General features: G+C 47.1%; 50 protein-coding genes and 1 riboswitch (2 of these 51 running past the window's edge). Of the genes, 48 read left to right on the top strand and 2 right to left on the bottom strand.

Annotated elements, in window-relative coordinates; all coding sequences use genetic code 11:
• The 9 genes from ABLT31_RS20830 to icmF form a co-directional block, all read left to right on the top strand.
• Positions 1 to 1,255, top strand: partial view of a sigma-54 interaction domain-containing protein gene (locus ABLT31_RS20830; protein WP_367755354.1) — the 3' portion only. Its footprint begins 146 nt before the window's first position; 1,255 of the gene's 1,401 nt are visible here — the last part of the coding sequence; the start codon falls outside the window, past its left edge; its stop codon occupies positions 1,253 to 1,255.
• Positions 1,256 to 1,797: 542 nt separating this feature from the next.
• Entirely contained in the window at positions 1,798 to 3,177 is a 1,380-nt protein-coding gene (gene kamA / locus ABLT31_RS20825) for a lysine 2,3-aminomutase (RefSeq protein WP_367755254.1), read from the top strand.
• A 670-nt stretch (positions 3,178 to 3,847) separates the two neighbouring features.
• On the top strand, positions 3,848 to 5,926 hold the full coding sequence (locus ABLT31_RS20820) for a (Fe-S)-binding protein (RefSeq protein ID WP_367755252.1): 2,079 nt from the start codon (positions 3,848 to 3,850) through the stop codon (positions 5,924 to 5,926).
• Between the two features lie 187 nt (positions 5,927 to 6,113).
• Positions 6,114 to 7,298, top strand: a complete 1,185-nt coding sequence (locus tag ABLT31_RS20815) for an acetyl-CoA C-acetyltransferase (RefSeq protein WP_367755250.1) — start codon at positions 6,114 to 6,116, stop codon at positions 7,296 to 7,298.
• Between the two features lie 28 nt (positions 7,299 to 7,326).
• The gene (locus ABLT31_RS20810; RefSeq protein WP_367755248.1) at positions 7,327 to 8,178 is read left to right on the top strand and encodes a 3-hydroxybutyryl-CoA dehydrogenase; all 852 of its coding nucleotides are present in this window, start codon (positions 7,327 to 7,329) and stop codon (positions 8,176 to 8,178) included.
• 22 nt (positions 8,179 to 8,200) lie between these two features.
• Positions 8,201 to 9,343: an acyl-CoA dehydrogenase gene (locus ABLT31_RS20805; RefSeq protein WP_367755246.1), complete on the top strand. Its 1,143-nt coding sequence runs from the start codon at positions 8,201 to 8,203 to the stop codon at positions 9,341 to 9,343.
• Between the two features lie 23 nt (positions 9,344 to 9,366).
• Positions 9,367 to 10,509 (top strand): acyl-CoA dehydrogenase, encoded by a 1,143-nt coding sequence (locus tag ABLT31_RS20800; RefSeq protein WP_367755244.1) that lies wholly within the window; start codon positions 9,367 to 9,369, stop codon positions 10,507 to 10,509.
• Between the two features lie 152 nt (positions 10,510 to 10,661).
• Positions 10,662 to 11,297: a TetR/AcrR family transcriptional regulator gene (locus tag ABLT31_RS20795; protein WP_367755242.1), complete on the top strand. Its 636-nt coding sequence runs from the start codon at positions 10,662 to 10,664 to the stop codon at positions 11,295 to 11,297.
• A gap of 22 nt (positions 11,298 to 11,319) precedes the next feature.
• Positions 11,320 to 14,565 (top strand): fused isobutyryl-CoA mutase/GTPase IcmF, encoded by a 3,246-nt coding sequence (gene icmF / locus ABLT31_RS20790; protein WP_367755240.1) that lies wholly within the window; start codon positions 11,320 to 11,322, stop codon positions 14,563 to 14,565.
• Positions 14,566 to 14,787: 222 nt separating this feature from the next.
• Here the strand turns inward: icmF and ABLT31_RS20785 are convergent, their stop codons facing one another.
• The gene (locus ABLT31_RS20785; protein WP_367755238.1) at positions 14,788 to 15,645 is read right to left on the bottom strand and encodes a hypothetical protein; all 858 of its coding nucleotides are present in this window, start codon (positions 15,643 to 15,645) and stop codon (positions 14,788 to 14,790) included.
• Positions 15,646 to 15,799: 154 nt separating this feature from the next.
• Between ABLT31_RS20785 and rpoE the strand changes: the two genes are divergently transcribed.
• The 26 genes from rpoE (at position 15,800) to ABLT31_RS20655 (ending at position 40,974) form a co-directional block, all read left to right on the top strand.
• A complete protein-coding gene (rpoE, locus tag ABLT31_RS20780; protein ID WP_367755236.1) occupies positions 15,800 to 16,336 on the top strand; it encodes a DNA-directed RNA polymerase subunit delta in 537 nt (178 codons plus the stop codon).
• 196 nt (positions 16,337 to 16,532) lie between these two features.
• Positions 16,533 to 18,134, top strand: a complete 1,602-nt coding sequence (locus ABLT31_RS20775) for a CTP synthase (RefSeq protein ID WP_367755234.1) — start codon at positions 16,533 to 16,535, stop codon at positions 18,132 to 18,134.
• Positions 18,135 to 18,254: 120 nt separating this feature from the next.
• On the top strand, positions 18,255 to 18,620 hold the full coding sequence (locus ABLT31_RS20770) for a response regulator (protein WP_367755232.1): 366 nt from the start codon (positions 18,255 to 18,257) through the stop codon (positions 18,618 to 18,620).
• A 27-nt stretch (positions 18,621 to 18,647) separates the two neighbouring features.
• Positions 18,648 to 19,511, top strand: a complete 864-nt coding sequence (gene fba, locus ABLT31_RS20765; RefSeq protein WP_367755230.1) for a class II fructose-1,6-bisphosphate aldolase — start codon at positions 18,648 to 18,650, stop codon at positions 19,509 to 19,511.
• 20 nt (positions 19,512 to 19,531) lie between these two features.
• Positions 19,532 to 20,176, top strand: coding sequence for a fructose-6-phosphate aldolase (fsa, locus tag ABLT31_RS20760; protein WP_367755228.1), 645 nt, complete (start codon positions 19,532 to 19,534; stop codon positions 20,174 to 20,176).
• Between the two features lie 112 nt (positions 20,177 to 20,288).
• Positions 20,289 to 21,557 carry a UDP-N-acetylglucosamine 1-carboxyvinyltransferase gene (locus tag ABLT31_RS20755; RefSeq protein ID WP_367755226.1) on the top strand — a complete coding sequence of 423 codons (1,269 nt, stop codon included), beginning with the start codon at positions 20,289 to 20,291 and terminating at the stop codon, positions 21,555 to 21,557.
• A 130-nt stretch (positions 21,558 to 21,687) separates the two neighbouring features.
• Positions 21,688 to 22,659, top strand: coding sequence for a class II fructose-bisphosphatase (gene glpX, locus ABLT31_RS20750; protein WP_367755224.1), 972 nt, complete (start codon positions 21,688 to 21,690; stop codon positions 22,657 to 22,659).
• 150 nt (positions 22,660 to 22,809) lie between these two features.
• Complete coding sequence (rho, locus tag ABLT31_RS20745; RefSeq protein ID WP_367755222.1) at positions 22,810 to 24,090, top strand: transcription termination factor Rho; 1,281 nt, start codon at positions 22,810 to 22,812, stop codon at positions 24,088 to 24,090.
• A 22-nt stretch (positions 24,091 to 24,112) separates the two neighbouring features.
• Positions 24,113 to 25,372, top strand: coding sequence for a radical SAM protein (locus tag ABLT31_RS20740; protein ID WP_367755220.1), 1,260 nt, complete (start codon positions 24,113 to 24,115; stop codon positions 25,370 to 25,372).
• A 99-nt stretch (positions 25,373 to 25,471) separates the two neighbouring features.
• Positions 25,472 to 25,669, top strand: a complete 198-nt coding sequence (gene rpmE / locus ABLT31_RS20735) for a 50S ribosomal protein L31 (protein WP_367755218.1) — start codon at positions 25,472 to 25,474, stop codon at positions 25,667 to 25,669.
• A 66-nt stretch (positions 25,670 to 25,735) separates the two neighbouring features.
• On the top strand, positions 25,736 to 26,308 hold the full coding sequence (locus tag ABLT31_RS20730; RefSeq protein WP_367755216.1) for a thymidine kinase: 573 nt from the start codon (positions 25,736 to 25,738) through the stop codon (positions 26,306 to 26,308).
• A 523-nt stretch (positions 26,309 to 26,831) separates the two neighbouring features.
• Complete coding sequence (locus ABLT31_RS20725; protein WP_367755352.1) at positions 26,832 to 28,103, top strand: MFS transporter; 1,272 nt, start codon at positions 26,832 to 26,834, stop codon at positions 28,101 to 28,103.
• Between the two features lie 67 nt (positions 28,104 to 28,170).
• Positions 28,171 to 28,620, top strand: a complete 450-nt coding sequence (locus tag ABLT31_RS20720) for a hypothetical protein (RefSeq protein ID WP_367755214.1) — start codon at positions 28,171 to 28,173, stop codon at positions 28,618 to 28,620.
• Between the two features lie 160 nt (positions 28,621 to 28,780).
• Positions 28,781 to 29,854: a peptide chain release factor 1 gene (prfA, locus tag ABLT31_RS20715; RefSeq protein WP_367755212.1), complete on the top strand. Its 1,074-nt coding sequence runs from the start codon at positions 28,781 to 28,783 to the stop codon at positions 29,852 to 29,854.
• Positions 29,855 to 29,856: 2 nt separating this feature from the next.
• On the top strand, positions 29,857 to 30,711 hold the full coding sequence (gene prmC, locus ABLT31_RS20710) for a peptide chain release factor N(5)-glutamine methyltransferase (RefSeq protein WP_367755210.1): 855 nt from the start codon (positions 29,857 to 29,859) through the stop codon (positions 30,709 to 30,711).
• Positions 30,712 to 30,839: 128 nt separating this feature from the next.
• Positions 30,840 to 31,427, top strand: coding sequence for a stage II sporulation protein R (gene spoIIR, locus ABLT31_RS20705; RefSeq protein WP_367755208.1), 588 nt, complete (start codon positions 30,840 to 30,842; stop codon positions 31,425 to 31,427).
• Between the two features lie 87 nt (positions 31,428 to 31,514).
• Positions 31,515 to 31,637: riboswitch (SAM riboswitch) on the top strand.
• Between the two features lie 99 nt (positions 31,638 to 31,736).
• Positions 31,737 to 33,572, top strand: coding sequence for a bifunctional homocysteine S-methyltransferase/methylenetetrahydrofolate reductase (locus ABLT31_RS20700; RefSeq protein ID WP_367755206.1), 1,836 nt, complete (start codon positions 31,737 to 31,739; stop codon positions 33,570 to 33,572).
• Positions 33,573 to 33,643: 71 nt separating this feature from the next.
• The gene (locus ABLT31_RS20695; protein WP_367755204.1) at positions 33,644 to 34,102 is read left to right on the top strand and encodes a GNAT family N-acetyltransferase; all 459 of its coding nucleotides are present in this window, start codon (positions 33,644 to 33,646) and stop codon (positions 34,100 to 34,102) included.
• A gap of 110 nt (positions 34,103 to 34,212) precedes the next feature.
• Positions 34,213 to 35,280, top strand: a complete 1,068-nt coding sequence (locus tag ABLT31_RS20690) for an L-threonylcarbamoyladenylate synthase (RefSeq protein WP_367755202.1) — start codon at positions 34,213 to 34,215, stop codon at positions 35,278 to 35,280.
• Between the two features lie 58 nt (positions 35,281 to 35,338).
• Positions 35,339 to 35,920 carry a manganese efflux pump MntP gene (locus tag ABLT31_RS20685; protein WP_367755199.1) on the top strand — a complete coding sequence of 194 codons (582 nt, stop codon included), beginning with the start codon at positions 35,339 to 35,341 and terminating at the stop codon, positions 35,918 to 35,920.
• A gap of 12 nt (positions 35,921 to 35,932) precedes the next feature.
• Positions 35,933 to 36,661: a ZIP family metal transporter gene (locus ABLT31_RS20680; RefSeq protein ID WP_367755197.1), complete on the top strand. Its 729-nt coding sequence runs from the start codon at positions 35,933 to 35,935 to the stop codon at positions 36,659 to 36,661.
• A 5-nt stretch (positions 36,662 to 36,666) separates the two neighbouring features.
• Positions 36,667 to 37,116 carry a low molecular weight protein arginine phosphatase gene (locus ABLT31_RS20675; RefSeq protein ID WP_367755194.1) on the top strand — a complete coding sequence of 150 codons (450 nt, stop codon included), beginning with the start codon at positions 36,667 to 36,669 and terminating at the stop codon, positions 37,114 to 37,116.
• Positions 37,117 to 37,188: 72 nt separating this feature from the next.
• Positions 37,189 to 38,472, top strand: a complete 1,284-nt coding sequence (locus ABLT31_RS20670; RefSeq protein ID WP_367755192.1) for a methyl-accepting chemotaxis protein — start codon at positions 37,189 to 37,191, stop codon at positions 38,470 to 38,472.
• Between the two features lie 206 nt (positions 38,473 to 38,678).
• Positions 38,679 to 39,128, top strand: a complete 450-nt coding sequence (gene rpiB, locus ABLT31_RS20665; RefSeq protein WP_367755190.1) for a ribose 5-phosphate isomerase B — start codon at positions 38,679 to 38,681, stop codon at positions 39,126 to 39,128.
• Positions 39,121 to 39,693 carry a TIGR01440 family protein gene (locus ABLT31_RS20660; protein WP_367755188.1) on the top strand — a complete coding sequence of 191 codons (573 nt, stop codon included), beginning with the start codon at positions 39,121 to 39,123 and terminating at the stop codon, positions 39,691 to 39,693. Before rpiB ends, ABLT31_RS20660 begins: the two co-directional genes overlap by 8 nt.
• Positions 39,694 to 39,720: 27 nt before the next feature.
• Complete coding sequence (locus ABLT31_RS20655) at positions 39,721 to 40,974, top strand: serine hydroxymethyltransferase (RefSeq protein WP_367755186.1); 1,254 nt, start codon at positions 39,721 to 39,723, stop codon at positions 40,972 to 40,974.
• A gap of 239 nt (positions 40,975 to 41,213) precedes the next feature.
• Here the strand turns inward: ABLT31_RS20655 and ABLT31_RS20650 are convergent, their stop codons facing one another.
• Positions 41,214 to 42,836, bottom strand: a complete 1,623-nt coding sequence (locus ABLT31_RS20650) for a Na/Pi cotransporter family protein (protein WP_367755184.1) — start codon at positions 42,834 to 42,836, stop codon at positions 41,214 to 41,216.
• Between the two features lie 242 nt (positions 42,837 to 43,078).
• Here ABLT31_RS20650 and upp point away from each other — a divergent pair, with 242 nt between their 5' ends.
• The 13 genes from upp to ABLT31_RS20585 form a co-directional block, all read left to right on the top strand.
• Positions 43,079 to 43,708 (top strand): uracil phosphoribosyltransferase, encoded by a 630-nt coding sequence (upp, locus tag ABLT31_RS20645; protein ID WP_367755182.1) that lies wholly within the window; start codon positions 43,079 to 43,081, stop codon positions 43,706 to 43,708.
• Between the two features lie 21 nt (positions 43,709 to 43,729).
• A complete protein-coding gene (wecB, locus tag ABLT31_RS20640) occupies positions 43,730 to 44,860 on the top strand; it encodes a non-hydrolyzing UDP-N-acetylglucosamine 2-epimerase (RefSeq protein ID WP_367755180.1) in 1,131 nt (376 codons plus the stop codon).
• 131 nt (positions 44,861 to 44,991) lie between these two features.
• On the top strand, positions 44,992 to 48,075 hold the full coding sequence (locus tag ABLT31_RS20635) for an S-layer homology domain-containing protein (protein WP_367755177.1): 3,084 nt from the start codon (positions 44,992 to 44,994) through the stop codon (positions 48,073 to 48,075).
• 301 nt (positions 48,076 to 48,376) lie between these two features.
• Positions 48,377 to 48,961 (top strand): TetR family transcriptional regulator, encoded by a 585-nt coding sequence (locus ABLT31_RS20630; RefSeq protein WP_367755175.1) that lies wholly within the window; start codon positions 48,377 to 48,379, stop codon positions 48,959 to 48,961.
• A gap of 26 nt (positions 48,962 to 48,987) precedes the next feature.
• Positions 48,988 to 50,232 carry an efflux RND transporter periplasmic adaptor subunit gene (locus tag ABLT31_RS20625; RefSeq protein WP_367755173.1) on the top strand — a complete coding sequence of 415 codons (1,245 nt, stop codon included), beginning with the start codon at positions 48,988 to 48,990 and terminating at the stop codon, positions 50,230 to 50,232.
• Positions 50,229 to 53,333: an efflux RND transporter permease subunit gene (locus ABLT31_RS20620; RefSeq protein WP_367755171.1), complete on the top strand. Its 3,105-nt coding sequence runs from the start codon at positions 50,229 to 50,231 to the stop codon at positions 53,331 to 53,333. Before ABLT31_RS20625 ends, ABLT31_RS20620 begins: the two co-directional genes overlap by 4 nt.
• A gap of 107 nt (positions 53,334 to 53,440) precedes the next feature.
• The gene (locus ABLT31_RS20615; RefSeq protein ID WP_367755169.1) at positions 53,441 to 54,631 is read left to right on the top strand and encodes an acetyl-CoA C-acetyltransferase; all 1,191 of its coding nucleotides are present in this window, start codon (positions 53,441 to 53,443) and stop codon (positions 54,629 to 54,631) included.
• Between the two features lie 475 nt (positions 54,632 to 55,106).
• Complete coding sequence (locus ABLT31_RS20610) at positions 55,107 to 55,331, top strand: AtpZ/AtpI family protein (RefSeq protein ID WP_367755167.1); 225 nt, start codon at positions 55,107 to 55,109, stop codon at positions 55,329 to 55,331.
• Positions 55,328 to 55,738, top strand: coding sequence for an ATP synthase subunit I (locus ABLT31_RS20605; protein ID WP_367755165.1), 411 nt, complete (start codon positions 55,328 to 55,330; stop codon positions 55,736 to 55,738). Before ABLT31_RS20610 ends, ABLT31_RS20605 begins: the two co-directional genes overlap by 4 nt.
• A gap of 3 nt (positions 55,739 to 55,741) precedes the next feature.
• Positions 55,742 to 56,473, top strand: a complete 732-nt coding sequence (gene atpB, locus ABLT31_RS20600) for a F0F1 ATP synthase subunit A (RefSeq protein WP_367755163.1) — start codon at positions 55,742 to 55,744, stop codon at positions 56,471 to 56,473.
• 88 nt (positions 56,474 to 56,561) lie between these two features.
• Complete coding sequence (gene atpE, locus ABLT31_RS20595; protein WP_367755161.1) at positions 56,562 to 56,780, top strand: F0F1 ATP synthase subunit C; 219 nt, start codon at positions 56,562 to 56,564, stop codon at positions 56,778 to 56,780.
• A 116-nt stretch (positions 56,781 to 56,896) separates the two neighbouring features.
• Positions 56,897 to 57,385 carry a F0F1 ATP synthase subunit B gene (gene atpF / locus ABLT31_RS20590; RefSeq protein ID WP_367755159.1) on the top strand — a complete coding sequence of 163 codons (489 nt, stop codon included), beginning with the start codon at positions 56,897 to 56,899 and terminating at the stop codon, positions 57,383 to 57,385.
• A protein-coding gene (locus tag ABLT31_RS20585; protein ID WP_367755157.1) for a F0F1 ATP synthase subunit delta crosses the window boundary here: on the top strand, positions 57,382 to 57,671 show its 5' portion. The gene runs 259 nt beyond the window's last position; 290 of the gene's 549 nt are visible here — the first part of the coding sequence; the start codon lies at positions 57,382 to 57,384; its stop codon lies beyond the right edge, outside the window. The genes atpF and ABLT31_RS20585 overlap by 4 nt, the downstream gene beginning before the upstream one ends.

Below are 57,671 nucleotides of genomic sequence, written 5' to 3'. Positions count from 1 at the left end.
TCCATCGCTGGATGTCGAGACCAGCACGTTATTAAAAGTAATAGATAATGCCGACCCCATTTATCACCAGCATCAGCGATACACCAATATAAAAGGAAAACAAGTAATCACGGTGAACACAACACTCCCAATCTGGGTGGATGGTCATCTAGTGGGGGCAGTTGAAGTGGCAAAAGATATTTCGAAGGTCAAGGAGCTTTCGGAAAAGCTAGTGGATTTGCAAGCGCAAATTGTACAGAAAAATCAACCTTTAGGGAAGAAGAAGCAAGGCAAACCAGAGGAAAACGGAGCGAAATACAGGTTTACGGATTTAATTTCCCGGAGCCGGAGGATGGAACAGCTGAAGAAGCTGGGGGAAAAGGCAGCTCAGACCCCTTCGCCTATTCTGATTATGGGGGAAACCGGAACGGGGAAGGAGCTCTTGGTTCAGTCCATTCATAATGCTTCCCCAAGAGCTTATGCTCCTTTCATAGCCCAGAATTGTGCAGCCCTTCCCACTACGCTATTAGAAGGGATATTGTTTGGAACGGTGAAAGGGAGCTTTACGGGTGCAGAAGACCGCCCCGGACTGTTTGAGCTAGCGCATGGAGGAACTTTATTCTTAGACGAAATCAACAGTATGCCCTTAGAGCTGCAGGCCAAGCTCCTGCGGGTGATCCAAGAAAACCGGGTGAGAAGGGTAGGGGGAATGAAGGAGACGCCGATCGATGTTCGGATCATCGCTGCTCTGAACGAGGATCCGCTCACGGCTGTAAAGGAAGACCGTCTTCGATCGGATTTATTCTATCGGTTGAATGTCGTTGCCTTTCAAATTCCTCCTTTAAGAGAACGCAAAGAAGATATCCCGTTGCTCATTCAGCATTTTATCCAAAAGTTCAATTATCTTTTTGGCAAGCTGGTTTCGGGAGTTAGCCGCGAGGTGGAGAAAATGCTGCTCCAGCACGAGTGGCCGGGAAATGTGCGAGAGCTGGAGCATACTATAGAAGCTGCCATGAATTTGGTCGAGGGAGATACGATTGGCAAGGACGACCTGCCGTTTTATCTGCAGCAAGTCCGACCAACTGAAATGGTGGAAGATCCTTTCTCTCCTGCGATGGAGGAAGGCTTATCGCTTCCGGAAGCGGTTAGACGGGTGGAAGAGCAAATGATTCGTGCGGCTCTAGCCGAGACAGAGGGGAATATCAAGCAAGCGGCAAAACAGCTGGGGATTCCTCGGCAAACCTTGCAGTATAAATTATCCAAGCTGGATTCTTAAGCATCTGGGAGGATTCCTCATGATTTGTATGGATACAAGGGATCATCCTGCTATAGCAAGGATAATAATGGAAAAAGGCTGGAAATGGAGTGTAAGAGCTTTTGTTTCTTCTGCGTTCACCCTGTATACTAAAGCTTGTGAACAAAACAAAACGTGTAACATGAAGTAGATACAGTGAGTAAGCTGGCGGTTGCGAGCATGGGTATGTCTTTTATGGATAAATAAATAAAGGGCGGATCGATGTTAGTGACAAATTCAACGCAGAAGATGCATACGCTGAGAGCTGTATTGAAAAATGGGCAGGATACGAGACTGGGACTTCCGTTGGCTCAAATGGGCCAGGGGTAGACTATCGCGAGATGGTTTAAGGTGAGTCGTTTTTGGCGAAACCTGGGTACTCTAACCTCTATGTTTTAGAGGTAGAGCCCAGTTTTTTTGTTGGCATTATTTTTGCATAATTTTAAATACATAATAAATTCACGGCGACTCGCGACTCGTCAGGTCCGTCAAAAATAAACCAACTATTAGGAGGTTGATGCGAGATGTTGATCAAACGAAGACATTGGAGTGAAGTGAAGCTTTGGAAGGATGTTACCGAAGAGCAATGGAATGACTGGTTGTGGCAATTAACGAATACGATTCGAACCGTAAATCAGTTGAAGCAAGTGGTCAACCTGACTCCAGAAGAAGAGGAGGGCGTTCGCATCTCGACACAAACCATTCCTTTAAATATTACCCCATACTATGCCTCATTGATGGATCCGAATGATCCAGAATGCCCCATCCGCAAGCAATCCGTACCGATCTCCGCAGAAATCATGAAAACAAGATACGATTTGGAAGACCCGCTGCATGAGGATGAGGACTCTCCTACACCAGGTTTGACCCATCGCTATCCGGACCGTGTGCTTTTCCTGATCACCAATCAATGCTCGATGTACTGCCGATACTGTACACGGCGCCGATTTTCCGGCCAGGTTGGCATGGGAGTGCCGAAAAAACAGCTAGATGCTGCTATCGATTATATCCGGAGTAACCCGGAGATTCGAGATGTTCTCTTATCCGGAGGCGATGCCTTGCTCGTGAACGACCGGATACTGGAATATGTCATTCGAAACCTGCGCGCCATCCCGCATGTGGAAATTATCCGAATCGGCACGCGTGCCCCTGTGGTTTTCCCGCAGAGGATCACAGAAGACCTTTGCAATATGCTGAAAAAGTATCATCCAATCTGGCTCAATACTCATTTTAATACCTCTCTTGAAATTACGCCGGAAGCGAAGAAAGCCTGTGAAATGCTAGCTAATGTAGGGGTGCCGCTTGGAAATCAATCCGTTATACTCGCTGGGGTGAATGACAGTGTGCATATTATGAAAAAGCTGATGCATGATCTCGTTAAGATCCGTGTTCGCCCTTATTATATCTACCAGTGTGATCTTTCCGAAGGGATCGGGCATTTCCGCGTACCGGTATCCAAAGGGCTGGAAATCATAGAAAATCTTCGAGGGCATACCTCGGGTTATGCTGTTCCAGCATTCGTTGTGGATGCTCCAGGGGGGGGAGGAAAAATCACCCTTCAGCCGAACTACATGATCTCTCAAAGTCCAGACAAAGTGGTGCTGCGTAACTTTGAAGGGGTAATCACCAGCTACCCTGAACCGAAAAACTATGTGCCGGGCAAAGCTGATGCTTATTTTAACAAGATCTACGGAATTGAGGAGCCCAAACCATCGGTTGGTATTGCAGCGCTGATGAACGATGAGAAATTCAATCTCGTACCAGAAGGCTTGCGGCGCATGAATAAGCGGCAGAACTATCAGGCAGAGGGCCACAGTTCGCTCAAGGATCGCAGGGAAAAGCGAGATGAAATGAAAATAAAGATGCTAAAGTCGAAGGATAGTCAGGAAAAAGCATCTTCGTAAGGGGGAGTAGGGGAGACTCCGTTTTTCTAGAGGAATTAATAAGGGAAAAACCTTCCCTTATTTCAGAAAAGTAGAGGGAGAAACCTTAATTAAGGGAAAAATATTCCGCTATTCTAATAAAAGGGCATTGATACTCGCCCTTTTTATAAGATAGGGGAAGTTTTTTTCCTTATTTTTATAAAATTACTCCTAGCAAGATAAATAGCGGAAGAAAGTTCCGTAATCTCTTTCTCCCAGGAGATCTTAACCGGAGAAAGTCCGGTTATTTCAAATAATAGGAAGAAAAATGAATAAAATAGAGGGAGAAAATCCGACTATTCCTTTTAAATGCACGAAAAAAGCGTGTTTCACGGAAGTTAACCGGAGATTCTCCCTTTATTTCGCTTTTTTTAGAAACAAATTTTAAATAGGAGGAAAAACTCCTCTTATTTTTCCTAAACCATTGACATTAGGGGTCTGGCCTGGGGGCCTGCCGCCCTCTTCAGCTCGGATGCCATTTGAAAACCTCTCCCCTAAAAATACCAAACCTCATCGCAGAGTTTGTTATTTGTTAACAATTTTCAACATTTATTTTCCAGAATTGAGCAAATAAGACGTTGAACGACCGTTCACTTTTGTGGGCCAATTTGGTATAGTTATGGTAGTCAGAAAATTAAGGGAGTGAGTGCGCGTGTTGGCCTTTATTAATTTTATTGCCTTTCTTGCTGTAACCGGCTATGCTGTCTACCTTTTTGCCCACATCGTTTACAGTCGCGTAACCTTCATTAAGCTGGGCAAGAAGTCCAACTTGAAACAAGATACGCAGCAGCGCGTAAATGAAGTTCTCGTGAACGTGTTCGGACAGAAAAAGCTGTTGAAGGATTCCAAGAGCGGCGGAATGCATGTCATTATGTTTTACGGCTTTATTATTCTGCAATTTGGAGCGATCGAACTCATTTTAAAAGGTTTTTTTAAAGGGTTTGAATACCCGATTGGGGCAGCCCATTCATTTTTCAGCCTTAGTCAGGAAATCACGACATTGCTTGTCCTGCTCGCCGTGTTATACGCCTTCTATCGGCGTTATATTGAAAAGCTAAAGCGATTGAAGCGTGGGTTAAAATCCGGCTTGGTAATCATCTTTTTAACGACATTAATGCTGTCTATCTTCTTGTCACTCGCTTTTGAGCACATTTGGATCGGATATGAAGGCTTCGTTTCCTACGAGCCGATTTCCTCGGCGATTGCGGGAGCTTTCGCGTGGATGAGCCCAGGAGCTGCTGGCGTTGTATTTTATATCTTTTGGTGGGTGCATTTACTGACATTGCTGACCTTCTTGGTCTATGTGCCGCAGTCCAAGCACGCTCACTTGCTGTTCGCTCCGGTGAATGTGGCTTTGAGAGATACCAAGCCATTCGGGAAACTGACTTCCATTGATTTTGAAGATGAAACGCAAGAAACCTACGGGGTAGGGAAAATTGAAGATTTTCGACAAAATCAATTGATTGATTTGTATGCTTGTGTGGAGTGTGGACGGTGTACGAATATGTGTCCGGCTTCAGGGACCGGCAAGACGCTTTCTCCCATGGACCTGATCGTGAAAATGAGAGATCACCTTACGGAAAAAGGGGCGGTTGTGACTTCCCGTACGCCATGGATGCCAGGCTTTGCTTTCCAAGGAACGAAAGGGAACCAATTGGCCATGAAGGCTTCTGAAGTAGCGGCCACGAGTGAGGCACCATCTATAGAAGCGTTGGAATACAATGTAAACTTAATTGGAGATGTCATTACAGAAGAAGAGCTATGGGCCTGTACGACCTGCCGGAACTGTGAGGATCAATGTCCGGTGGCTAATGAGCACGTTGAAAAAATTGTGGATATGCGCCGTTACTTGGTTTTGACTGAAGGAAATATGCCTCATGAAGCAACACGCTATTTCCAAAACATTGAACGCCAAAGCAACCCATGGGGAATTAACCGCAAAGAACGGATCAAGTGGCGCGAAGAGAGAGAAGATATCGAAGTTCCGACAGTCAACGAAGTGGAGGAATTCGATTATCTATTCTGGGTAGGCTCGATGGGGGCGTTTGATAAGCGCAGCCAAAAAATTGCCCAGTCCTTTGCGAAAATTATGAATGTGGCCGGCGTAAAGTTTGCTATTCTAGGGAACGATGAACGAAATTCGGGAGATACGGCTCGGCGGATGGGGAATGAATTTTTGTTCCAGCAATTAGCCCAAGAAAATATCGCGAATTTTGAAAAATATGAAGCAAAAAAAATCGTGACGATTGATCCGCATGCCTATAACACATTCAAGCACGAATATCCGGAATTTGGCTTGGAAGCGGAGATTTATCATCATACCGAACTGCTTTATCAATTGATCCAAGAGGGGCGAATTAAACCAACGAAGGAAGTCAAGGAAGCTATTGCGTACCACGATTCTTGTTATATTGGACGTTATAATGATATTTTTGATATTCCGCGCGAGATTTTAAGATCCATTCCAGGTGTTCAAGTCTTAGAGATGGAACGCAACCGCGAAGATGCCATGTGCTGTGGCGCGGGCGGCGGAATGATGTGGATGGAAGAGACGCAAGGAAAGCGCGTCAATGTGGATCGTACGGAACAAGCTCTTCTATTAAATCCAACAACCATAGGCAGCAATTGTCCTTATTGTTTAACCATGCTGAGTGATGGAACCAAGGCCAAGGAAGTCGAAGAGCAAGTAAAAACATTGGATATTGCCGAAATTGTGGAAAAATCTCTATAGAAATCTGGTACCATTTGGATATATAATATAAGGGAAAGACTGTGCCCGGTGATCTTCATCGGGCCTTCCAAAGAACGGTTCGCTTATTGGGGAGTACTGGACACAAGCCAATATTTCTTTTTTCATTCTGATTGAATGAGCGGTCAGTCAGTATAAAGGAGATATGTGGGGAATGGGAGGAGAACTTATGGGAAAAAGCGTGATTGTCAGTGCGGCTAGAACGCCTTTCGGAAAGTTTGGCGGGGCTTTGAAGGATTTGCAGGCCGTTGACTTGGGCGCGGCGGTTATTAAGGAAGCCTTGCAGCGTGCAGGGTTGGATGGAGATCAAGTCGATGAAGTGATCATGGGCATGGTCGTGCAAGCGGGAGCAGGGCAGATTCCTTCTCGACAAGCCGCACGAAAAGCAGGATTGCCGTGGGAAGTCCAAACCGAAACCATTAACAAGGTTTGTGCTTCCGGCCTTCGAGCTGTGACTCTTGCTGATCAGATTATTCGTGCAGGGGATGCTGAAGTGATTGTTGCTGGCGGGATGGAAAGCATGAGCAATATTCCCTACGCGATGCCGAATGGACGATGGGGAGCCCGAATGGGCGATGCTGTTATGAAGGATTTGATGGTATCGGATGGCTTAACTTGTGCTTTCGAGGACGTGCATATGGCGGTTCACGGCAGCACCGTGGCGAAAGAATTTGAGATTTCCCGTGAGGACCAGGATGCCTGGGCTCTTCGCAGCCATCAGAGAGCGATTCAGGCGATCGAACAAGGAAAATTCAGCGAGGAGATCGTTGCCGTCAGCATTCCTCAGCGTAAGGGGGATCCGCTTGTTATTGATACGGATGAAGGTCCTAGAAAGGATACGAGCTTAGCATCGCTCGCCAAGCTTCCGCCGATTTTTGTGAAGGACGGCACGGTAACGGCAGGGAATGCTCCGGGAGTAAATGATGGAGCTGGCGCCCTGGTGATCATGTCTGAAGAAAAAGCGGCTGCTCTAGGGAAGAGTCCTTTAGCTGCGATTCTAGGGCATGCAGCGGTTGGGCAAGATGCCCCTTATATTGCCACAACCCCTGGTTTAGCGATTCAAAAGCTGTTGGCTAAGACGGGCTACTCGATCGAGGATATTGATTTGTTTGAAGTAAACGAAGCATTCGCGGCCGTTACGTTAACGAGCGGAAAGATCGTCGGGTGGGACCAGGAGTTGGTCAATGTGAATGGAGGAGCGATTGCTTTGGGACACCCGATTGGGGCGAGCGGAGCACGGATTTTAATGACATTAATCTTTGAATTGCGCCGACGTGGCGGAGGTCTTGGCATTGCCGCGATTTGCAGCGGGGCTGCACAAGGGGACGCGATTCTAGTCAAAGTAGAAGCCTAAAAAGAATTGTCGTAAGGGAGAGGGATTCATGAGTATTCAGAAGTTTATGGTTATTGGTGCCGGACAAATGGGAAGCGGCATCGCTCAAGTAGCAGCCCAAGCAGGTCTTCAAGTCATCCTGAACGATCTGAAATCCGAGTTCGTGGAAAAAGGCTTAGCTGGAATTAAGAAAAACCTATCCCGGGATGTAGAAAAAGGGCGTAAAACCCAAGAAGAAATGAACGCGATTCTAAGTCGTTTAACCACTTCAACGGATGTAGCCGATGCCCAAGAGGTTGACTTTGTGGTTGAAGCGATTGTTGAGAATATGGGAGTTAAAGCGGAATTATTTAAAAAGCTGGATGAGATTTGCCCGGCACATACGATATTAGCCAGTAATACCTCGTCTCTTCCCATCACGGAAATTGCTGCGGTGACAAAACGCCCGGAAAAAGTCATTGGGATGCATTTCATGAATCCGGTGCCTGTCATGAAACTGATCGAAGTGATCCGCGGGTTAGCGACTTCGGATGAAACTTATAATGTGGTTGAAGATCTATCGAAGAGAATGGGGAAGGTCCCGGTAGAAGTAAATGATTTCCCTGGCTTTGTATCCAATCGGATTTTGCTGCCGATGATCAATGAAGCGATTTATTGCGTGTATGAAGGGGTAGCGGCCCCCGAAGCGGTTGATGAAGTGATGAAGCTGGGCATGAACCATCCAATGGGCCCGTTAACGCTGGCGGATTTTATCGGATTGGACACGTGTCTTTACATTATGGAAGTGCTTCATGAAGGTCTAGGAGATTCAAAGTATCGCCCATGCCCGCTGCTTCGCAAATATGTAAAAGCTGGCTGGTTAGGCAAGAAATCTGGGCGCGGCTTCTACGTATACGAATAATTGTCGAAGAGGGGAATAAAGCATGGAGCTCCGTTTTACGGAAGAGCAAGACATGATGAGAAAGATGGTCCGCGATTTCGCCCAGAACGAGATCGCCCCCATCGTGGAGCATATGGAGGAAACGGATGAGTATCCATTGGAAGTCATTCGCAAGATGGGAGAGTACGGCTTGATGGGAATTCCCATCCCAGAAAAGTACGGCGGTGCAGGTATGGATTTTACCTCCTATATCCTTGCGATTCACGAGATTTCCAAGGTAAGCGCTACGGTGGGAGTGATTCTCTCCGTCCACACTTCCGTGGGGACCAACCCGATTCTTTATTTTGGAACGGAAGAGCAAAAGAAAAAATGGATTCCTAAATTAGCAGCAGGGGAATATATTGGGGCCTTTGCGCTGACGGAGCCCAGCTCAGGATCGGATGCAGCCAGCATGCGAACGACAGCTGTTAAGCAAGGGGATAAATATATTTTGAACGGCTCCAAAATCTTTATTACCAACGCTGGAGCCGCTGATGTGTATATTACGTTTGCGGTGACCGACCCAGGAAAAGGGGCAAAAGGGGTATCCGCTTTTATCGTAGAGAAGGATACAAAAGGCTTCACCGTGGGGAAAAAGGAACAAAAGATGGGCTTGCACGGATCGAATACCTGCGAGTTAATCTTTGAAAACGCTGAAGTGCCCGCTGAGAACCTATTAGGGGCCGAAGGTGAAGGGTTCAAGATTGCCATGGCAAACTTGGATAACGGAAGAATCGGAATTGCGGCTCAAGCTTTGGGGATCGCAGAAGCCGCCCTGGAAGCTTCGGTACGCTATGCAAAGGAACGGGTGCAGTTTGGCAAGCCAATATCCGCGCAACAAGCTATTGCCTTTAAGATTGCTAATATGGCCACACAAGTAGAGGCTGCGAAGCTGTTGGTTTATCGTGCAGCTGACCTGCGTAACCGGGGAATCAAATGCGGGAAGGAAGCATCAATGGCAAAGCGTTTTTCTGCCGATACCGCAATGAAATCCGCAATAGAAGCTATTCAGGTATACGGAGGCTACGGCTATACACGGGAATATCCGGTCGAGCGGCTGTTCCGCGATGCGAAAGTTACGCAGATCTATGAAGGAACAAATGAGATTCAGCGAATCGTTATAGCTAAATATTCACTGGAAGATTAAACCAGGCAGAGGAGGGAGAAACGATGAACTTTTTATTATCGGAAGAGCATCAAATGATGCAAAAGATGGTTCGTGATTTTGCGGAAAACGAATGCGGCCCTACAGCAGCAATAAGGGATGAAGAAGAACGCTGGGATATGGGGATTTGGAACAAGATGGCTGAGCTCGGCATATGCGGAATTCCGTGGCCTGAAGAATACGGCGGGGTAGGGGCCGACTATTTGAGTTATGTGATCGCGGTGGAAGAGCTTTCTCGTGTAGATGCCTCGGTAGGGGTGACCCTATCGGCTCATACGTCCTTGGCGGGATGGCCAGTGTATAAGTTCGGTACAGAAGAGCAAAAGCAAAAATATTTGCGGGCGATGGCGGAAGGCCGCAGCATGGGGGCTTACTGCTTGACGGAGCCGGGTTCAGGCTCTGATGCAGCGGGAATGAAGACGACGGCTGTATTGGATGGTGATGATTACGTATTAAATGGCTCGAAAATTTTCATCACAAATGGAAGCTATGCTGATATCTTTATCGTATTTGCGCAAACCAACCCGGAATTAAAGCATAAAGGAATAGCCGCGTTTATCGTGGAGAAGAGCTTTCCTGGGTTTTCGGTGGGCAAAAAGGAAAAGAAGCTCGGGATTCGATCTTCCTCCACTACGGAAGTGATTATGGAGAACTGCCGCGTTCCGAAAGAAAATCTATTAGGGCAAGTCGGTGAAGGCTTCAAGATTGCCATGATGACCCTAGATGGCGGGCGCAACGGAATTGCAGCGCAAGCTTTAGGGATTGCCCAAGGCGCACTAGATGCTTCTGTGGACTATGCGAAGGAACGGAACCAGTTTGGCAAGCCGATTGCCAAGCAGCAAGCGATTCAATTCAAGCTCGCTGACATGGCTACGAAGATCGAAGCCGCCCGCTTGCTCACCTATCAAGCGGCATGGCGCGAAGATCAAGGCATCTCCTATGGATTGCAATCGGCCATGTCCAAACTATTCGCCGGGGATATCGCCATGGAAGTGACGGTAGAGGCGGTTCAAGTGTTTGGAGGATATGGCTATACCCGCGAGTATCCGGTGGAGCGCTTCATGAGAGATGCAAAGATTACACAGATTTATGAAGGAACAAATGAAATCCAGCGTTTAGTCATCTCCGGTTACCTTTTGAAAGACTAATCTTTTACCGAGGAGATCGCGAAGCTTTGGCATGAGCGGTTTCCTCTATCTTAATGTGAATAACCCCCTGGCTTCCCGAGCGGGTTCAAGGTATAGTAATTGTATGACTTAACGCTCAGTCGAAAGGGAATTCATGAAAGAGGGGATATAAGTTGGCAAGCGGAAGGAAAAGCATTCCATCCTTAGTTAAGGATCAAAAACTGGTAGAAAAGCGCAGAGAGCAAATTGTAGAAGCGGCCGTTGATCTTTTTATCTCAAAGGGGTTTCATAAAACGACGACAAGAGAGATCGCGCGGGCTTCCGGTTTTAGCATCGGAACGCTTTATGAATATATTGAGTCCAAAGAAGATGTATTGTATTTGGTTTGTGATTCCATCCACTCGGAAGTGGAAAAGAAAATGGAAGAGGCGATGGTCGAATCGCGTACGGGGGCAGAAACCCTGCGTCATGCGATCAAGGGCATATTCCATGTGATGGACGAAGTGGATGACAAGGTGCTGCTGATTTACCAAGAGATTAAATCTCTCCCGAGTGAACCGATGCATTACGTGCTTCGCCGAGAAGAACAAATAACTGAATTTTTTGAACGGATTCTCCAAAAGGGAATCACGGATGGCTCGCTGAAAATCAATCCGGAAGCGGTAAAGCTGATGGCCCATAATATCGTTGTGTTTGCCGAGATGTGGACGTTCCGCAGATGGGCTTTGCGCAAGCATTATACGCTGGACCAATACGTAGAGATACAGACGAGCTTATTGCTTAATGAGGTGAAACCGGTAAAACTGTAGGAAAGAGTGAGGAGGCAAACGGATGGAAACGGAAATCTATCGCCCTAGACATAATGTACGCTTTGTAACAGCTGCCGCCCTATTTGACGGGCACGATGCGTCCATTAATATCATGCGGCGAATTTTGCAAGCTTCAGGAGTGGAAGTGATTCATCTAGGCCATAACCGTGCGGTGGACGAAATCGTGACGGCTGCGATCCAAGAGGATGCACAAGGAATCGCGATTAGCTCTTACCAAGGCGGACACGTAGAGTACCTCAAGTATATGCATGACTTACTTCAAGAGAAGGGTGCAGGGCATATTAAGATTTTTGCTGGCGGGGGCGGGGTCATTGTTCCATCCGAAATCAAGGAGCTCCACACCTACGGGATTGCGAAGGTCTTTTCTCCTGATGACGGACGCGAACTGGGCCTTCAAGGCATGATCAATCACATGGTTCGGGAGACGGACTGGCCGACACCTAAGCAAGTGGAAAAGGAAATAGAGGCATTAAAGGAACAGAATTGGGGGGCCATTGCCAAGCTAATTACGTTGGCGGAGGAAAATGTGGAAGCCAAAGAACGGGATCAAACCGTAGCGGCTACGTTAGAAAAGCTGCAAACGTTAGCCTCTCCTGTACCCGTCCTCGGTATTACCGGAACCGGAGGAGCAGGAAAAAGCTCCTTAACTGATGAATTGGTCCGCCGCTACCTTGAGCATTTTCCGGACCGCTCAATTGCCATAATTTCTGTCGATCCCTCCAAGCAAAAGACGGGCGGAGCACTGCTTGGCGACCGGATCCGCATGAATGCCATCAACGGCCCGCGGGTTTTCATGCGCAGCTTGGCGACGCGAGGTTCGAAGACCGAGCTGAGTGGAGCTACGAAAGAGGCCATCAATATCGTTAAGGCCGCTGGCTACGACTTTGTGATCGTGGAAACGAGCGGGATCGGGCAAGGAGATTCCGGGATCGTTGACTTGGTAGACATCTCCATGTATGTCATGACGAGCGAGTTTGGAGCCGCTACCCAGTTAGAGAAAATCGATATGATTGACTATGCGGACCTCATCGTCATCAACAAGTTTGAGCGCAGGGGCTCTGAGGATGCGCTTCGCGATGTGCGCAAGCAGTATAAGCGCAGCCGGAATCTATTCGAGCTGGATGATGAAAATGTCCCGGTGTTTGGAACAATTGCCAGCCAGTTTAATGATCCGGGAACCAACATCTTGTTTGCCAATTTGATGAGAACGGTGGAGAAGAAGACGGGTGGCAGCTGGCCCACGAAGCTCGACGCTAAAATCAGCAAGGTAACCAAGAAAAACATGATTATCCCGCCTGAGAGAGTGAGCTATCTGGGTGAGATTGTGTATACCATCCGGAACTATCGGAAGTTCACGGAAGAGCAAGTGGGCTTTGCCCGTAAAATTTTCCAACTGCGCGGGACTCGCGGGCTATTCTCAGGGGATGCAGAGTTTACGGCCAAGTTGGATGAAAAGATTATGTTTTACGAAAACAAGCTCCATCCGGAGTGCAGGCAGTTTCTGGAGAGCTGGCCCAAGCTGCGTGAAGCCTATACAAAGGATCAATTCATTACGAAGATCCGTGATAAAGAATTGATTACGGAGCTTTATACCGAAACGCTTTCCGGAAATAAAATTCCTAAGATCAGCCTGCCAAAATATGAGGATTTGGGCGAATTGCTGAAATGGGCGATGAAGGAGAATTTGCCTGGCTACTTTCCTTATACGGCAGGGGTTTTTCCTTTCAAACGGACGAATGAGGATCCCAAGCGGATGTTTGCGGGGGAAGGGACGCCAGATCGCACGAACCGCCGCTTCCACTTCCTGTGTGAGGGAGAAGAAGCCAAGCGTTTGTCTACCGCATTTGACAGTGTTACCTTGTATGGCCAAGATCCTGATTATCGGCCTGACATTTACGGGAAAATCGGGAACAGCGGTGTAAGCGTTTGTACATTAGATGACATGAAAAAGCTGTATGCGGGCTTTGACCTTTGCCATCCGTCCACCAGCGTATCGATGACGATCAATGGTCCAGCACCGATTATATTGGCGATGTTCATGAATACGGCGATTGCCCAGCAGATCGAAAAATTCGTCGAGAAAAATGGCCGTCAACCGAATGAGAAAGAGGCAGCGCAGATTAAGGATTACACCTTAAGCGTGGTGCGCGGAACGGTTCAGGCCGATATCTTAAAAGAAGATCAGGGACAAAATACGTGCATTTTCTCTACTGAGTTCGCGCTGAAGATGATGGGGGATATCCAGGAATACTTCATCGAAAAGAAAGTGCGAAACTACTATTCGGTGTCGATTAGCGGCTATCATATTGCGGAAGCGGGAGCCAATCCGATTTCCCAGCTGGCATTTACCCTTGCGAACGGCTTTACCTTTGTCGAGTATTATTTGAGCCGGGGGATGCACATTGACGACTTTGCACCGAATCTTTCGTTCTTCTTCAGCAACGGCTTGGATCCGGAATACACCGTTTTGGGGCGAGTGGCTCGCCGCATCTGGTCGACGGTCATGAAGCACAAGTACAGCGGAAATGATCGCAGCCAAAAGCTAAAATACCATATCCAAACATCTGGCCGTTCTTTGCACGCCCAGGAGATGGATTTCAACGATATTCGTACGACGCTGCAGGCTTTGATTGCGATTTATGACAACTGTAATTCCCTGCATACTAACGCCTATGATGAAGCGATTACCACCCCGACCGAGAATTCCGTGCGCCGGGCGATGGCGATCCAAATGATTATCAACAAAGAGCTTGGCTTAGCCAAGAACGAAAACCCGATGCAAGGTGCTTTTATCATTGATGAATTAACCGACTTGGTTGAGGAAGCGGTGTTGGCTGAATTTGAGCGGATTAACCACCGTGGAGGCGTGTTAGGGGCCATGGAAACCCAATATCAACGGGGGAAGATCCAAGAAGAGTCCCTTTACTATGAGCATAAGAAGCATACAGGAGAGCTGCCGATCATCGGGGTGAACACCTTCATCAATCCAAACGTAGACGAAAATGCTTATGAAATTGAATTGGCACGTTCTACGAAAGAGGAAAAGGAAACTCAAATTCGTAATCTCCAGGCTTTCTGGGAACAGCACAAAGTAGAAGCCCCTGCAGCGCTTGAGCGCTTGAAGGAAGTGGCACGTTCGAATGGAAACTTGTTCGAGGAGCTGATGGAGACCGTGAAAGTGGCCTCCTTAGGTCAAATTACGAAGGCGCTTTATGAGGTAGGCGGGCAGTATCGGAGAAATATGTAAGTCATAAAGAGCGGGGTCAGGCATACGATGGAATGTCTGACCCTGTTTTCCTTTGGTAACGTATAAACCTTTACTTAGAAGGAGAAAAAAGAAGAGGTGTGGCGGTTAACAGGAATAACTCCTCTTATTTTACCTTTTTTCTCTCCAACTAATGAAATAACCGGAAAAACTCCTGTTATCTCGAAAAAAGAAGAAGACCCCCCGCTGATCACACAGGGAAGTCTACAGTTTCTTCTTTATTACTCCTTTGGTAAAGGTCTCGATGAGCTCTTCATGGCTGGAGCCGGGTACAACGAGGTAGGTGCCTGGACTTAGATGCTCGATTGCGCCTAATCGGACCAAGGCTTCGTTAAACTCTTGCCCATTGGCTACAATGCCGGCGGCCTCTACTGCCTGAGACAGCTGAAGGGCATCCATTCCTGGGGACAAGGTGAAAGGGACCGCTTCTTTCAATTGCTTTTTGAGTTGTTCATTTTCCTTTTGGAGGGTTGTGATCTTCGATTCGAGCTCAGCTTTTTCCTTTTCCCAGTCGATGGCAAGCTTGTCCTCTTCCTGAGCAGGAGCTTTTTCTGAAGGCTCCCCAGAGGTCGCGGCTTCTTTTGTAGCAAACGCCTCATATACGGTCGGGTTGGATTCAGCCATATGCTCTTTATTAAATTTAAATTCGTAGATATAGCCTGCGACGGATACAAGGACCAAAACAAAAAAGGATAAAGTCAGCATGGGCTTTTTCTTCCGGATATTACCGCTGCCGGAAGGACGTGAAGAGGAAGAGCTAGTTTTACCGGTTTGACGAACGTCTTTTAAGATCCAGCAGTCCTTGGCTTCACCGATGGTAACGGTATAGGGCAGTCCCTTAAACTCTAGGCTGAGGGTGAAAATGGTCTCAAAAACGTCTTCCTCAATTTCATCGATAATACCCTCTTCCAGTGGTTTCAGGGTGGTGGAACCGGCCCGGAAGCCTTGGAGGAAAGGGATGGGCCGCTGGGTAACGGCCTTCGCCAAAATGATGGGCTTGGGCTTCGCTCTGAGCAGTTTTCCGAATGTCGAGCCTATTGAAGAATAAACGCTGTACGTCATAGGCTGATCCCTTTCTATCGCGTAGTATATATTTTGTATTTTACCATAGATAAAACAGAAAAAGTTGCAAGGAAATGTTTGACACTAGTACTATTTTATATAAAAATAGGAATACTAGATGAATAGAATTTTTTCTAGAAGGGAAGTGCGGAACTTGGCAAATATCACACCAGAGCAAGAGAAGTGGCAGGAAGTTGCCCTTGTAGATATTTCATACGAAGTGTTGGATAAGTCAAACAAGACCATGAACTATAAGGAAATCTTTCGGGAAGCAGCAAACTTGAAAGGCCTTACTGATGAAGAGCTCATGGAGCTTGTTCCTCAGGTTTATACGGAGATGAATTTGGATGGCCGCTTCATTTGTATCAGCCCAGGGAACTGGGGCTTGAAGAAATGGTACACGACGGAAGCGATCGAGGAGTCCATTGAAGCCTTGGCAAGAGCGAAGGGAATCGACGATGACGATGACGATTACGGCTTCGATGATGAAGAAGAAGTAACGGACGAGGACTTCACGGATGTAGAGGATTATGACAACCTTGACGATGAAGATGCGGACGAAGATGAGGTTGATGAAGACGAAGAAGATCTGGAATTTGAAGAAGATGAAGAATTTGAAGAGGAAGTCGACGAAGAGTTTGCAGATGAAGATGAGAGCGAAGATGTCGATGACGAGGATGACGAGAAGTAAGCCAATTTTTTCTTGACAACAAGTTGCATCCTTTTGTAATATTTTCGATGGGCTAATTATTGGTATGTAAAGAAATAACAAACAAAAGTGCCCCCAACCGATCAAGGAATGGGTGTGACTTTTGTTTTTTTTTTGTTTCACTTGCAAAAGATAGAAACTAATGACATGTTGGATCATGCAGAAAAGAGGGGTAGCTATGGCAAAGTACATTTTCGTCACGGGAGGAGTTGTTTCTTCTCTCGGTAAAGGTATAACAGCAGCGTCGCTAGGGCGATTGCTCAAGAATAGAGGACTGCGGGTCACCATGCAGAAGCTGGACCCATATATCAACATCGATCCTGGAACGATGAGTCCTTATCAGCATGGAGAAGTTTTTGTTACCGATGACGGGGCAGAGACGGATTTGGACTTGGGCCACTATGAGCGTTTCATTGACGTGAATTTAAATTCCAATAGCAACGTGACAACAGGAAAGATCTATTCTTCCGTCATTAATAAAGAACGACGCGGAGACTATTTGGGCGGGACGGTTCAGGTCATTCCTCATATTACCAATGAAATTAAAGAAAGAGTATTCCGCGCTGGCCGTACAGGGGAAGTCGATGTCGTCCTAACGGAAATCGGGGGAACGGTTGGTGATATCGAAAGCTTGCCGTTTCTTGAAGCGATCCGCCAAATCAAGAGCGACATCGGCCGTGAAAATGTCATGTACATTCATTGCAGCTTGATTCCTTATCTTTCAGCTGCAGGGGAACTGAAAACCAAGCCAACCCAGCACAGCGTAAAAGAGCTTCGCAGCCTTGGAATTCAACCGAACGTGGTGGTTTGCCGGACAGAAAAACCGTTATCTCAGGATATGAAGGATAAGCTGGCGCTGTTTTGCGATATCGATCCGAAAGCGGTCATTGAAGCTAGCGATGCAGAGACCCTTTATGAGGTACCGCTTATGCTGAAAGAGCAAGGGCTGGATGATTATGTCATTAATCACCTGGGCTTAAAAGCAGGTCCTTCGGATATGACGGAATGGGAGCAATTGGTCCAGAAGATCAAGAATCTGTCAGATACCACAAGAATCGCTATTGTCGGAAAGTATGTCGCCCTGCATGACGCCTATTTGAGCGTGGCAGAAGCCCTTTATCATGCCGGATACGATAATGGAACGGATATTGATATCAAGTGGGTGGATGCGGAAGAAGTAACAGATGCCAACGTTCGGGACATGCTAGGAGATGTAGATGGAATTCTCGTTCCTGGCGGATTCGGTGACCGCGGGGTAGAAGGAAAGATCACAGCCGCGCGTTATGCCCGTGAGAATCGCGTTCCTTTCCTGGGCATTTGCTTGGGGATGCAGATCGCCTGCATTGAATATGCCCGTCACGTGCTAGGTTATGAAGGTGCTAACAGCTCGGAAATTAATCCATCTACAAAATATCCTGTAATAGATCTGCTGCCGGAACAGAAGGATATCGAGAACATGGGTGGAACGATGCGCCTGGGCCTTTCCCCGTGCAAGGTAGAGGAAGACAGCTTAGTGTTCCAAGCTTATGACAGTACCTTGATTTACGAGCGCCATCGCCATCGTTATGAATTTAACAATGAGTATCGGGAAGAGATGAAAAAAGCGGGCTTCCGCTTTAGCGGAACATCCCCTGATGGCCGTTTAGTCGAATGTATTGAGGTTATTGATCACCCTTGGTACGTGGCGACCCAATTCCATCCGGAGTTTACATCCCGTCCGAATCGCCCGCAGCCTTTGTTCCGCAAGTTTGTTCAGGCTTCTCGCCAATTAAAGCAATAAATCGATTTCGTGAAGCAGGAATTTTCTCCCTCTGCGACGAATGTATTGGATGGTAAATGCGATATAAGACGGAAAATAAGTTTAAATTTCCCATCACGTCATAGAGGAGGATCAACAGGTATGTCTCAAAACAAAGTGCTTATTGTAGACGATCAGTATGGAATTCGCGTGCTTCTATATGAAGTGTTTGGAAAGGAAGGATATGAGACCTTTCAAGCCGCCAATGGAAAAGAGGCACTGGATATTGTAACGAAGCAGTCGCCAGACCTGGTTATCCTGGACATGAAGATTCCAGGGATGGACGGTCTCGAGATATTAAAAGAAATCAAGAAGATTGATAAAGGAATCAAGGTTATCATGATGACAGCCTATGGTGAGCTGGACATGATCAAGGAAGCGACCGAACTTGGCGCGATCACGCATTTCACCAAGCCTTTTGATATTGATGAATTGCGATTGGCGGTAAAGAGCCAATTGGCCGTATAAAGAAAAGCATAAATAGGAGGATCGATCATGCCGTTGGTATCGATGAGAGAAATGCTGAACAAAGCTGTAGAAGGGAAGTATGCGGTTGGGCAGTTCAACCTCAATAACTTGGAGTTTACTCAAGCCATTTTACAGGCAGCTCAAGAGGAAAACTCCCCTGTCATCCTTGGCGTAAGCGAAGGGGCAGGCCGTTACATGGGAGGTTTCAAGACCGTTGTAGCCATGGTAAAAGCACTGATGGAAGAGTACAAGGTGACTGTTCCTGTTGCCATTCACTTGGATCACGGTTCATCTTTTGAAAAGTGCGTGGAAGCCATCTATGCCGGATTCACTTCGGTCATGATCGATGGATCCCATCATCCGCTGGAAGAAAACATTGCGATCACCAAGAAAGTGGTAGACGTGGCTCATGCGTTGGGCATTTCCGTTGAAGCCGAGCTTGGGCGCATTGGCGGACAGGAAGATGACCTGATCGTATCCGATGCCGAAGCAGCCTACGCGGTTCCTGCTGAATGCGATCAATTGGTTCGCGAAACCGGTGTGGATTGCTTTGCGCCAGCGCTGGGTTCTGTTCACGGACCTTACAAAGGGGAGCCAAACCTTGGATTTGACCGCATGGAAGAAATTCAAAAGCTAACGGGAGTACCTCTTGTCCTGCACGGCGGAACGGGAATCCCAACCAAGGATATCCAACGTGCGATTTCTCTTGGTACGGCGAAGATCAACGTCAACACCGAAAACCAAATGGCCTCTGCGGCAACTGTTCGCAAGGTATTGGCAGAGAAGCCGAATGAGTATGACCCGCGCAAATATCTGGGACCTGCTCGTGAAACGATCAAGGAAACAGTCAAAGCGAAAATGCGCGAATTCGGCAGCAGCAACCAAGCATAAATCAAACCAGGAGGCACGGCATGAAATTTTTCATCGATACAGCGAATGTAAATGAAATCCGTGAAGTTCATACGTGGGGAGTTTTGGCTGGGGTAACCACGAATCCATCCCTTGTCGCTAAAGAAGGCCGGGATTTCATTGAAAACCTGAAGGAAATCATTGAAATTGTGGATGGTCCGATTAGCGCAGAAGTGATCAGCACAGAAGCGGAAGGCATGATTGAGGAAGGGGAAAAGCTAGCGTCGCTATCGAAGAACATCGTAATCAAGGTTCCGATGACGGCGGAAGGCTTGAAAGCTGTAAAGCATTTTTCCAGTAAACAAATTAAAACGAATGTCACCCTCGTGTTCTCAGCGAATCAGGCCTTATTGGCTGCTCGCGCCGGAGCCACCTATGTTTCGCCGTTCTTGGGTCGGCTAGATGACATCGGACAGGATGGATTGCTGCTCATCTCCGATATCGTGGACATTTTCAATGCCCATGGCTTGGATACAGAGATTATCTCTGCCAGCATCCGTCATCCAATCCATGTCACGGAAGCCGCGAAGATGGGGGCCCATATCGCTACCATTCCATACAAGGTGTTTGAGCAGATGCTGAAGCATCCTTTAACGGACCAAGGGATAGAGAAATTCTTGGCTGATTGGGAGAACGCGAAAAAATAATAAAAAGCACCTTGCAAAAGGTGCTTTTTCCACTCATTCCTTAACCTCACCATCAATATAGACCCAAATGATAAAAAATAGACAACAGAGAAGAGAACCGCGGGAGGCAATTATGGAGAAATTGTGCATTAGGGGCGGGATGCCGCTCAAGGGGAGGATCACAATCAGTGGGGCCAAAAATAGCGCTGTCGCATTAATTCCTGCTACCATTTTGGCTGAATCTCCGACGATCATTGATAATCTTCCAATGATAAATGATGTGCAGATATATATCGAGATATTGCGTGAGCTGGGGGCAAAGGTGGAACAGGAGGGGCAGTCCCTCTACGTCGATCCTGCAGGCATTGTGCCTAAGCCGCTGCCGAATGGCAAAGTGAAAAAGTTAAGAGCCTCGTATTATCTCATGGGTGCATTGCTTGGGCGTTTCGGTGAAGCTTTCATCGGGTTGCCGGGAGGCTGCAATTTAGGGCCGCGTCCGATTGACCAGCATATTAAGGGCTTTGAAGCCTTAGGGGCAAAAATCGAAGCGAAAGATGGAGCTTTGTCTATAGCAGCTCAAGAGTTAACGGGCAATAAAATCTATCTCGATGTCATCAGTGTGGGAGCGACGATCAATATTATGCTGGCGGCTTCCCGTGCCCAGGGCACAACGATCATTGAGAATGCGGCCAAAGAGCCTGAAATCATTGACGTTGCCACGCTATTATCTTCGATGGGGGCCTCGATTAAAGGGGCAGGAACAGATGTTATCCGCATTACAGGAAAAAGCCAACTACTAGGCTGTCGCCATTCGATCATTCCTGACCGGATTGAGGCAGGCACCTATATGATTGCTGCAGCGGCAACGCGCGGGGATGTGACGATTGATCAGGTCATTCCCCGACACTTGGAGGGTATCTCGGCGAAGCTAGAAGAAATGGGAGTCCGCATTATTGAACAGGATGAATCCATTCGGATCATTGGGGAGAAGTCCTACCGGTCTGTGGATGTAAAGACAGGGGCCTACCCAGGCTTTGCAACCGACCTTCAGCAGCCGATGACTGCGTTGCTTACCTTAGCCCATGGGACAAGCATGGTGACGGATAACATTTATACCTCGCGCTTCCGCCATGTAGATGAGTTAGTTCGCATGGGAGCCCAAATTAAGGTGGAAGGCCGTTCTGCCATTATTGAAGGAGTTAAAAAGCTTCAAGGAGCGACGGTCAAAGCAGCTGATCTTCGGGCTGGTGCGGCGATGATTGTAGCTGCCCTGGCGACAGATGGGGTAACCGAGATTTTTGGAGTGGAGCATATTGATCGAGGGTATGATACTTTAGAAGAAAAACTGCGGACTTTAGGAGCTGAGATTTGGCGGGAGCAAATAGAAGAATCCGACCAGTAAAATGTTTCCTAATGAATTAAGTAGAGCGCAATTCCTTTTAAAGTGCTATCATATTGAACGAGTAAGTGTTAAATGTGTTATCCTTATTCCAAAGAAGATACGGGATAACCGTAAAGAGAGGATGATGGAAATGGAACGGAGTTTATCGCTAGAATTAGTGCGGGTAACAGAAGCGGCTGCTTTGGCCTCTGCTCGCTGGATGGGTTTTGGAAAAAAGGATGAAGCGGATGATGCCGCTACGACGGCCATGCGTGCAGAGTTCAATACCGTGCCGATGGTTGGAACCGTTGTGATCGGAGAAGGAGAAATGGACGAAGCTCCGATGCTTTATATCGGAGAGAAGCTAGGCCTAGGTCTAGGTCCGTCCGTGGATGTCGCCGTTGATCCCTTAGAAGGAACAAACATTGTGGCCAAGGGATTGTGGAATGCCATGAGCGTATTGGCAGTAGCGGACAAAGGGAACTTGCTGCATGCGCCAGATATGTATATGGATAAAATTGCTGTAGGGCCTGAATGTGTAGGAGCCATTGACATTGATCGTTCGGTAAGAGAAAATCTTGAAGCTGTGGCCAAGTGCAAAGGAAAAGATTTGCGCGAGTTGACGGCGATTATCTTGGATCGTGAGCGACATGAGAAAATCATTCATGAAGTTCGCGAGGCAGGCGTACGCATTAAATTGATTTCCGATGGGGATGTTTCTGCCGCAATTAGTACGGCTTTTAAGGATACGGGAGTGGACATCCTGTTTGGTGCAGGCGGAGCTCCTGAAGGGGTCATCTCTGCAGTAGCTTTAAAATGTCTCGGTGGCGAGATTCAAGGGCGCTTGCTTCCGCAAAATGAAGAAGAAATCGAACGCTGCAAGAAAATGGGCCTCGTTGACCCTCATCAGGTGCTGCGGATGGATGATTTAGTCAAAGGAGACGATGCCATCTTTGCCGCTACGGGGGTAACCGATGGAGAGTTTCTGCGCGGCGTCCGCTTCCAAGGAAATCGGGCAACGACTCATTCCGTTGTAATGAGAGCGAAAACCGGAACCATTCGTTTTGTCGAAGGCCAGCATCGCCTGGAGCTGAAGCCGAATCTAGTTATGAAAAACATCTAGCATTGTAATATTTTGGTATGAAACTGGGGATAATGGTTGAATAGTTTATAGACTTTTCGATTCTATCCCTAGTTCGGTATAATAGACGATATGGATTCAAGGGATTTAAGAAATGTAAATGAAAGTTGGTGTTATATCTAACGTATGGACATGAATTTGGCGGGATTAGAAGAAAAGAAATTAACGGATTTATATAAGCTGGCCAAGCAATTTCAAATCCCCTATTATGGGACGATGAAAAAGAAAGAATTGATTTTTGCGATTCTGCGGGCGCAAGCAGAAAAAAGCGGATTTATGTTTATGGAAGGGGTTCTTGAAATTCTAGCGGACGGTTACGGTTTCCTTCGACCGATTAACTATTTGCCCAGTGCAGAGGATATCTATATATCTGCCTCACAGATCCGCAGGTTTGATCTGCGCACCGGAGACAAGGTTTCTGGAAAAGTACGGCCCCCAAAAGAAAACGAGCGCTATTTCGGCTTATTGCATGTAGAGGCTGTCAATGGTGAAGACCCCGAAATCGCTTCGGAACGGCTTCATTTCCCTGCCCTAACACCTCTCTATCCCCAAAAGAAGCTTGTATTAGAAACCTCTCCTGATCGCTTATCTACAAGAGTTATCGATCTTTTGGCTCCTGTCGGCTTAGGGCAGCGCGGTTTGATTGTCGCTCCTCCAAAAGCGGGGAAGACGGTTTTGCTCAAGGAAATTGCCAATAGCATTGCAGAAAATCATCCGGAAATCGAGTTGTTTGTCCTGCTGATCGATGAGCGACCAGAGGAAGTGACCGATATGCAACGCTCCGTAAAAGCGGAAGTGGTTGCGTCTACTTTTGATGAACTGCCGGAAAATCATATAAAAGTGGCGGAGCTGGTTTTGGAGCGGGCTCAGCGTTTGGTTGAGCACAAAAAGGATGTTGTCATTCTCATGGACAGTATCACACGTCTGGCACGCGCCTACAATCTCGTCATACCTCCAAGCGGCAGAACGCTATCTGGGGGTATTGATCCGGCGGCCTTCCACCGTCCGAAGCGCTTCTTTGGTTCGGCGCGGAATATTGAAGAAGGCGGAAGCTTAACTATCTTAGCGACCGCTTTAGTGGAAACCGGTTCTCGGATGGACGACGTGATTTACGAAGAATTTAAGGGAACAGGGAATATGGAGCTCCATCTTGACCGCAAGCTGGCAGAGCGCCGCATCTATCCGGCTCTTGATATTCGCCGTTCCGGAACCCGACGCGAGGAATTGCTATTTTCCAAATTTGAGTTGGAGAAAATTTGGGGAATGCGCAAGACGATGTCGGAGCATCCGGAATTTACGGATATGTTCCTAAAGAAGATCAGAGAAACAAAAACCAATATCGAGTTCCTGGAAGCGCTCGAAACCATCCAGCCTCAGACGCGCTCTGGCCGAACGGCTTCAACGACCGCTTAGTAGATGTTAAAGGAGTATTTGCATGAATCTTGTCTATGCCGATAAAAACGGCCAAGTATATGATCACCCTGACTATTTGGCAGTGGGCCGCAGCGGGGAAAGCTTATTTGAGATCCTGGAGGAAGAGCTGATTCCGCTTCCGGAAGGGGCCACGCTCGTTAGTTTGCCGAACACCAGGCCAATTGGAATGGATCCGGAAACGGGAGATATGGCTGCGCTGGAAGGCTCCGCTGCCGTAGGTGCGCTTTTGCCGCAAGGTTTTACGCGGCTGATGCTGCCCGGCTATGCGAAGACAGATAAGGATTATAAATTTCCTCTGTTTGGCTATACGGCGGTGGTTTGGAAGGATGACGGCTTTTATGTTGCTGCTCGCCAAAGCGACGAGCATTACAAGTGGAATCCTGCGCATTGTTCCTATGAGGAAGTGAAGGTCAAGGTGGGTGAGCTGCTTGACCAGTACCCGGAAAATCGGGTGATCAAGCATTTATCCAACTGTGCCTTAGAATATGAATGCCTGACGGCTTCGAATACGTTCTTGAACCGTTGGGAGGGAGGGCTCCCTGTCTCCTATTCCTGTAATGCCGGCTGTTATGGCTGCATTTCAGAGCAGCCTGATGACTCCGGATTTGTCGCTCCCCAAACGCGGATGAACTTCAAGCCGACCATTGAAGAATTGGTAGAGGTCATGAAGCATCACTTGAAGACTCCGGAGAGCATCATTAGTTTCGGGCAGGGCTGTGAAGGAGAACCTTCGACTCAAGCGGCGATGATTACGGAAGCCATTCGCCGTGTGCGTGCGGAGACTTCCATTGGATATATTAACATGAATACGAATGCGGGTTTAACGGACCATATTAAAGCCATCGTCGATTCGGGGCTGGATTTAATCCGAGTAAGTACCATTAGCGCGATCGATGATCACTATAATGCTTACTATCAGCCGCGTGGCTACGATTTGCGGAATGTGGAAAAATCGCTTCGCTATTGTGCGGATAAAGGAGTTTATACGTCGATTAACTATCTGTGCTTCCCTGGAGTGTTTGACCGGGAGGAGGAAATGGAAGCGATGATTGAATTCATCCGCCGTTCCGGAGTTCGGTTAATTCAGCTAAGGAACTTAAACATTGACCCAGACAGTTACTTGGCAATGATACCGAAGCCACAAGGGGAAGTATTCGGCATGAAACAGGCCATTGAAATCTATCAGGAGGAATTGCCTGATGTGGTCATTGGTTCCTATACCCATATTCCGCCTAAGGAGTTTCCGATTCGTAGGAGATAATGGCAGTTGAAAAGGCATCTTGCCCGTGATATAATGACAAATGTGTTTAATTTGAACTCTGGTCTACAGATAGGATCAGGGCGGAAAGAGGTGAAAAGAATGAAACAAGCAATTCATCCTAATTATAAAGTGACTAAGGTTACTTGCGCTTGCGGAAACGAGTTCGAAACAGGATCTGTAAAAGAAAACCTTCGCGTTGAAATCTGCTCTGAGTGCCATCCTTTCTACACAGGAAAGCAGAAGTTTGTAGATGCAGGCGGACGTGTTGACAAGTTTAAGAAAAAATACGGTATCTAATACCGAGTGCAAGCGGGCAGGATTTCCTGCCCGCTTTTATTTTGTTTATGGCGAGGAGAAAACGGAATGGCTCAATTGTATTTTCGTTACGGGGCAATGAATGCTTCCAAGTCGATTCAGCTGTTAACGGTAGCCCATAACTATGAGCAGTCAGGGAAACGGGTCTTGGTCTTCACTCCGGCTATTGACGACCGGTATGGAGTAGGCCGAGTGGCTTCAAGAGTAGGAATTAGCCGAGAGGCGATTGCCATCCATGAAGATACAGATATGTTAGCAATTACGAGAAGTCACAGAGAACTGCCGCATTGCGTTTTAGTCGATGAAGGGCAGTTTTTAAGTGCCGCACATGTTGGGCAGATGACCCGCATTGTCGATGAGTTAAATATACCGGTGATTGTTTATGGACTCTTAAAGGATTTTAAAAATCAGTTGTTCGAAGGCTCACGCGCGATCTTGTGTGAGGCGGATAAAATCGAAGAAATTAAAACGGTATGTGTGCATTGCAACAAAAAAGCCACACATATTTTGAAATATAAAGAAGGCCAACCGGTATACTCCGGGGAAACCATCGAGATTGGCGGAGAAGAAACGTACAGCAGTGTGTGCAGAAGACATTATTATCATCCGCCGCAGGCGTAAGAGGCTGTCCCTAAAGGTCGGTAAAAACCGACTTTCGGGATCAGCCTTTTCTTTTCTTCTAAAACTTCGAGTATTTTATAATAGAGTGTGCTCCTATGTGAGAATTAGGGGTACTAGGTAATACTTTTTTGTTGATAAAGGAAATGGCGGGTCTGAGCCCGCTTTTTACGGACTTGGACAAGTATTTCTACTAGTTATTTGCAATAATTCTGGGTTTGTGAGTATGAGGGATCCGTTGTGACAAAAATGAGCCAATCTGTGAGTATTTTTAATAAATCGTGAGTATTGCCGGTGTGAGAGGGTTTGTCGGCAGTTTTTAACCCGCCAACCCTAAAAATGAATGAAAAAACAATAAATTCACTTTATTATATAGTTAATTTCTTATATATTAATAGTGTATATCAGAATGTATACATACAAGCTGCCTGTTATCTTGTTTTGCATGCAAAGGATCTCTTTAACATAGCGATGAGGTCCTTTTTATATTTAGTAAAGATAGGAGCAAAGGACATTGAATTCATCAATTAAAAGGTTCCATTATGCTTGGATTGTACTATTATTAAGCTTCTTCGCATTGTTGTCGGCACAAGGAGTCCGCCTTTCCTTTGGCGCGTTTATTCAGCCTTGGGAGCAAGAGTTTTCCGCAGATCGGGCAGCGGTTTCGCTCATTGCTCTGGTCAGTTATCTGGTTTATGCCGTTTCCGGTCCGGTGGTAGGTAAAGTTGTTGATCAGTATGGTGTGCGTAAAGTTCTTTCCGCCAGTATTCTGATTGTGGGAGTCAGTACGTTAATATCGTTTATGGTTACTTCTACTTGGCAGTTGATTATTTTATATGGTGTGATTTCTTCCATTGGGTTTGGCGGGGCATCTAATGTCGTGACTTCGGTAATGATTACCCAGTGGTTCTATGCTAAAAGAGGATTAGCGTTGGGGTTAATGGCAGCAGGAAGTGGGGCTGGCCAGTTTCTCATCGTTCCTGCCTCCTTGTTCATGATTGACGAATGGGGATGGAAGATTACGGTCGTGACTTGGGGAGTGTTTCTTTGCTTAGTTGTATTGCCCTTAGTCCTATGGTTTATTCGCACTTCACCAGCTGATCTGGGAATGAAAGCATATGGGGAAGAGGAGGACAAGGAAGAAAATATAGAGGCTAAAGAAAAGCCTCCAGAAATGGAAAAGGAGCAGCTGCCCTTTAGCGTGATGATTCGATCACGGGCATTTTGGTTTATAGCTTTTCCTTTTTTTGTTTGCGGGGTGTCAACGACGGGATTGATGGATACCCATCTCATTCCTTATGCACAAATGTGCGGGTTTGCTACAGGAGCCACCAGTCTGGCAGTCAGTTTGCTGGCTGGCTTTAATATTTTGGGAACAGCCCTATCCGGACATTTCGCGGATCGGTGGAATCATCGGTATATGTTAGGTTATATCTATATTATTCGTGCCTTAACGGTTGTTCTGCTCATTTATTCTCAAGATGTTTTTCTTTTATTGGTGTTTAGTGTATTATTCGGTTTGGTTGACTTTGCCACAGTGGCCCCTACAATGATGCTGGTTTCGGAGCAATTTAAAAGGTATTCGGCCGGTGTGGTGTTTGGGTGGGTATATTTCAGCCACCAGCTGGGTTCTGCTGTGGGAGCGTATGTACCGGGTGTGATTTATCGGCTTCAGGGCGGCTATAATACCGTCTTTTGGTTCACGGCTGGGTTGCTTGTGGTAGCCTCTATTCTAAGCTTTACTCTCTCTAAAGGGGAAGACATAAGACAGGATGGATCTTTACAGGAAGCGATATAGGTGGAAAAATTTTTGCAGAGAAAAACCTGCTTCTTCGGATAACCTAAGACCGAGGGAGGTGTCTTCATTGCAACGCAAAACTCTATTTTACGCCTTGATGCTTTGCCTGGTGATGATGATTTCTGCTGCTTGTTCTCCTGCCGCTGGTCCGGCTGACAATGATCGACCGTTTGGCACACTAACCTATAATAAGAACAATGTGTACCATAATCCCTCAGGTCCCTATGATGATGACAAGGGATTTAAGAATGACTTCGTTCTTGCTGATTTGAACCCGAATTTGGTAACGGGAAGAAATGACCTGTATAATCTGGACGCCGATGAACGCATCATGGCACAGATTGCCGCGAACGTTCGCGGGGTGGAACGAGCGACGGCTTACCTTAATGGAGGAACCGCCCATGTCAATATTGATATAGAAGGCGGGGCCGATAAAGCAGCGGTAAGAGCTGCTGTTTATCAGCAATTGCAGCTGAAAATGCCTCGTTACAGCATTGATTTAGAGGTAAGAAGATAGCCTGGACGCGCGTCCGGGTTTTCTTTTTGGGTAAAATAGTTTAAATATGGCCTTTCCAAAAAGGCTCTTTTCCCTATTCATGTGTAGTTGTTTGACATAATATATATTAATCCTTATAATTATACTGTTATAAGTGAAATCAAATCTGAGGTGAACTGCTGTGTTTGATCGTTTGGAAGCAGTAGAAGAACGTTACGAAAAGTTAACGGAGTTATTGTGTGATCCAGATATAATGAACGATCCTTCCAAGCTTCGGGATTATTCGAAAGAGCAATCCGATATGGAAGAAACGGTTCAGACGTACCGTGAATATAAAAGTGTTTCTTCCCAGCTGAAAGAAGCAAAGGCAATGCTGGAGGAGAAGCTGGATGATGAGATGCGCGAAATGGTCAAGATGGAAATTGATGAATTGACCGAGCGTAAGAAAGAGCTGGAAGATCGTATGCATATCTTGTTGCTGCCTAAAGATCCGAACGATGACAAGAACGTTATCGTGGAGATTCGCGGAGCGGCAGGCGGCGATGAAGCGGCTTTATTTGCTGGTGACCTTTTCCGGATGTATTCGCGTTATGCGGAGAAGGCAGGATTTAAGATCGAGATTATGGAAGCTAGCTACAATGATTTGGGCGGATTTAAGGAAGTTATCTTTGCCGTGAAAGGTAAAGGCGCTTACAGTAAATTGAAGTTCGAGAGCGGCGCTCACCGCGTACAGCGAATTCCAACAACCGAATCTGGCGGACGGATTCATACGTCCACGGCTACCGTGGCTGTCTTGCCTGAAGCCGAAGATCTGGAAGTGGAAATTCACGATAAGGATATCCGTATCGATACCTTCTGTTCAAGCGGTGCGGGTGGACAGAGTGTTAACACGACGAAATCCGCCGTTCGTGTTTTGCACGTTCCGACAGGGATCATGGTTAGCTGCCAAGACGAGAAGTCGCAGCACTCCAACAAGGATAAAGCGCTTCGCGTTTTAAGAGCACGCTTGTATGATCTGGAGCAGCAAAAGAAGGCTGCGGAGTATGGCGAAATCCGCAAAAGCAAAGTGGGAACCGGAGACCGCAGTGAACGGATCCGCACGTACAATTTCCCGCAAAGCCGGGTCACCGATCACCGCATTGGCTTGACGCTTCATAAGCTGGACTACATTTTGAACGGGGATCTTGATGAAATCATCAATGCCCTCGTAGTCGAAGAGCAAGCTGAACTCATGCAAAATGCGGAAGGCCTATAAGCATGAACGCTATAACCGTTAGAGAAGCCCTGAAAAGGGCTTCTTCGTTTATGGAATCATTGGAAGACGACAGGTTTTTGGCAGAGATTATCGTTCGGCACGTCTTAGGATGGGACCGCACGCGGCTATTTCTAGGAATGGAGGAATTCATCTCGATGCAGCAATGGTCCGAGGTGGAGCGAATGGTCAAGGAAAGGCTTCAAGGAGTTCCTGTTCAATACCTCATCGGTGAGCAGGAGTTTTATGGGCTGTCGTTTCGCGTTAATCCTTCTGTCTTGATTCCTAGGCCGGAGACGGAAATCCTTGTTGAACAAGTTCTTCATAGGCGAGACGTATCAGATGCTTTGACTGTAGCGGATATTGGGACGGGCAGTGGGGCTATTGCTGTCAGTTTGGCCGTTCATTCCCAGTGGAAGGTTTATGCTGTGGATATCGCCCAGGAATCTTTGGATACAGCTCAAGAAAATAGCCGCATTCATGGCGTCGAGCAGCAGATTACCTTTCTAAAAGGAGATCTCCTGGATCCGCTCCTTCAGCCTGTGGATATTTTAGTTTCTAACCCTCCCTATATTCCTTCAAGCGATGTTCTTGAATTGGATGTGCAGGTCAAGGATCATGAACCGATGCGTGCGTTGGATGGGGGAGAGGATGGGCTTGACTTCTATCGACGGCTTTGTAAAGGGTTGCCGCAGGTCCTTCGTCCAGGCGGATTGGTGGCCTTTGAAGTGGGAATGGGTCAGGCCCGGGATGTAGAGCAATTGCTTTTGAGAACTGGTGTCATTGCTAGAACCGAAGTGATTCAAGATTTAGCCGGGATTGAACGAATTGTGATAGGAGATGGGAAGGCGGGTCTGTAGCTCAGGGAAGCTGGCCTTCCTTTCCTGAATAATAAGTTTTATTCTGAAAATAACGAATCATGTTTAAACCCTTTCTTTTCTGTCTAGACTGTTGGCTAAGGAGATAGAAAAGAGAGGGGAAACAAAACATGAAAAAAGTAAGCTTGGTCTTATTTACATTTATTATATTAATCATGAGTTGGGAGAGTCAGCGTTCAGTTGCTTCCTTGCTAAAAGAAGAACCTATTCCGCAAGATTCCATTCGGCTTCGTGTCATTGCCAATAGCGATTCCCCGCAAGATCAGTGGCTAAAGCAAGAAATTCGAGATCAAATTAATGCTTACCTGGAAGGTAAGGTAACGGATTTGCAAACGATGGAAGAAGCGCGTGAGAAGATGGCAGAGGAATTGCCGCAGCTGCAAGAGGTAGTGGACCAAACTATTGCCAAGCATGGATTTTCTTATACAAGCCAAGTAGAGTTAGGAAAGGTTCCTTTTCCGACAAAAATGTACGGCCAGTATGTATATCCTGCTGGGGAGTATGAAGCCCTTCGCGTAACGGTTGGACAAGGTTTAGGGCAAAACTGGTGGTGCGTATTGTTTCCGCCGCTCTGCTTTGTAGATATCGATACGGGGGATGCCGTTAAGCAGGAAGCTGATGGAGATGGCCCTAAAATTCAAGTGAAGTTCTTCTTAGTCGAAGTCTTTCAGAAGCTTTATCAAAAACTTTTCGCCTAGGAATGATCCTCCATTGACAGATATCGCACCATCCCGTATGATTACGTTAATATAAATACTTAGTGTTTTAAAATAAATCTAACACTTTTCTTATTTGGAGCAGGTGGAGGGACTGGCCCGATGAAACCCGGCAACCCGTTAAGGCGTTCAGGACGCATTAAGGCAGGGTGCTAATTCCTGCAGATACGCAAGGTATCTGGGAGATAAGAAGGGGCTCATGATAGTGTGTTACAGATCCCGAGAACCTTCTGGCTCATTTGCTCAGGGGTTTTTTCTTGTTTTAGGGACTATTGTTTAGGGGTGAGAGACATGGAACAGAAGCAAGGATTGTTAGAAAAAATAAAGGATCAAGTATTAATTGGCGATGGGGCGATGGGGACATTGCTTCATCGCTACGGAATTCCTGTAGGCACTTGTGGGGAAGAGTTAAATGTAACCCGCCCCGATGTCATTAAGGATATCCATCTCCAGTACGTAAAGGCCGGTGCCGACCTGATTGAAACCAATACGTACGGAGCCAATCGAGAAAAGCTTTCGAAGTTCGGCTTGGAGGATCAAGTAGAGGCCATCAACCAGGCGGCAGTTCGCTTGGCCAGAGAGGCCGCAGGAGATTCGGTTTACGTGGTAGGCTCCGTAGGAGGTATTTTAGGCGGAAGAAGAAAAAGTATTCCCCTAGAAGAATTGGAGCAGGTATTTGATGAGCAGATTAAAAGCTTAGTTGAAGCAGGGATTGATGGCTTGCTGCTAGAAACCTTTTGCTTTGTGGAGGAAGCGCTTCTTGCTTTATCTGTCGCTCGGAAATATACTTCATTGCCGGTGATCTGCCAGCTGACGATTCAGGATTTGAACCGGACCCAGGATGGCTATCCGCTGGAAGCGGCATTTGCTCGCCTGGTTGATGCGGGTGCGGACATTGTGGGGTTGAACTGCTACAATGGGCCGGCAAATATTATCCGATCCATTGAATCCCTTCCTGTCAAAGAGGGGCTTAAGTTGTCCGTGTATCCGAATGCTGGGCTTCCGGAATATGTGGATGGACAGTTTTTATATCCGTCTTCAGCGGAGTATTTTGGTCAGTCGGCTGAAACCTTGTACCAGTTAGGGGCGCGAATCTTGGGAGGATGCTGCGGGACAACACCGGAGCATATTGAAGCGGTAGCCACTCGCATCAAAGGAAAAGCGCCTGTGGAAAAAAAGGAAGACTCAGCAATAGGGGTGGTCAAGGAGTCCAAGGTTGCGGTTTTATCCGAACCACACCATGAAAAAACACTTCCTGAGCTCGTTCGGGAAAGACCAACGATCATCGTTGAGCTGGACCCGCCTCGCGATCTGGATTTTGAGCCGTTTTTGGAAGGGGCAGCAGCACTGAAGGAAGCGGGAGCCGATGCCATTACTCTCGCTGACAATTCGCTGGCGATGACGCGGATGAGCAACATGGCGCTGGGGTCTTTGGTAAAGGAGAAAGTGGGCATTCGACCGTTGGTGCACTTGACTTGCCGGGACCGCAATTCGATTGGCCAGCAGTCACATTTAATGGGCTTGTATGCATTAGGCATTGATCACGTGCTGGCGATTACAGGGGATCCAACCCGTTATGGAGATCTTCCGGGAGCTTCTTCCGTATATGACATGACTTCCTTTGAGCTGATCCGGATGACGAAGCAGCTTAATGACGGCGTAGGGTTCTCGGGCCGAACGTTAAAGAAGAGAGCAGCATTTACGGTTGCCGCTGCTTTCAACCCGAATACGCGTCATTTGCATAAGGCGGTTGAGCGCTTGGAAAAGAAGGTGGAGGCAGGAGCGGACTATGTGATGAGCCAGCCGCTCTATGACCATGAGCAGATTTTTCAAGTTGCCGAAGCGACAAAGCATATTCAAGTGCCGATTTTTATTGGGATCATGCCGCTCACAAGCCATCGCAATGCCGAGTTTCTTCACAATGAAGTCCCAGGCATTCGCTTATCGGATGATGTGCGGGCTCGGATGGCTCGCTTTGAAGGGGAAGATGCAAGAAAGCAGGGCAATGAAATTGCCATGGAGCTGATCGAAACGACTCGCCGCCACTTTAACGGAATCTATTTAATTACGCCATTTATGCGCTATGAAATGACGGCAGAGTTGGCGAGGTATGTAAGAAACAGTTAAGCGAAAGGGGCATACTCTATCATTTCTACTCATATGTATGATAGAAATGATAGAGGAAGGGGGCCCTGTCGATGGGGTTAGCGGTGCGGGTAGCCGGAAAGAAAGATATTCATGCGATTGTGAATCTGTTGAAAAAGGGTAAACTGAATGTAGAGGGAATAGAAGCCCATCTGGACCATTTTTTAGTGGTAGAGGAGTTGGGCAGCCAACAGGTCGTAGGAACAGCGGGTCTCGAGATTCTTGGGAATCAGTTTGGATTGCTGCGGTCCTTAGCTGTGGAGCCGGCATTTTTCGATGAAAAGGTAGGGTGGGAGCTTTTGCGGATCCTTCTATCTCGTGCTGGAAAACAGGGCTTGCAGGAAATCTATTTGCTTACACGTTCAGCACCCTTTTTTCAATTTTGTGGGTTTAAGGAAGTGGAGTGGGAAGATATCCCCAGCCAAGTCAAAGCATCCACACATTTTCAACAGTATACACCCAGTTTATCCACGGCTATGGTGTATAAAAGAGCAACAACCGCGCGAATTTAAGACTCTAAACCACACACTTATGCACAACTTATCCACAAACTGTTGATAAGTTGTTTGTTTTATCTCCTACCATAGTAGGAAGAAGTCTTGAAAAAAGGAATGGAAGAGACATGATCGATTATCAGACAAAAACATGGCATGTGGATAACGTTGTGGGGAAAATGGCTGACTATCCACAACTGGAAGAGCCGGCGAGGCTGCTGGCGGACAATGAAGTCATCGCTTTTCCTACCGAGACCGTTTATGGCTTAGGGGCTAATGCCCTGTCATCCCTTGCTGTTCGTAAGATTTTTGAAGCTAAGGGGAGGCCGAGCGATAACCCTTTAATTATCCACATTGCCCACAGGAAGGATCTGGATAACCTTGTTTCGGAGGTTCCAGATAAAGCAGAAAAACTGATGGAAGCCTTCTGGCCTGGTCCTCTGACTTTTATTTTACCGCGAAGAGAGGGAATCGCTCCGGAGGTAACCGCTGGGTTGGACTCTGTAGGGATTCGGATGCCGGATCATCCGGTGGCTTTGGCATTAATTGAACAAGCAGGGGTCCCTGTAGCTGCGCCTAGTGCGAATCGTTCGGGGAGGCCGAGCCCAACAACAGCAGCTCACGTAGAAGAGGACTTGGCGGGACGCATTGCTGGGATTGTGGATGGAGGGAACACGGGAGTCGGTGTCGAATCGACGGTACTGGATATGACCGTGGATCCGCCAATGATCTTGCGTCCGGGTGGGGTCACTCGTGAACAGCTAAAAGCCGTGATCGGCCAGGTGGATCTTGATCCTGGGCTAACCTTGCAGGAAGAGCAGCCGAAATCCCCAGGAATGAAGTATCAGCACTATGCTCCGCAAGGGGAAATGTGGATCGTTCAAGCCGAGAAGGTGGAGGATCAGATAGAGGCGATTCGTTCTTTAGTGGGACAAGCTAAGGAATCTGGAAGGAGAGTCGGCGTGTTGGCAACAGAGGAATCCAAAGAAGCTTATCCACAGGCAGATGTGGTGGCTATCTGCGGATCTCGCCAAGATTTATCCACCGTCGCCCGCTCGCTGTATGATACCCTGCGATCTTTTGATCAACAAGAAGTGAATTATATCCTTTCCGAGTCTTTTCCGGCGGAAGGAGTGGGCCTGGCTGTCATGAACCGGCTGAATAAAGCAGCGGGACATCGCATTTATCGGGCTTAGACAAGAGGATAAGCATCTTTCCTAACCTGTCCGCATATCCATGAAGGAGACAAGGGATATGGTTGGAGGGGATCAAATGGAATGGGACATTACCCAATTGGGACAATTTTACACCATCCTGATGATCGGCATTGCGCTGGGAATGGATGCTTTTTCCTTAGGGATCGGAATGGGGATGTTGGGGATTCGTCTGCGGACGATCGCCAAGATTAGTATTTTGATTGGTTTGTTTCATATCATTATGCCTCTCTTTGGAATAGCCAGCGGCAAATTCCTTTCCGCGGTGGTAGGAGATGTGGCAACCTTTATCGGGGGGCTCATTCTTTGTTTTTTGGGCGCCAATATGGTTTGGGGATCGATCTTCCAGGTGGAAGGGGAGCCCAGGAGCTACCGGACAGAGGGCTTCGGCCTTCTCTTGTTTGCCATGAGTGTGAGCATTGATGCGCTTTCTGTAGGGCTTTCTTTTGGGTTGTTTAAAACCGATGTACTTCTCTCTGTCCTGGTCTTTGGCTTGATCGGGATGTTGATGACGGGTTGCGGACTATTGCTGGGAAAGCAGGTCGGTCATCGAATGGGTGGAGTGGGTGAGGCGCTGGGCGGATTCATCATTCTGGCTTTTGGCATAAAGTTTATGCTATAGGAGGCAGATCATATGGAACTGTTGGTGTTAAGCACTCTTACCGGGATTACTACCCTGTTTGGAGCGGCTCTCGCTCTCCTGTTTGGACAGCCTGGCAGGAAGATTCTTGCTTTTTACCTCGGGTTATCCTCGGGGATTATGGTACTGGTCATTCTTGTGGACTTGCTTCCTTCAGCATTTTCCCAAGGCCCGTATCAAGCGGTGGGAATGGGCTTAGGGCTTGGATTGATAACGATGATAGGAATTCATGGCTTTTTGCACCGGCAAGTGGTTCATGGAGTGAGTATATCTCCTGGTAAAAAGGAATCTTTTCGCGTGGGCCTGCTAATTGCCTTAGCAATTGGGCTGCATAACATTCCAGAAGGAATTGCGATCGGAGCGGGGTTTGAAACCCACCAGCATCTTGGGGTATTGGTGGCTTTATCGATTGCCATCCATAACGTGCCAGAGGGGATTGGAATGGCCATTCCTTTAGCTATGGCTGGAGTGAAAAAAAGACGAGTTTTAGGTATAGCTTTGGCCTTAGGCTTGTGTATCCCTTTGGGAGCGGGGCTCGGACAGCAGTTTTTTGTCGGTTCTCCCTTTCTGGTGGCAGCCGGCACGGCCTTTGCGGCAGGGGCAATGGGTTTTATTGTGTGGACGGAAATCGGTCCGACATCCTTCAAATATGATCGATGGTTTGCATTATGGGGGATGGGTCTCAGCTTAGTTTTGGTTTACATCATCCATGGATTGAGGTGAAGAAAATGAATCTTTTATTTGTTTGTACAGGGAATACCTGCCGAAGCCCCATGGCGGAAGGCCTAATGAAACGGCTGGCGGAACAGGAAAACCTAAGTGTAGAAATTAAATCCGCTGGTGTTGCCGCTGCTTCAGGGACACCGGCATCTGCCCATACGGCGACGATTTTAAAGAATCGGGGAGTAGAACTTGAGCATGCCTCCCAGCCTGTTACGCCAGAATTAGTCAAGTGGGCCGATTTGATTTTAACCATGACCTACAGTCATAAACAAGTGGTTAATCGACAGTTTCCGGAAGCGCAAGAGAAGGTATTCACGTTGAAGGAATATATTGGGGAAATGGGAGACCTTGACGTGATGGACCCTTTTGGCGGTTCATTGGAAGTCTACCGGGAAACCGAGAGTGAGTTGGAAATGGCTTTACTGAAACTTAAGCAAAAAATCGACAAAATTTAGCAGGGTTTTACCAAAAGGAAAACGAATTATTGATTACATTACGATAGAATGTACATTATGGGGGAGTAATCAATGGGCAATAAGATTCGTTTTGGCCTGCAGAAAAAAATCGTCCTCGGCATTGCCGTTTTGTCGGCGGTAACCTATGGGACAAGCTTTTTTTTCCTGACATTTTTAGCTGACTTTTTTCATGGCTTTATGTCTCCCGGTGCGTTTCAGGCAATGGTTCTTCTGATGGGCGTATTTTGGTCCTCCTTATTTGGGTGGATGGCTGCTCGGGTGTTGACGAAGCCCATTGTTCAGCTGGAGAAAACAGCAGAAAAAGTATCTACAGGCGACCTGCGGGTCAAGGTAGAGATTCCGCGGGGAGAGGATGAGCTTCGTTCTCTCGCTTTGGCATTCGAGCGGATGCTAAGTAATTTGCAGGCGATGGTCAAGGATATCGAGGAGAATTTTCGACAAACGGGCGATCATGTACAGGAGTTGACGCACGCGTCTCATTCGGCAGCCATGCAAGCGGAGCAGATCGGGATGACAATCGATGACATAGCCCAGGGAGCCCAAATGCAATCGGCAGCTACCATGCATATGGTCGAATCGTTTGAGCAGCTCAATCAAATGATTGAACAGGTAAATGAAAGTGCCGACCAGACGAGAGAGTTATCCGCTGAAATGGTACATACAATAGAAGTGAGTTCGCAGGTAGCAGAAACGTTAATCGAGGGATTGCATCATTTGGCGAAAGAAAGCCAATCTTCAATAGAAGTCGTGCGAAAGCTGGACGAGCAGGCAAAGCAAATTGGCGATATTTCGAAGCTGGTAGGAACCATGGCGGAACAAACGAATTTGCTTGCCTTGAACGCTTCGATTGAGGCGGCAAGAGCCGGTGAGCATGGTCGTGGATTCGCCGTAGTGGCAGGAGAGGTTCGAAAGCTCGCCGATGAAAGCAAAAAGGCCGTTCAAGCCATTGATCAGCTCATTCACCAGATTCAGCAGGAAGTAGGACAAGCTGTTAAGCAAATAAACGAGCAAGTGAAGCTAGCCACGCTGGAATCCAAGCGGGGAGAAGAAACGAGTAAAGCCCTGGGTGATATTTCGGTAGCCGTGCGCGGTGTCGTAGAAGCGGTGAATGGAATTGTTCAGATGGTGGGTGACCAAACCTCGAATATGAAACAAGCGTTAGAAGAAGCGAGAGATATGGCAAGGATTGCGGAAGAAACCTCAGAAGGTTCTCAATCGGTAGCCGTAGCCGCTCAGGATCAAACCGCGTTCATGGAGGAAATTTCGGCTGCTGGACAGGTGCTGCGCGGGCAGGCGGAGAAGCTGCAGGAGCATATACGAAGGTTCACAGTGTAGAAAGTTTTGATTGAAGCATACTCAGGGTAGCCAGACAAACTTTAGAAAAAAGGGTGGTAGCTTGAAGAACCAGATACTTTCTTATTCTGAAGAAAAGACGAACATTCTAGAGTGTTTTATTAAATATTATTAAGAAAAAAGACTATGTTGATTTGAAATTATAGGGTATAATAAGGACGAAATGCTTGTAAACGGAGGAGATAACGTTGAAAATCGCACTGGGTGCAGATCATGGCGGCTTTCAGTTGAAAGAGGAAATCAAGGCGCTGCTTCAGTCCATGAATATGGAAGTGGCCGATATGGGCTGCAACTGTGAGCAATCCGTTGATTATCCGGATTATGCGTTACCTGTAGCGGAAAAAGTGGCCTCTGGAGAATTTGATCGAGGCATTTTGATATGTGGAACAGGAATTGGGATGTCGATTGCAGCTAACAAGATTAAAGGTATCCGCTGCGCATTAGTACACGATTTATTCTCGGCCAAGGCGACAAGGGAGCATAATGATTCCAATGTATTAGCTATGGGTGCCCGTGTAATTGGACCCGGTGTGGCGCAGGAGATCGTGAAAATTTGGCTGGAAACGGAATTTACAGGTGGACGTCATAGCCAGCGACTCGATAAGATTGCCGATATCGAGGCAAGAGAGGATGTCTAATTCCCAGGAAGTAGAGCAGCAAATTAGAACGGTTATAAGCGAACTGCTCACGATTTTTCCTATGGGCCCGAAGCAGATCCTTGTGATCGGAACGAGCACAAGTGAAGTCGTGGGGGAGCGAATTGGGACGTCCGGAAGCGAACAGGCAGCAGAGACGATCTTTCGCGTTCTTAAGGAATTCCAGCAGAATCATTCCTTTCATCTTGCCTTTCAATGCTGTGAGCATTTAAATCGGGCTCTTGTCGTGGAAAGGGAAACCTTAGACGCTTTTCGTTTAGAAGAAGTCAGCGTGATTCCTGTGCCGAAGGCAGGGGGATCAATGGCTTCCCATGCGTACCAGCAGATGACCGATCCTGCAGTAGTGGAGTCGATTCAGGCCCATGCAGGGATCGACATCGGAGATACGTTTATTGGTATGCATTTGCGCCCGGTAGCTGTCCCTGTTCGTCCAACGATTCGCCAGATTGGGAATGCCCATGTGACGATGGCCTATACTCGCCCTAGGCTAGTCGGGGGAAGCCGCGCGGTTTATCCGGAGAAAAAGCCAATGAAGAGCTGTACGTAAGATAAAAAAGAAATTGGAGGGAAAATCATGTTTCAATATTTGAGCAAGCAAGATCCACAGGTGGCAGAGGCCATTAACCAGGAGCTAGGAAGACAAAGAAACAAGATCGAATTGATTGCATCCGAAAACTTTGTAAGTGAAGCCGTTTTGGAAGCTTTAGGTACTGTAATGACGAACAAGTACGCAGAAGGCTATCCAGGTCGCCGTTATTATGGCGGTTGTGAATATGTCGACATCGTGGAAGACTTAGCCCGCGACCGTGCGAAGCAATTGTTTGGCGCAGAGCATGCAAATGTTCAGCCTCATTCCGGCGCGCAAGCCAACATGGGCGTTTACTTTACGATCTTAAAGCCTGGTGATACTGTTCTTGGTATGAACTTATCTCACGGTGGACACTTGACGCATGGTAGCCCAGTGAACTTCTCCGGAACGCTTTATAACTTCGTGGAATACGGAGTAACGGAAGATACAAATGTGATCGATTATGAAGATGTTCGTGCAAAAGCATTGGAACACAAGCCGAAATTAATCGTAGCCGGAGCAAGTGCTTATCCGCGCGTGATCGATTTCCCTAAAATGCGTGCCATTGCAGATGAGGTGGGAGCTTATTTCATGGTAGATATGGCTCACATCGCTGGTTTGGTAGCGACAGGACATCATCCAAACCCTGTTCCTCATGCACACTTTGTAACGACAACGACCCACAAGACGCTTCGTGGACCTCGTGGCGGTATGATTTTGTGCAAAGAAGAGTTTGCTAAGGCCATCGACAAATCCATGTTCCCAGGTGTGCAAGGTGGTCCGTTGATGCACGTGATCGCAGCAAAGGCTGTTGCATTCGGGGAAGCATTGAAGCCTGAGTTCAAGCAATATAGTGAAAATGTAGTGAAAAATGCAAGCCAGCTTGCTGTATCCCTAAAAGAAGAAGGAATCAAGATCGTATCCGACGGAACCGATAACCACTTGGTATTGATCGATGTACGCAACTTGAACCTTACTGGTAAAGAAGCTGAGCATCTTTTAGATGAAGTAGGCGTAACTACCAATAAGAACACCATCCCATTTGATCCAGCGAGCCCGTTCGTAACAAGTGGCGTTCGTATCGGTACGCCAGCGGTAACTTCTCGTGGCTTCAACGAGGAATCCATGAAAGAAGTGGCAGCAATTATTGCCTTAACCTTGAAAAACCCTCAAGATGAAGCGAAGAAAGAGGAAGCACGTGCACGTGTAGCTGCATTGTGTGAGAAGTTCCCGCTTTATCCGGATATGAAGTTAATCTAATTGGAATGAATTGATCGTGACGATCCCACCGTGGTTACGCCGTGAAGCGTACTATGGTGGGATTTTTATTAGTGGTTCGTGACAAAAACAATCTACTTTGGGAGCATTTTTTAAATATCATATTTTAACAAGCATCATGGTTTCCTACAGTATCACCCCTGCCATAATCAAAACCATCATCGGCCCAGCTATCAATATCTGGGGCTAGTAAAAAAAAGAAGGATCCGAAGATCCTTCTGCTATACTTCGCCCAATACGTATTGGGCGATATTCATGCTGTGGTCGGCCATACGCTCTAGGTTACTGATGATGTCTAGGAACACAACTCCTGCTCCCCCTGAGCATACGCCTTCATTCAAGCGCTTCAAGTGCGTTTTGCGTAACTGGCGTTCCATTTTATCTACTTTTTCTTCAAGTTCAACGACCTGATTGGCTAAATCTTTATCGCTGTTCTCGAGCGCTGCAATTGCCATTTCTATAGTGGCACTGGTTAGATTGATCATTTCGTTTAATTCCTGATTTGCTTCTTCGGAAAACTGCAATTTATTGTTATATCGATATTCTGCCAACTCAGCGATATTCATGGAGTGGTCTCCCATTCGCTCGATGTCCTTTAAGGCATACATGAGAGAAGAGTATTTTTCGGTATCCGGAATCTCATGTTCGGAAGCCGCTTTTGTCATGTAGTCGATGATTTTTTCTTCTAGATGATCGACGAGGTCTTCGCGTTGTCTCGTTGCCTCGTTTAGTTTTTCATTGCCTGTAAAGAAATATTGTGTTGAATCACGAAGCATGTCCCGAGTTAGATTAGCCATTCGAAGCAATTCTTTTTCGGCTTGACCAATGGCCACGGATGGATTATCCAAGAAACGGGGATCTAAGTTTTGAACACCAAATTGAATTTCTCCCTCGCGGTCCCGATAGATCTTTGTCACGATAAAGGCTAGTACTCCGATGAAGGGCAATTGAATTAACACGTTGGTAAAGTTAAAAATTCCGTGCGCATAAGCAATTTGCATCCTTACGTCAACTTGTGTTGCCTCTCCCAGCCAGGATACCAGAATGTAGAAGAATGGAAGCACAAGAAGTGCAACGAAGGTGCCGAGCAGGTTGAAAATGACATGGGTTAGCGCAGCGCGCATGGCTGCAATAGAAGCCCCAATGGCAGCTAACATGGCCGTAATGGTAGTTCCAATGTTATCTCCGAACAGAATGGGCAAAGCGGCTTTTAAGGAGATTCCCCCTTCGCTGGCCAACTGCTGCAAAATCCCAATGGTAGCGCTGCTGCTTTGCACGATGACAGTAAACACGGTTCCAAAGATGACGCCAAGGAGCGGATTTTCCGCAAAGTTGATCATCATCTCGTGGAAAATAGGCAAGTCTTTCAGAGGCTTCAGTCCACCGCCCATTGTTTTTAAGCCATAAAACAACATCCCGAAGCCAAAGATAATTTGACCCATATGCTGGAGCTGCTTTTTCTTAAAGAAGAAAAGAAGGATCGCACCAGCCGCAATGATAGGCAGAGCATAATCTTCAATTTTTATCCCAATGATGAAGGCGGTAACCGTAGTACCGATGTTAGCCCCCATGATGACCCCGATCGCTTGTCTTAGAGTCATTAATCCTGCATTAACAAATCCGACAGCTAAAACGGTTGTACCGGAGCTGGTTTGCAATAAGACCGTAACGATAATCCCGGCAAGTACACCCTTGATTGGGTTGGTCGTCATCTTTTCCAAAATATCGCGCAGTCGGTCTCCGGCCGATTTTTCCAAGCCATCGCCCATGTACTTGATCCCGAAAAGAAATATCCCTAGACCTCCAAGAAATCGAAATAACACTTCCTGCATGGATAAATCCACTAATAGATCCCCCTTAATTTACAAAAACTTAACAAAAAATCAACAGAAAATTTACGACAAATTAATACAAATACAAACCTATCTTAATATAATAGTTTTCTTTGAGGATTTCAAAGAAAACTTTTAAGGAAATGTTCTTATTTGATACATTTGTACTTTTCTAGGTAAGTGGTATAATATTCCCCGGCATGAAGAGTTTAGGCGGAGTATATACTAAACCTTAACAATAGGAGGTTGAAATTATGGGAAATGTATACGTTTTTGATCATCCGTTAATTCAACATAAGCTTACATACATACGAGATAAAAGCACGGGTACTAAAGAATTTCGTGAGCTGGTCGACGAAGTGGCGATGCTGATGGCTTATGAGATTACGCGGGACCTTCCGCTTCAGGAGGTGGAAGTGGACACTCCCGTGACGCGCTGCAAGGCTAAGGTCATCGCCGGGAAAAAACTAGGGTTAATCCCCATTCTGCGTGCCGGAATCGGGATGGTGGATGGAGTGCTTAGGCTCATCCCAGCAGCAAAAGTGGGCCATGTGGGACTTTACCGTGATCCGGAAACCCTAGAACCGGTGGAGTATTATGTTAAATTGCCTACCGATATCAATGAAAGGGACTTGATCGTAATCGACCCGATGCTCGCTACTGGGGGGTCCGCCGTGGCCGCCATTACAGCTCTAAAAAATCGGGGAGCCCGCAACATCAAGCTGATGTGTTTGATTGCGGCGCCTGAGGGTATTCGAAAAGTCCAAGAAGTTCACGCGGATGTGGATATTTTTGTAGCGGCCGAGGATGAGATGTTAAACGATCACGGATACATCGTACCTGGTCTAGGCGATGCAGGCGACCGCTTGTTTGGAACGAAGTAAAGGATAGGGGAGGGAGAAACGATGAAGAAAAAAATCATGACCATTTTCGGGACCCGTCCGGAAGCCATTAAAATGGCTCCTCTCGTTCATGAATTGAAAAAGTATGAGGAGCTGGAGCCGATTGTTTGCGTAACCGCCCAGCATCGCCAGATGTTGGACCAGGTTCTGGACATTTTTAAGATTCAGCCCGACCATGACCTTAATATTATGAAGGACCGGCAAACCTTGATCGAAGTAACTACGCGGGCTTTGCACGGATTGGACGAAGTCATGAAAAAAGTTCAGCCTGATATGGTGCTGGTTCATGGGGATACGACCACCACTTTCGTGGCCAGCTTAGCAGCTTTATACAACCAAGTAGCCGTAGGCCATGTGGAAGCGGGGCTTAGAACTCATAATAAATATTCTCCGTATCCAGAGGAAATGAACCGCCAGTTGACGGGAGTAATGGCGGATCTTCATTTCGCCCCGACAACGGTGTCTGCGTCCAATCTTCGGAAGGAAAACAAGCCTGAGGAATCGATTTACGTGACTGGCAATACCGTAATTGATGCGCAGAAAACAACGGTACGGGAAGATTATCAGCATCCTGTGCTGGAAGAGCTTGCAGGGTTGCGACTCGTACTGATGACCGCTCATCGCAGGGAAAACCTTGGGGAAAAAATGCGCGGCATGTTCCGCGCGATTAGAAGGTTAGTCGATACCCATGAAGATATTGCTGTCGTCTACCCAGTTCACTTGAATCCGGCGGTAAAAGAAGCAGCATCGGAAATCCTTGGCGATCACACCCGCATTCGCTTAATTGAGCCGTTGGACGTCGTCGATTTCCACAACTTTATGTCTCGTTCACATCTCATCCTCACCGATTCAGGGGGAGTGCAGGAGGAAGCGCCAGCGTTTGGTGTGCCAGTGTTGGTGTTGCGGGATACAACGGAGCGTCCGGAAGGAATTGAGGCTGGAACACTTAAGCTAGCGGGAACAGATGAGCAAGTGATTTATGAACTAGCGGATCAGTTGTTAACGGATGAAGAGGCCTATGGTAAAATGTCCAAAGCGGCCAACCCATACGGGGATGGCGAGGCGTCAAGGCGTATAGCCGAAGCGATTTTATATTATTATGGATTGCGCGATAAGCGTCCTGATTCGTTTTAGCCAAGAACGGTGTCCTTTGTGGATGCCGTTTTTTTATGTCAAATGGAAGTTTATTCCCGAAACATTTCAAACTACCAAAACGTCTATACTATAGATCATAGAGAAGATAGGTTTGGAGAGGAGATTTACGTATGTCGTTTTGGGGAAAGTACCGCTCACGGGCAGCCTTCCTACTTATGGTAGCGATGCTGCTTAGTTCCGTGCTGCCCGCAGGGGCCAGTGCCAATGAGACGCTCCCAATCCAATTGCTGAATGGGCAAACGATTGGAGAAGGGGTCACTTCACAAACGTATGTTAAGAGAATTGCAGGCAAGGATGCTAGAGTCTATGTTACGAAGGTAGATTTAAACAATCCTTATGCCCAGGTTCGTCCGATTTACGGGAAAGGCGGGACGTTTGCCGAGAAGCAAACGGTAGAGGGAATGGCAAAAGAAAGTGAGGCCATCGCCGCGATTAATGCTGACTTTTTTAATATGAAGAACAGAACGCCGTTCGGTATTACGCTAGACCAAGGAGAGCTCGTTTCTTCCATGGGGCGCATGCCTTATTGGTTTAGTCTCGGGATTACGGGGGACCGAACCGCGATTATCGAGAAGATGACCTACCAAGGGAAGGTAACCGCTCCGAATGGCAATACCTATGTGATCCAAGGGGTCAATAAGGAGGAGTACCAGTCATCCGGGTATGCCAGTCATAAGGATCAGGTAAATATGTATACTTCGTCGTTTGGACCAACCAGTTTAGGATTGCTGTCTGGTTACGAGGATTATGTCGAAGTGGTTGTAGAAAACGAAGTGGTGAAGGAAGTACGCGTAAAGCAACCGGCTGCAGCCATTCCAAGCAGCGGCTATGTGTTGTGGGGGCATGGCGGAGGAGCCAAATTCCTGCGAGAAAACTTGAAGCCAGGAGATCCGGTTCAAATCGCTTCAACCACTTTGACGGCTCCAGGCGTGAGTGCTTTGGACTCGGCCATGGCCGGACATGTTTTGCTCGTGGAAAATGGGGAAGCATTAAGTCCGGTCGCTAACTTGATTAAAGGGTTGGTTGCCCGTTCGGCAGCAGGGATTTCCCAGGATGGGAAGACGCTTTGGTTGGTTGCGGTGGAAAAATCCTCCCAAAGCCGGGGGATGGAGTTGGCCGAGCTGGCTCAGCTGATGAAGGAATTAGGCAGCTATCGAGCGTTTAACCTGGATGGCGGAGGCTCCACTACGATGGTGACTCGCAAGCTGGCTGATACGCAAATTAGCTTGCTAAACACCCCTCAAGGCGGAACCCAGCGAAAGATTCCGACCGGGATCGGGATTTTTAATACCGCACCAACAGGAGACTTTCAGAACTTCCTGATTGAGGGGCCAACCGAGGTAGTGAAAGGTTCACCGGCGGAATTCAAGGTCAAAGGATATGATGTGCATTATCATCCTTATAACGTTCCTCAGCAGGATGTGCTGTGGACAGGAACTGAAGTTTTTACCGGAAATAAATTAGTGGCCATGCATTCGGGCCAGCAAGAAATCGTAGCTGAATATAATGGGGTTCGCCAGACTCGCAAAATTAATGTGATAGGTGCTTCCCAGGTGGCTCAGCTGATCGTTGAACCGTCTACCATTTCGGTAAATAAAGGCCAATCCAAAACTTTTGCCGTCAAGATTCAAATCAAGAATGGAAAAACGCTTGATGTGACGCCGCAAGGGGCCAGTGCAACAGCCTCCGGAGACGTGGGATCGGTGGAAGGCTTTACGTTTACAGCAGGACAAGTGGAGGGGAATGGTGAAATCACCGTGAACTTCGATGGAATCGAAGTAAAGGTTCCTGTATTCGTAGGTGCCATTGCCCAGCCGTTCTTGTCCTTTGATGGAATGACGGGTATCTCTCATAATGCCCTTCCGGCCCTACTGGCGAACAAAGGAAGCTTCTCTGTAGTGACGGAGCAAGTGTATCGTACGGAGCAGGCCGCTCGCTTGAAGTATAATTTTGCTGGAGCGCCCGGGACCGAGCTGCGCATAGCCTATGGAATGCTGGGAAGCAAACCGCTGGCTTTGCCAGGCACGCCGATGAGCGCCGGCTTATGGGTATATGGGGATAACAGCAATCATTGGCTTCGTTCGGAGCTGATTGATGCGAAGGGTAAAGTCCACTACATGGATTGGACCAAAGAAATTAATTTTTCCGGCTGGAAATACCTCATGGGGCAGATCCCTTCAGGGGTCACTTATCCAGTAAGCATGAAGAGTATTTATCTAGTGAACGCGCCGGAAGGAACGCAGCAGCGTCCAGAGTCCGGAACGCTTTATTTTGATGAGCTTACGCTTTATCAGCCATATGATCCAAGCAAGGATGCTAAGCCTGTAGATGTTGAGCCACAGCAGGCGTTTCGTTTAGGGGCTCAGGTGGAAGGGAAGCTAGATGGGGCAGCGCGAGTAGAGCCGGTATCCACCGTGCTTTTGTATATGCCAGGGAAAAGGCCGGCTTCGTTTGGAGCTCGGTTAAGCGGAGAGCAAGTACCGCAGACAGTGTCCCTTTTACCGTTGAATGATGGCATGACAGTAGGCTTAGTGTACGTGGATGAAGAAAAAAATACAGTGGAAGAATTGAAAGGCACTCGCTTGCCGTCTGGGGAGACTCTTTTCCCATTGTCTGGTTGGGGATTGTACATACCCATTTATAGCGAAGAAGTTGTAACTAATCCATTTAAGGATGTCGCAGCTGGTTCATGGTTTGAAAAACCGATCCTCGAGCTGTATAACCAAGGAATTGTAAACGGCATGTCGAAGGATCGCTTTGCGCCGAACGCCGTCCTCACTCGTGCCCAGTTTGTTACGATTCTAGGGAATTGGTTGGGTTGGAAGGATGATCCGGCATTGAAACTAGAGTTTGAAGATCAAATTCCAGCTTATGCCGCACCAGCGGTGAAAGTAGCGGTGTCTAAAGGAATCGTCCAGGGCTTCCCAGGAGGCTTGTTTAAGCCGAATGCTCCTTTAACCCGGGCTCAGATGTCTGTCATGCTGTATCAGGCTCTGCAGGACCGTGGGAGCGATTTGACCGGAGCCGAGGCCGTTGCCTTTGCTGACGAAAAAGCGATCCCGAATTGGGCGAAAGAAGCGGTTCAGATGATGTCTGCCAATGGGTATATCAAGGGCATGAACGGTTCATTTAAGCCACAGAATACCGCAACCCGAGCTCAAGCGGCAGCTTTAATCTATCAATTGAATAATTAAGAGAAGGAGGGCATATCCGCGAGGGTATGCTCTTTTTTGAGTGGGTAGGCTTTGGCCGGTTGGGCCTCCCAACCTAACGGGAGTTTTTCCTGTTTTAATTGGCCAATTAGGGCTGATTTTTGAAATAACCGGATTTTCTCCCGTTAACGCCTTACCCTTGACAAAAATTGCAATATCACCTACTATCCAATTAAGCGATTGATTTAAACAAACATTTAATTGGAACTGACTAATCAACCGAAGATTTCATCACCATAACATAAGCAGGAGCAGCATTACGAACATCAGGAGGGTATGGACATTGAATGAAGCAGATATCAAGATGAGAATTCTTTTGGCGGCGAAAAAGCTATTTGCTATGCAGGGGTTTGAAGGGACGACGGTCCGGCAAATTTGCGAAGAGGCAGGAGGGAATGTGGCCCTAGTCTCCTATCACTTTGGCGGAAAGGAAAATGTGCTTTTTGCGTTATTTGAGACGCTTTTTCCGGGGCAGCAGCTTCCTGACTACGAGGAAGCGATGAAGGATCCATTGGCGGGCTTAAGGATTATCGTGGAAGGGGTTATTCGTTTTAAGAAGGACGATCCGGAGCTGGCGGCGATTTTAGATCGGGAAATTAATATGCAAACCCCTCGATTGGAGCGTATTTCCGGCTATGTATTCCCCGTGTGGCGAAAGCTTCGCGAAATCCTGCAAAACGGAAAAGAGCAAGGCTTGTTTCACTTTCGTTCGTTAGACCATACGCTCCTTTTTGTGATGGGATGCTTGATTTTTCCGAAATGCAATACTTTGCATGATCAGCTGTTGACTGAGGGGGAAAAGTCTACGGAGGAATTTATCGAGGATACGTTGCAATTTATTCTCAATGCAGTTGGGTACCGTCATTAATCTTTACATAAAAGTGAGGAGAAAACATGAGTAAAAGAACGTTATCGATGTTTCTCGCGGCAAGTTTAGCCACCACGGTTTTGAGCGGGTGCAGCTCGGGGGAACAGGAAACCGTGGTGTCGGATACAGAAGTAAAAACGGTGGAGGCGGTTCCTGTGGTGAAACAGGCTGTTCAGCGCACGCTGGTCGTTTCCGGGACGCTGGAGCCTTGGGAAGAAACCCTGGTTTCTTTTGAGTTAGGCGGTCGGGTACTGCGATTGGGCAAGGAACAGGGCGATACTGTCAAGGAAGGGGAAGCATTAGGAAAGCTGGAGGATAACGACTATCAGCTGCAGGTGCAGCGGGCCCAAACAGGCGTAGCCCAAGCTGAGGCCGGGCTATCGAAGGTCACCAGCGGCGCGCGGGAGCAGGAAATCAAGCAAGCCGAATTGGCGCTCGATAAAGCCCAGATCAATGCGGATAAAGCCCAGGATGATTTAAAAAAGATGGAGCAGCTCTATCAGCAGGGGGCCATTCCCAAGGATACGTGGGAGAATGCCCATTTGCGTGTGGAAATTGCTTTGAAAGATGTGGAGTCCGCACAAACGGCTTTATCTCTCGCTAGGGAAGGAGCAAGAAAAGAAGACATCGCCCAGACCGAATCCTTATACCAGCAGCAAGTGATTCAAAAGCAGCAAGCTGTGCTTGCCTTGAAGAAAACGACGCTGGTTTCGCCAGTATCCGGAACCGTGATCGCTAAGCTCGTCAATGAAGGACAGTTGGTAAGCGGAGGAACACCGGTTTATCGAGTAGGTAATGTGAATCAGCTAAAGGTGATTCTACCGGTTCCTGATCGGGAAATTGCCCTTTGGCAGCCGGGAGCAGCCGTTAAGCTGAAGCTGTATGAACAAGAACGGATCGGCAAGGTATCCAAAATCTATCCTTCCACGAATAGCGGGACAGGAACGGTGGGAGTAGAAGTAGAGGTAGATAATGCGGATCGCAAATGGCTGGTAGGCCAAGTTATTACTGCCACCTATGAAATAAAAGGTAAAGAAGGACTGTTTGTCCCGGTAGCCTCGGTTATTCGTACAGGGGGAGAAAAGCCTTATGTTTTCCTGGTGAAAGGGAAGCAAGCCGTGAAGACGGAGGTGGAGACCGGACAATTGGCTCAAGGGCAGCTAGAGATTCTATCTGGAATAGAAGCAGGGCAAACTGTCGTGTCTAAAGGAGCCGATCGCCTATTTGATGCGGATGCTATCGAAGTCTTGGGTGGAGGCGAAACGAAGTGATAGAGTATCTGGTCCGAAAGCGAAAAATTACCGTACTCTTTTTCATCATGGTGACGATTCTTGGGATTCTGAGCTTTTTCCAGCTTCCGAAGCAGGAACAGCCTGAAATTATCATCAATATGGCTACTGTCACCACGGTTTATCCAGGAGCCTCTCCGGAGAAGGTGGAGCAAACGATTACGAAAAAAATAGAGGAGAAAATCAATGAACTGCAGGGATTGAAGTCGATCACGTCGACATCTTCCCTCGGCGTTTCCTCAATTGTGGTAGAAGCGGAAAATGGTGTAGATCCCAAAGCAAAATGGGAGGAGCTGCGAACGAAGGTAAAGGACGCCGAGGCGGATCTTCCCTCAGATGCTCACCAACCGGTAATCAATGACGACTTGAACCGAACGTTTATCCAGACGTTTAATGTGTATGCTGACAGCTTTGAGCAGCTGTATAGTGTTCGGGATTTGCTTAAGGAATGGAAAGAGCAGCTGCGCACGATTCCTAAAGTAGCTGACGTCACGATTGATGGGTTGCCGGATAAGCAAGTGATGGTGGAAATTGATACCCAAAAGCTGCAGCAATACGGCCTGCATTGGGGAATGGTCTTCAGCGCGATTCAAAAAGAAAACGAGAAAACGCCTTTGGGCGATTATCAGGTGGGGAATCGGACGTTTCAGCTTCGCCTTGATGAGGTGCAGAGTGTCGATGAGTTTTCCAATACGCTCATTAGCCGGACCCGTGAAGGATACCCCATTTATTTAAAGGATATTGGTACGGTTGCACTGACAACCAAGCGAGTCACCGAATTTTACTATCATAACGGAAAGCCGGCCGTTTCGATTAGCTTGAATGCGGAATTCGGATCAGATGTTCCTTCCTTGCAGGCTAAGGTGGATGAGATGATGGTCTTTCTTGTAAAGGATAAACCGACTTGGCTGAAGGTCGAATCCATCCATACGCAAAATGAACGGGTAAAGCATTTGTTCGGGGATTTAACGAAGGAAATGCTGATTGCCATTGCGGCGGTTATTTTTATTTGTACCCTCGGGTTAAACATGATTACTTCGTTTGTGGTGGCGCTGGCCATTCCGATTTCGATTGCGGTAGGATTAATCCCCCTTCCCTACGTCGGAGTCAGCTTGAATCAAATCTCCATTGTCGGCTTGATCATTGTGCTGGGGATTTTGGTCGATGATGCGGTAGTGGTCAACGACAACATCGAGCGAAGATTGAGTGTACTGGGAGAAAAGCCTTTTGATGCGGCGGTAAAGGGAAGTAAGGAAGTATCGGTTTCGATTGTTACCGCGACCTTGGCGACGATTGCCTCCTTTGGCCCGCTATTCTTCCTGGAAGGCAACGCCGGGCAATTTATTAAGGCCATCCCGATCATTATCACCTTGTCGATGCTCGCATCGATGGTCATGTCCTTAACGATTATCCCGATTTTCCGGGAATGGCACGAATCTCGGCGCCGATCAAGCTCGGTGGATAGCTATCGCAAGCCCGCGGGTTTGTTAGGAAAGCAAATCCAGGCGCTGACGGAATGGTATTCCCATAAAATGATGAAGAGGATGCTGAAAAAGCCGCTATTGACTGGGGTTGCAGGAATTCTGATTGGGACTTCGGCTTACGGGCTGCTTCCATTGATTCCTGTAGAGCTGTTTCCGATGGCCAATCGTCTGGAGCTGTTAGTCAATGTTACGGCTTCGGCTGGAAGCAATATCAAGGAAACGGATGCCCTTGTTCGAGGAGTTTCGGAATGGCTGCAGGAACAGCCTGAGATTACCTTAGTTGCTGCTTATGCGGGGAATAGTGCTCCGAAGATGTTTGGGGGAGATACAGGGAACGGGGCTGGAGAAAGTGTCGGCCAGATCGTGATTAAAGTGGACATGGAGCAGGTGAAAACGGCTGAGGTGGCGGATCGCTATAACCAGGAGCTGAAGAAAAACTTTCCGGGCTCCACCATTACGGTAAAGGAGCTGGAAGCTGGGCCCCCTGTTGGAGCTCCGGTCGTGATCCGGATTTACGGGGAAGATATTCAGACCCTTCGCCAGCTTACGGAAGAAGTGAAGGATGTGATCGTCAAGGTTCCGGGAACAGAAGAAATCATAGATTCTTTTGGAGTGGAACGAAATACGCTGCAGTTTCGCCTGAATAAAGAGGTCATGGATAAGCTCTTGGTCAATCCCAATGACGTGTCGCAAGCGATCCGCTTGGTCAGTGAAGGGAGGAAGATCAGCGAGTTTGATGATGGCAATGATTTAGTGGAAATCGTGCTGAAGATGAAGAAGGAGAACGAGGATCCGGCAGATGTTTTTCAGCGCGTCACGGTGCCGAATGCCGTGGGCCAGCAAATTCAGCTTTCCCAAATCGCTTCGGTTGAACCGTCTTTTGCTTTAGGGAGAATCGAGCATCGGAATTTGTCTCGCGTGGTGACGATTACTTCGGATGTGAAAGGCAGGACACCAACAGAGGTCATGAATGAGATAAAGCCGCAATTAGGCGAAATGAACTGGCCAGACGGCTATCGTTTTGAAATTGGCGGAGAAACCTCGGAGCAGACCGAGATTTTTATCGATATGGGGAAGCTGTCGGTTATCGTTGTATTTTTAATCTTAATTTTGATTGCTATGCAGTTCTACTCGCTTTCCATTCCGTTACTCGTGATGAGCACAATCTACTTAGCTTTCGCCGGAAGCTTGATTGGGCTGTTTGTCACACAGACTCCGCTTGGTTTTATGACGATGATGGGGGTCATCAGCTTAGCTGGGATTGTGGTGAGAAACGGAATTGTTTTGGTGGAGTTTATTGAGGAGGCGCGTCGGGAAGGAGTTCCTTTAGTCGAAGCGGTTCTGCATGCTTGTGAAGCCAGATTCCGTCCGATCCTCCTGACATCGGCGACAGCGATTAGCGGACTCACGCCTCTAGCCCTTATTGGAGATGTGCTGTTCCGACCATTAGCGATCACGATTATCTTTGGATTAGCCTTTTCTACCCTGTTGACGTTGATCATTGTTCCGTCTCTTTATGTCGTGATGTCGAATCGGAAGCTCAAGAAACTGCAGGGAAAACAAGCCCGTATGGAGAATTCTGTCGAAATTAGTATGTAAATTTCACTCGGAATTATTAAAGGGTTTGAAGGATTTCAGCGTAAAAACTCGAATAATACTATTTGTGTAAAAATATAAGCAACATTCGACGGAGGTTAGAGAGACACATGAGTAAAAGAGATGCAGTTATCGTCAGCGCAGTACGTACCGCAATTGGAACTTTCAACGGATCCTTGGCAAGCCTATCGGCTGCTGATTTGGGAGCAGTGGCTTTAAAGGGTGCTTTGGAAAAAGCAGGAGTCAGTGCTGATCAAGTAGATCAAGTAATCATGGGGAACGTTCTTCAAGCTGGAGCAGGGCAAAACCCAACTCGCCAAGCGGCATTGAAGGCTGGTTTGGATGTAAGTGTACCGGCTATGGGAATTAATATCCTTTGTGGTTCTGGATTGAAAGCTGTTCACTTGGCTGCTCAAGCGATCGCAGACGGTGAGTCTGATGTGGTTCTAGCGGGCGGTATGGAAAGCATGACGCAAGCACCTTACGTCTTGCAAAATGCGCGCAACGGATTCCGCATGGGAGATCAAAAAGTTGTTGACAGCATGATCAACGATGGATTGACTTGCGCTATGAACAACTATCATATGGGAATTACTGCTGAGAACTTGGCAGATAAATATGAGATTTCTAAAGAGGAACAAGATCAATTCGCGGCTTGGAGCCAACAAAAGGCTGAAAAGGCGATTGCTGAAGGCCGATTCAAGGATGAGATCGTTCCTGTTGTGATTCCTCAGCGTAAGGGAGATCCTATCGTATTTGAAGTGGATGAGTTCCCTCGCAAAGGAGTAACGGTAGAAGCTCTAGCAAAAGTAAAGCCTGCGTTTAAGAAGGATGGATCGGTAACCGCAGCGAATGCTTCCGGTATCAATGACGGAGCAGCTGCCCTTCTTGTGATGAGCAGAGAAAAAGCAGAAGAACTTGGATTGAAGCCGCTAGCTGTTGTGAAGGCCAATGCAACTGCAGGGGTAGATCCTAGCATTATGGGTATCGGTCCTGTACCAGCTTCTAAGAAAGCATTAGAGAAGGCTGGCTTGTCTCTTGCTGATATCGACCTAATTGAAGCTAACGAAGCGTTTGCTGCTCAATCTATCGCAGTGGATCGTGAATTGAACTTCGATAAAGAGAAGTTCAATGTAAACGGTGGAGCGATCGCTCTTGGACACCCAATTGGTGCAAGTGGTGCACGTGTATTGGTTTCTTTGATTCATGAAATGATCAAGCGTGATTCCAAGCGTGGATTAGCTACGCTATGTGTTGGCGGCGGTATGGGTGTCGCTACTGTTGTAGAAAGAGAGCAATAATATAGTTTTAAAGTTTGAGGTGTCCCCATCTGGGGACACCTATTTGTCGTTCTTCGGGATGTACTGCTGGTATTAAATATTTGAACAGAAGCAGGAAAGTGAAAAGTTTTCTTCTTGGAGTGGATAAAAGGAGAATAATGGGTTGAATCTGGGAAGATAATATACCTATGCCGGGAAAATCAATCAATAAATAAGTTATTTACCATCCACATAGTATAAATATGTCTAAATGATGACAAAGTATCCCGGAATGATTGACAAATGAATGACAAATCAGTACTATGGGTAAGGGAAAAGGTTGAGAATGGTATTGAGAATATCATTGGTGCCCATCCCTACATAAGCTTATGTGAACTGGCAAGAATAAATGGATCCAAAAGGATGAAACAATTTTACATGCAAGGGGTAGATTTTTACTACCTCTGTTCATGATGAAATCTATTGGATGCAACTGAGTGCTCTGGAGGTTATTTTATTGGCTAATCCGCAATCGCCTTGGAAAGCCATGTCTTTAGTCAGTATTATTGGCATGGACCTGGCCATAGGAACACTGACTGGCATTTGGCTGGGGCGAAAATTGGACAACTTCTTAGGTACAGCGCCATGGGGGATGGTCGGCGGTGTGTTTTTAGGCATGGCCGTTGGCGTTCTCATCATGATACCCCTAATTAAGCGTTTTTTGGGAGATCAGGATTCATGAGGGATGATTATTCGTTTCGCATTAGGCGGATTGTACAATGGACAATTTTCGTTCTGGCGGGGAGTATTCTCGGATGGGGAAACGCCTCGCATAAAGCCTGGTTTGGCGGACTGGCATTAGGAGTGCTATTCGGTTTAATCAGTACCATCTTTACCGCTTGGAAGATTCACAAGGTCGGGGAACTGGCCGCCCATTATGCAGGTCAAAAAAAGCGACCATCTTTAGGAACGCCTACTCGGTTTGCCTTGGCTGCACTAGCTGCTCTAATCTCGCTTCGATATCCACAGCATTTTTATATCGTGGCTATGGTGATCGGGTTAATGATTCCGTCCGTGATTGCTTTTATTGATATGTTTTACTCTAGTTTGGTTGAAAGAGATAAAAACGCGGAAGAAGGGGGTGAATGATCTATGGAACACGGCCATCCTATAGTTACTTTAATGGGTTTGGAATTTAACCTTTCTACAGTACTGATGTCTACTATTGCGGCATTGATTGCGTTCTGGATTGCAAGAGCAGGAGCGGCTGCAGTAGCATCAGGTTCCACCGCGGCAGCTCCAAAAGGTATGCAGAACTTTATGGAGTGGGTCGTGGAATTCATTCGTAATAACATTGCTAGTACGATGAGTATGAAGCAAGGAGAAAAGTATGTAGCGCTCGGTTTAACTCTAATCTTGTATATCTTTGTTTCCAACATGTTAGGGCTACCGTTTGCGATTGTGGCAGGTGACCATCATACTTTATGGTGGAAGTCGCCTACTGCTGACCCGCACGTAACGTTAACCATGTCTGTAACGATCATTATCTTGACTCAGATTTTTGGTATTCGTGAACGTGGCTTTGGAGGTTATCTGAAAAGTTATGCTGAACCGCAAGCTTGGATGCTTCCGCTGAACATTATTGAACAGTTTGCCAATACATTAACGTTAGGCTTGCGTCTATTCGGTAACATCTATGCCGGAGAAGTGTTGTTGGCGCTATTGGCAGGGTCTGTAAGTGCTGGTGTTTTCGCGATGGTAGGGGCAGCGATCCCGATGATCGTATGGCAAGCGTTCAGTATCTTTGTTGGAGCAATACAATCATTTGTATTCTTGATTCTGACTATGGTGTATATTGCTCACCGCGTCAGTCACGACCACTAGTTTTCAAACTCAATACAATGGCTTTTTGAGGTTTGAAATATATTGATTTATCATTTGTTTTCCATTACTGAAGGGAGGATGTCTTAAAATGACATTAGGAATTTTGGCAGCGGCTATCGCTGTAGGTTTAGCAGCAATCGGGGCAGGTATTGGTAACGGTTTGATCGTAGGTAACACAGTTAATTCTATCGCGCGTCAACCAGATCTTAAAGCACAACTTCAAACAACTATGTTTATCGGTATCGGTCTAGTAGAGGCGATTCCAATCATCGCGGTTGTTATCGCGTTCATGGCTATGGGCCAGTAAGAGTTGATAATGCTAATGGCGATGGTTCCCATCGGGAACCTCGCCATTCCTTATGTTTCTTATGTTAGGCTTCCCACCGGGGACAGGAATTGCATTACTGGAAGGATGTGAACAGAGTGCTTCATATACAATGGGGAACTGCCCTATATCAATTAGTATTATTCGGTGTACTTTTCCTCTTGCTTCGTAAGTACGCTTTAGGACCTTTGATGGGTGTTATGGAAGCTCGTCAACAAAAGATCAGCAACGACATTGCAACTGCGGAGAAAAATCGTGCGGATGCAATGAGACTATTAGAAGATCAAAAAGCAGAATTAAATGCAGCACGTAAAGATGCAGCAAAAATCATCGAGACAGCTCGTGTGACTGCGGATAAGCAAGCGGAAGAGCTTTTGGCAAAAGCGAAAGCGGAGGCGGATGCCTTCAAGAAAGCCGCTCAAACAGATATCGCACGTGAAAAAGAGCAGGCTATGGCTGCACTGCGTGAGCAGGTTGGAGCTTTATCGGTTATGCTGGCTACGAAAATTATTGAAAAAGAATTGGATAATACTCAGCAAGAAAAGCTTGTTTCTGATTTTCTTAAAGAGGTAGGAGAAGTCAAATGAGTAGCGGCGTTGTAGCAAAGCGTTATGCCTATGCCTTATTTGAGGTCGCTTCCGAAAAGAAGCAGATTGATTTGGTTGAACAGGAATTACAACAAATCAAGCAAGCTTTTGACGAAAACCCTGCTTTTTTGCAATTTTTAAATCACCCGCAAATTGACAAAGAAACGAAGAAAAAGGAACTTAACAATCTTTTTGCAGGCAAAGCTTCTGATACAACTGTTAATTTCTTGAATCTTCTGATTGAGAAAAATCGAGAAGAAGTGCTTAGTTTAATTCCTAGGTACTT

The sequence above is a fragment of the Ammoniphilus soli genome (genome assembly GCF_040813775.1).
Note: the sequence above shows the minus strand (reverse complement) of the source record. Positions and strands in the feature narration are given on the sequence as shown.

What these genes read in the sequence shown, in the direction of transcription:
- fsa (WP_367755228.1), top strand. Translation starts at nt 19,532, where the DNA reads ATGAAATTTTTCATCGATACAGCGAATGTAAATGAAATCCGTGAAGTT.
- ABLT31_RS20770 (WP_367755232.1), top strand. Translation starts at nt 18,255, where the DNA reads ATGTCTCAAAACAAAGTGCTTATTGTAGACGATCAGTATGGAATTCGC.
- ABLT31_RS20670 (WP_367755192.1), top strand. Translation starts at nt 37,189, where the DNA reads ATGGGCAATAAGATTCGTTTTGGCCTGCAGAAAAAAATCGTCCTCGGC.
- wecB (WP_367755180.1), top strand. Translation starts at nt 43,730, where the DNA reads ATGAAGAAAAAAATCATGACCATTTTCGGGACCCGTCCGGAAGCCATT.
- ABLT31_RS20675 (WP_367755194.1), top strand. Translation starts at nt 36,667, where the DNA reads ATGAATCTTTTATTTGTTTGTACAGGGAATACCTGCCGAAGCCCCATG.
- ABLT31_RS20685 (WP_367755199.1), top strand. Translation starts at nt 35,339, where the DNA reads ATGGTTGGAGGGGATCAAATGGAATGGGACATTACCCAATTGGGACAA.
- ABLT31_RS20805 (WP_367755246.1), top strand. Translation starts at nt 8,201, where the DNA reads ATGGAGCTCCGTTTTACGGAAGAGCAAGACATGATGAGAAAGATGGTC.
- ABLT31_RS20815 (WP_367755250.1), top strand. Translation starts at nt 6,114, where the DNA reads ATGGGAAAAAGCGTGATTGTCAGTGCGGCTAGAACGCCTTTCGGAAAG.
- ABLT31_RS20810 (WP_367755248.1), top strand. Translation starts at nt 7,327, where the DNA reads ATGAGTATTCAGAAGTTTATGGTTATTGGTGCCGGACAAATGGGAAGC.
- ABLT31_RS20695 (WP_367755204.1), top strand. Translation starts at nt 33,644, where the DNA reads ATGGGGTTAGCGGTGCGGGTAGCCGGAAAGAAAGATATTCATGCGATT.
- kamA (WP_367755254.1), top strand. Translation starts at nt 1,798, where the DNA reads ATGTTGATCAAACGAAGACATTGGAGTGAAGTGAAGCTTTGGAAGGAT.
- ABLT31_RS20740 (WP_367755220.1), top strand. Translation starts at nt 24,113, where the DNA reads ATGAATCTTGTCTATGCCGATAAAAACGGCCAAGTATATGATCACCCT.
- prmC (WP_367755210.1), top strand. Translation starts at nt 29,857, where the DNA reads ATGAACGCTATAACCGTTAGAGAAGCCCTGAAAAGGGCTTCTTCGTTT.
- ABLT31_RS20680 (WP_367755197.1), top strand. Translation starts at nt 35,933, where the DNA reads ATGGAACTGTTGGTGTTAAGCACTCTTACCGGGATTACTACCCTGTTT.
- ABLT31_RS20730 (WP_367755216.1), top strand. Translation starts at nt 25,736, where the DNA reads ATGGCTCAATTGTATTTTCGTTACGGGGCAATGAATGCTTCCAAGTCG.
- ABLT31_RS20800 (WP_367755244.1), top strand. Translation starts at nt 9,367, where the DNA reads ATGAACTTTTTATTATCGGAAGAGCATCAAATGATGCAAAAGATGGTT.
- ABLT31_RS20635 (WP_367755177.1), top strand. Translation starts at nt 44,992, where the DNA reads ATGTCGTTTTGGGGAAAGTACCGCTCACGGGCAGCCTTCCTACTTATG.
- ABLT31_RS20690 (WP_367755202.1), top strand. Translation starts at nt 34,213, where the DNA reads ATGATCGATTATCAGACAAAAACATGGCATGTGGATAACGTTGTGGGG.
- atpB (WP_367755163.1), top strand. Translation starts at nt 55,742, where the DNA reads ATGGAACACGGCCATCCTATAGTTACTTTAATGGGTTTGGAATTTAAC.
- ABLT31_RS20700 (WP_367755206.1), top strand. Translation starts at nt 31,737, where the DNA reads ATGGAACAGAAGCAAGGATTGTTAGAAAAAATAAAGGATCAAGTATTA.
- ABLT31_RS20625 (WP_367755173.1), top strand. Translation starts at nt 48,988, where the DNA reads ATGAGTAAAAGAACGTTATCGATGTTTCTCGCGGCAAGTTTAGCCACC.
- ABLT31_RS20775 (WP_367755234.1), top strand. Translation starts at nt 16,533, where the DNA reads ATGGCAAAGTACATTTTCGTCACGGGAGGAGTTGTTTCTTCTCTCGGT.
- fba (WP_367755230.1), top strand. Translation starts at nt 18,648, where the DNA reads ATGCCGTTGGTATCGATGAGAGAAATGCTGAACAAAGCTGTAGAAGGG.
- ABLT31_RS20660 (WP_367755188.1), top strand. Translation starts at nt 39,121, where the DNA reads ATGTCTAATTCCCAGGAAGTAGAGCAGCAAATTAGAACGGTTATAAGC.
- ABLT31_RS20605 (WP_367755165.1), top strand. Translation starts at nt 55,328, where the DNA reads ATGAGGGATGATTATTCGTTTCGCATTAGGCGGATTGTACAATGGACA.
- ABLT31_RS20785 (WP_367755238.1), bottom strand. Translation starts at nt 15,645, where the DNA reads ATGACGTACAGCGTTTATTCTTCAATAGGCTCGACATTCGGAAAACTG.
- upp (WP_367755182.1), top strand. Translation starts at nt 43,079, where the DNA reads ATGGGAAATGTATACGTTTTTGATCATCCGTTAATTCAACATAAGCTT.
- glpX (WP_367755224.1), top strand. Translation starts at nt 21,688, where the DNA reads ATGGAACGGAGTTTATCGCTAGAATTAGTGCGGGTAACAGAAGCGGCT.
- rpmE (WP_367755218.1), top strand. Translation starts at nt 25,472, where the DNA reads ATGAAACAAGCAATTCATCCTAATTATAAAGTGACTAAGGTTACTTGC.
- rho (WP_367755222.1), top strand. Translation starts at nt 22,810, where the DNA reads ATGAATTTGGCGGGATTAGAAGAAAAGAAATTAACGGATTTATATAAG.
- atpE (WP_367755161.1), top strand. Translation starts at nt 56,562, where the DNA reads ATGACATTAGGAATTTTGGCAGCGGCTATCGCTGTAGGTTTAGCAGCA.
- icmF (WP_367755240.1), top strand. Translation starts at nt 11,320, where the DNA reads ATGGAAACGGAAATCTATCGCCCTAGACATAATGTACGCTTTGTAACA.
- ABLT31_RS20615 (WP_367755169.1), top strand. Translation starts at nt 53,441, where the DNA reads ATGAGTAAAAGAGATGCAGTTATCGTCAGCGCAGTACGTACCGCAATT.
- ABLT31_RS20755 (WP_367755226.1), top strand. Translation starts at nt 20,289, where the DNA reads ATGGAGAAATTGTGCATTAGGGGCGGGATGCCGCTCAAGGGGAGGATC.
- spoIIR (WP_367755208.1), top strand. Translation starts at nt 30,840, where the DNA reads ATGAAAAAAGTAAGCTTGGTCTTATTTACATTTATTATATTAATCATG.
- ABLT31_RS20655 (WP_367755186.1), top strand. Translation starts at nt 39,721, where the DNA reads ATGTTTCAATATTTGAGCAAGCAAGATCCACAGGTGGCAGAGGCCATT.